Source organism: Planktothrix mougeotii LEGE 06226, from assembly GCF_015207485.1.
GTDB lineage: Bacteria > Cyanobacteriota > Cyanobacteriia > Cyanobacteriales > Microcoleaceae > Planktothrix.
Genome location: NZ_JADEWU010000031.1, coordinates 1 through 56,459, shown reverse-complemented (window position 1 = coordinate 56,459; position 56,459 = coordinate 1). Strand labels below are relative to the sequence as shown.

Genomic DNA, 56,459 nt, shown 5'->3' with positions numbered 1-56,459 from the left:
AAATATTTAAGGATGAACCTTCCCCGATAGTCTTGATAAAAGGGAATTCTTCATCAGTATGCAGAGATGTGACTCCAGAAAACGATTGTTCTAGGAGTTCTTCAAAATATTGAGACTCCGATACTGCATCTTCCCTGGCTTTTCCTAGGGGAGTTGGGGGAACAGCCATCATTTTCCCTGAACCTCGTAACCCTCGCAGACCCGGTATTGCAGCCACAGGCTCACGGGGTTTGAGGGCCGAGCGTCCTTCCATGGAAACTGGAGTCGTGGGGGTATATCGTTCTTCAAAAATATTAACTTCACCCTCATCGTTAAGAGTCCGAACTTGTAACGTCGGTTGCAGTCCCCGTAACAGATGATCAATGGTGGTTGAAACGGATTCATGGACGACCCACCGTTGTTGCTCTAACATTTCAATAGCAATATCAAAGGTGGGGGGTGCTTTCCGTTCTAATACGGTTTTTTGCGAACCCCGACGCCGAGCTTCCTCATCCCCTAAGGTTACCGCTTGAATTCCCCCAATTAAGTCTGCTAAAGTAGGGTTCTTCATTAAGTTCTCAATGCGGTTGCCGTGGGCGGTACCAATTAACTGTACCCCCCGTTCCGCGATGGTGCGAGCCGCCAACGCTTCCAGTTCTGTACCAATCTCGTCAATCACAATCACTTCCGGCATATGGTTTTCGACTGCTTCGATCATGACTTGATGTTGCAGTTCAGGACGTGCGACTTGCATCCGTCGGGCTCTGCCAATGGCAGGATGAGGAATATCACCATCTCCAGCAATTTCATTGGAGGTATCAATAATCACCACCCGTTTTTCTAACTCATCCGCCAATACACGAGTAATTTCTCGCAATGCCGTTGTTTTTCCAACTCCAGGACGACCTAGCATCAGGATAGATTGACCCGTTTCTACTAAATCCCGGATCATGCCAATTTTGCCAAAGACCGCTCTACCAACCCGACAGGTTAAACCAATGATTTTTCCGGTACGGTTGCGAATAGCACTAATTCGATGTAGGGTTTCTGATAGTCCCGCTCTGTTATCACCGCTAAACTCTCCAATTTGTGATATACAATGCTCCAGATCTTCTAAGGAGACGGGAATAGTTGAGAGATATTCGGCTTTAGACGGAAAACGGGCTTCTGGAAGACGGCCTAAATCCATCACAATCTCAATCAAACTGTCTCGTTGTGGATGCTGCTGCAAATTCTGCCGAATTTCATCGGGAACAACTTCGAGTAATCTATTCAGGTCGTCTGTAATTTGCATACTCAAAACAGTGATCAGTTATCAGTTATCAGTTATCAGTTATCAGTTATGATTTGAGTTGGGAAACAAGGGTGGAAGCTTTACCTACCGCTTGCCACAGCAGGTCAGGGTTGGCTTCAAGCCCATGGGTGTGAAAGCTTGTCTCTGTTTGTTGAAAAGTCTTGTCCTGCCTCAAAGATTTATAGGTTTGGGTGATTTGTTCTTCCCCAGAAACAGATTCAGCTTTGAGTTTTAGGGTAGACCGGGATTCTAATTGTTCTAAAATGGGTGATAACAGGACACGGGCATAGCTGCCATAGGCGACACCCGCTACCCGATGTTGGTCGGGGGGGTAGGCAGATAAGCGGTATGATTGTAAAAGCCCAAGGGATTTGAGCTTGGCTACAGTATAATCGTTTGTGCCACCCGCAAGCTGTACATATCCCGGTAAATTCACAGCTAAAATTTTTTGAGCCAACTTGACACTAGCGATAGTTGTACCCGCACCAATATCTCCACTCATTGGACGCCCATCGGTTTGCCAAATTAAGGGGCAGGAAAGGGGGCTGATTAGGTGATATAAGGTTTGGAGATATTCAACTACACCCTCCCCGTCAGGGCAGCTAATGGCAACCAGTCTGAGTTGGGCTAGATGGGGTTGAATACTACTCCACAACCGTTTAAAGTCTTTGTCTCGTCCAATTTGGGTATGAATTTCTACAGCATCTACTCCAGTTTGTAAGACTAATGGTGCAATTACATCGGGGCGGAAGACGTAAGACCGGGCATAAATTAAATCACTGGGACAAATCGGAATACAACGTCCACAGCCGTAACAGAGTTGATCGATGACGCCGGATTTTACGTCGGAAAAGGTAATTGCCCCGGTCGGACAAACAGTTTCACACGGTCGCCTACAATTGGATGGGCAAGCGGTTGCTTCAAATTCTGCTTTGCGAAAATGGGGATCTTCACCATCATTAAGGCTAACCATTAACCAAGGACGATAGCGATAACTAAATCCTAAAGCTTGAGCTTGTTCGCCTAAAGCTTCAGCTTGTGTTAAAGCTTCCTGGGTTATGGCAATTACGGCTGGGTCAGCGGCTACATCAATACAGTCTGCACCCGCTAAGGTGTAAGCCAAGGTTAAACTTCTGACGGCAGGCAAGTGCTGATAACTCGCTCCGCAGATGAGTTTGAACCAGTTACCTTGTTGCAATGCTGTTAAAGGGGAATCATAAGTGTTCACTCTTTCTATCATAACGAAGCAAAAGGACTCCTGAAGCGGTTCTTCATCTAAATTTTTGAGGTAATCAAAAAAAATAAGTTGGGTCAACACCCAACTCATTCGGCTTCACATCAACCTCAAAAATAAGAACAGGGTTCAAGCGGCAACATTAACATCCTTAAGGGGTGTCCATTGCACGACTCGTGCTCCTCCCATCTCCACCACCAACTTGACACGGGGTTCTTGTTGGGGGAGTTGCGTCAAAAAGGCGACTTCTTGACTCGACAAAATATGACCTTCAATGATCCAAAGCACTAAACCTTTGGATTTAGGGGGAAGTTGATCTAACTGTGTATTTAATATGGGGGGGACATAATAAACATTACCCACTGCGGCTTCATTCCCACTGCTTTTTTTGCCTAAGTGGGGAGGACGAACCCCATGAACTCCTGTTAAATATGCAGCCAAGTCTCCGAGTCCCCGTGCAGACAGGTTATAGGTTGTATATCCATGGGCCCGTAACCGACGACGATACCGCCCCTCAAATCCCCCTTCTAGGGGAACATACAGTCCTAAAGCTCCGTATGTTTCTAAATCTCGAATTAGTTTGCTCCCGGTTGTAATCAGTGGCATAACTCGATAATGAACCTCTTTACTAAATCTTTGTTATCTTCGCTTGCAATATTTTGACTTGACACTCTCGGCGCGTAAACGTGCGGAGATTCTTAATTTAGCGACTGACCTTTAAGCGCCGTATCTCTTTCGAGCAATACTCAAACCTTTCAATCGTGAAAAGTCACCCATTGACGAGCCTGACTTACGGCAACCCTAGAGGGTCTATCTCCAAAAGCTTACTAGGATACGACCTAGAGTTCGGGTGTGCCTCACCCTACCTTAATTGATCAAACCCAATTATGGGTTTTCTGGTCTTGAGAATGGGTTGATTCTCTCGCTCGGTTTTACAAGGTTTTCGCTACCCTTGTTGTTACTCTCAAGGAGTTTTCAGGTTCGAGGGGGCCGACTCAAAGCCGCTTCACAACCGCCTACCTTGGGGATTTCAACCCTCTCTATCTTAATCCAAAGCCGATGCTCAAAGCACGGGGTTTTAGACCCAAATTCTCGATAATCTCTCGTCAACCTACGCGCTCATCAAGACTGCTCTTGCTTTTCCAATTTTCCCTAGTGGTGAAACAACCCTTAACCTTGCTCCCCTCAGTTCAATTAAAAATTTTATCAAAGTCGGGATTCGTTCTTGACAGTTGGTAAAAATTACCCTACAATCAAAAATTGTCGCTAATCGGGAAGATGCTGCTAACTTTCTAAAGACTGAACTTAATTCAGGGCGTTAACGTTGTTAGCTCCAATGAATCAGCGATTGGGCAAAAATAGTTAAGCAGTTAAGCCGAATCGGTCAGGAAACAGCAGCAAGGCTGACTTTAAACCCCAAACAAGCTTGGCGCAAGCCACTCATCTGCATGGGATTAAAGATCTGTAACCCACAGGATACTGAGTAGCTTGCTGCTCAAGTCCCAGCGACATACAGGCAGAATCGAGGGAAATCCTTGATCCGCAAACAGCTTAAAACTTGTTGATAGCCTGAAACTGTTCTAAACTCCCCAGGGTTTATCCTCCTTAAACGGTGGGAGACTATTTTGGTGTGTTTAAACATCCACAAGGCATTTTAAATCATGTCTTGTTCATTTCAGCAAGCGGATTCTTCCTCACGGTCGATCCGAACATTATTGTAATGCGTAGAAAAGAGAGGCTAGTTTAAGTGTCTGTAGGTATCCTCGGCACAAAAGTCGGCATGACCCAAGTGTTTGAAGCGGAAAGCGGGAAGGCTATTCCTGTTACCGTGATTCAAGCAGGGCCTTGCACTATTACCCAGATTAAAACCAAACAAACGGATGGTTACACCGCTATTCAACTAGGATACGGTGAAGTTCCTGATAAAAAACGCAAGCTTAATACAACTAAATCTCCCAACAAAGAGGTTAATAAGTATCTCAGTAATGCGGAACAGGGGCATTTAGCCAAATCTGGTGGAACAATGCTGCGCCACCTCAAAGAGTATCGCGTTAGCGATCCCGAAACCTTTGAATTAGGCCAACAACTGAAGGCGGATATTTTCACCCCCGGACAACTGGTGGATGTCAGTGGAACCAGCATGGGTCGTGGCTTCTCCGGTTATCAAAAACGCCATAACTTTAAACGGGGCCCTATGGCTCACGGTTCAAAAAACCATCGTCTTCCCGGTTCAATCGGCCCTGGAACCACCCCAGGACGGGTTTACCCCGGAAAACGCATGGCCGGACACTATGGAGCCAGCCAAGTCACCACTCGCAAATTAACCGTTGTGCGTGTTGATTCCGAACGTAACCTGCTGTTAGTGAAAGGGGCAGTTCCTGGCAAACCCGGTGGTTTGTTGAGTATCGCACCCGCTAACATAGTCGGTGGCAAGTAGAGGAGGAAACAACCATGGTTGATTGTGTAGTCCGAAATTGGCAGGGTGAAAGCGTGGGACAAGCCACCCTTGACCTAAAAGTCGCATCCGAAGAAAATGCCAGCCACGTTGTCCATAGAGCCTTAGTGCGCCAAATGGCGAATGCGCGTCAAGGTACAGCCAGCACTAAAACCCGTTCAGAAGTTCGGGGGGGTGGCCGTAAGCCTTGGCGACAAAAAGGAACCGGGCGCGCTAGGGCGGGTTCTATTCGCTCTCCCTTATGGCGAGGCGGTGGGGTAATTTTTGGGCCAAAACCCAGAGATTATTCTCAAAAAATGAACCGCAAAGAAAGACAGTTAGCATTGCGGACAGCATTTCAAAGTCGCGTCGAAGATCTGATTGTGGTTGAAGAATTCGCCGATCAGTTTGCTCGACCCAAAACCAAAGACTTAGTATCGGCGATGACCCGTTGGGGTGTTGAACCGGAAGCGAGAGTGCTGTTGGTGTTACCTGAGAAACAACCCAACGTTTATCTATCGGGTCGTAACATTCCCAAACTGAGAATGTGCTTGGCGGATAGCCTTAACGTTTATGATGTACTCGCAGCCGACAAAATCGTAACCACAGCTGCTGCCCTTGCCAAAATTCAGGAGGTTTACGGTGACTGAACATTATACCGGCGATCTGATTGATTTGGTCAAGCGCCCGATTGTGACCGAAAAAGCCACAAGGTTAATGGAACTGAATCAGTTCACTTTTGATGTTGATCGCAAGGCGACTAAGCCGATGATCAAACAAGCGATTGAACTGTTATTCCCCGTTAAAGTTAAGGCTGTTAATACCCATATTCCGCCTCGTAAACGTCGTCGGGTCGGTAAGTTTGTAGGGTACAAACCGGGCTACAAACGGGCAATTATTACTCTGGAGGATGGGGAACCTCTGCGGAAAGTCCTGTTCCCAGAGGTATAGAGTTGTCTGTTGTTTGTTGTCTGTCAACTGATAATGCGGATACTTGATAACTGATAACTGATTTAGAATCTAAGGATCAAATATGGGAATTCGTTCATACCGACCCTATACTCCCAGCACTCGCCAACATACCGTTTCCGATTTTGCAGAAATTACCCGTTCTGAACCTGAGCCTTCTTTAACGGTTTCCAAACACCGGGATAAAGGGCGGAATAACCGAGGGGTGATTACCTGTCGCCATCGGGGAGGCGGACATAAAAAACTGTATCGGATCGTTGATTTCCGCCGGGATAAACACAATATCCCTGCTAAAGTTGCTGAGATTGAATACGATCCCAACCGGAATGCTCGGATCGCTCTGGTGTATTACACCGATGGCGAAAAACGCTATATCCTGCATCCCCTTGGACTCAAAGTGGGAACCGTGATTATTTCTGGCCCCGAAGCTCCGATTGAAATTGGCAATGCCCTGCCTTTAGCTAAAATCCCGTTAGGGACAGAAGTGCATAACGTCGAGTTAGTTCCCGGTAAAGGGGGACAAATTGTTCGGGCTGCGGGTGCAACGGCTCAAGTTATGGCAAAAGAAGGGAGCTATGTCACCCTGAAACTGCCATCGGGGGAACAACGAAAAATTCCGGCGAAATGCTACGCCACTATCGGACAAGTGGGCAATATTGATGCTCGTAACATCAGCGTCGGGAAAGCAGGCCGTACCCGTTGGAAAGGCCGTCGTCCTGAAGTTCGCGGTAGCGTCATGAACCCGGTGGATCACCCTCATGGTGGTGGAGAAGGACGGGCACCGATTGGTCGTTCTGGCCCAGTTACGCCTTGGGGTAAACCCGCATTAGGGGCGAAGACTCGCAACAAGAAAAAACGCAGTACCGCTTTAATTGTTCGTCGTCGTCGGAAATCCTCGAAACGGGGTAAAGGTGGACGGCAAACTTAATCAGTAATCAGTAATCGACTGATAACTGATTACTGACAACTGATAACTGATAACTGATAACTGATTACTGTATGTCTCGTTCACTTAAAAAAGGCCCCTTTGTGGCGGATCATCTCCTGAGCAAAGTTGAAAAACTCAATGCCAAGGGAGAAAAACAAGTCATCAAAACTTGGTCAAGAGCATCCACAATTATTCCCCAGATGGTGGGTCATACGATCGCCGTCCATAACGGAAAACAACACGTTCCTGTGTTTGTTACGGATCAAATGGTGGGTCACAAATTAGGGGAATTTGCTCCAACTCGCACCTTTCGGGGTCACGCCAAAAGTGACAAAAAAGCCCGCCGTTAGAAGAGTTGCGATGCTGTCCATTGAATGCCGACTCGGAATTAACATGAACTATGGCTATAGATACTAGCACCGAAGTAAAAGCGATCGCTCGTTACATTCGGATGTCACCTTCCAAAGTAAGACGGGTTTTAGATCAGATTCGGGGACGATCCTATCGAGAAGCGTTGATCATCTTGGAATTCATGCCCTATCGCTCTTGTGAGCCGATTCTCAAGGTTTTGCGCTCGGCGGTCGCTAACGCAGAACACAACCAGGGATTAGATCCAGCGAACTTGGTGATTTCTCAGGCTTACGCCGATCAAGGCCCGACGATTAAACGGTTTAGACCCCGTGCTCAAGGCCGGGCTTACCAAATTCGCAAGCCGACTTGTCATATTGTTGTTGCTGTGGCTCCTCAAGCCGAAAGCTAAGGGCTCTGGTGGCCATGAAGGAATGGAAAAGCTCAAGCCTTTTCGATTCGAGAATTGAAACAAAAACTTCACCCTTAATCTGCTATGGGACAAAAAATTCATCCTGTTGGGTTTCGACTGGGAATTACCCAAGAGCATAGATCTCGTTGGTTTGCTGATTCCAAACAGTATCCTGAACTGTTACAAGAAGATCATACGATTCGGGAATTTGTGCGTAAGGAACTCAACAATGCCGGGATTTCTAAAGTCCGTATTGAACGCAAAGCCGATCAAATTGATTTAGAAGTCCAAACCGCTAGACCTGGTGTTGTAGTTGGTCGGGGGGGAACAGGGATTGAATCTCTGCGCCTGGGCCTTCAGAAAAAACTAGGGTCACATCGCCAAATTCGGATCAATGTCGTGGAGGTTGCCCGGGTTGATGCGGATGCTACTTTGATTGCTGAGTATATCGCTCAACAATTGGAAAAACGGGTGTCCTTCCGTCGAGTCGTGCGTCAGGCGATTACACGGGCACAAAAAGCCGGAATTGAAGGGATCAAAATTCAAGTCAGTGGTCGGTTAAATGGTGCAGAAATTGCCCGAACCGAATGGACTCGTGAAGGCAGGGTTCCTCTGCATACTTTGCGGGCTGATATTGACTACGCCTATTGTACGGCTTTGACTATCTACGGCATTCTGGGTGTTAAAGTTTGGGTCTTCAAGGGCGAAATTATTCCGGGACAAGAGGAAGTGGCTGCCTCAACGACGACTCAACCTCGTCGAAATCGGCAACCTCGTCGTCAGAAATATGACGACCGTTCTAACGAAGGATAAAGAGATTGTTGTTTGTTATCTATTTACTGATAACTGATAACAGACGCGCCATGGCGCGTCTCTACACTGATAACTGATAACTGATACGATCATGTTAAGTCCCAGAAGAACAAAATTCCGCAAACAACAGCGTGGCCGGATGAAAGGTCAAGCCACTCGCGGTAATGATCTAAACTTCGGTGATTTTGCACTGCAAGCCTTAGAACCCTGTTGGATTACCTCTCGTCAAATTGAAGCGGCTCGTCGAGCGATGACCCGTTATATTCGTCGGGGCGGCAAAATTTGGATTCGGATTTTCCCGGATAAACCTGTGACGATGCGGGCTGCTGAAACCCGGATGGGTTCGGGGAAAGGGGCTCCTGAATATTGGGTGGCTGTGGTGAAACCCGGTCGGGTGCTGTTTGAAATTGCAGGAGTTTCCGAAGAAATTGCACGGGAAGCGATGCGGTTAGCGGCGTTTAAATTGCCGATTAAAACCAAGTTTGTTGCTCGTTCCGTTGAGGAAGAAGCTCAGTAAATCTATTGTTAACAGTAGTCGATACTGTCAACCCTAAAGGATTCAGTTATGTCTTTTCCTAAAGTCGAAGAAGCAAGACAGTTGAATGATGAAGAACTGTCTCAGCAAATCTTAGAAGTCAAAAAACAATTGGCTAACCTGCGTTTACTTAAAGCGACAGGGCGTTTAGAAAAAACCCATGAATTTAAGCATATTCGCCATCGTTTAGCTCAATTGAAAACGGTGGAACGGGAACGCCAAATCAGTAATCAGTTATCAGTGATCAGTGATCAGTGATCAGACGTTTGGTGAAGGGTTAATTGTTGATGGCTGATTATTAGTCGTTGGTTTTTATCAACTCTTAACTGTTAACTAATAGCTGATAACTATTAACTGATAACTGATAACTGATAACTGATAACTGATTTTGGAGTACAGTAATGGCAGTAAAAGAACGAGTTGGCTTGGTCGTTAGTAACAAAATGGATAAAACGGTGGTTGTAGCGGTGGAAAACCGTTCTCCCCATCCTAAATACGGCAAAATTGTTGTTAAAACGAAACGATATAAAGCCCACGACGAAAATAACGATTGTCAAGAAGGTGATCGAGTTCGGATTTCTGAAACTCGTCCTTTAAGTAAAACCAAACGCTGGAATGTGGTCGAAATTCTCAGCGATAAAAGCAAAACTGATCTGTAGAGACTTGAGCTTTCAACTCTCTATAAGGAATCGTCATACCTGAGAGGGAAAAAATAAGACTATGATCCAAGTTCAAACGATTCTTAATGTTGCTGACAATAGCGGTGCACGAAAATTAATGTGTATTCGCGTATTAAAAGGTGGCAACTGTCGTTATGGCGGCATTGGTGATGTCATCATTGCTGTTGTTAAAGATGCTATCCCCAATATGGCGGTCAAAAAATCCGATGTTGTTCGGGCTGTAATTGTTCGGACTCGTCACAGTTTACGCCGGGATAGTGGCATGAGTATTCGGTTTGATGACAATGCGGCTGTAATTATCAACGCCGATGGTAATCCCAGAGGAACTCGTGTATTTGGCCCTGTAGCGCGGGAACTACGGGATAAGAATTTCACCAAAATTGTTTCTCTTGCACCGGAGGTTCTTTAATGTCCAAGAAAACAACATCCGATAAATCCCAACGGTATAAAATGCACGTTAAAAAAGGCGACACCGTGCAGGTGATTACCGGTAGCGATCGAGGAAAGGTTGGAGAGATCCTACGAGTTCTCCCTAAAGTGAGCAAAGTCGTTGTTAAAGATGTTAACGTGAGAACCAAGCACGTTAAACCTCGTCAAGAGGGTGAATCCGGTCAAATTACGACCTTTGAAGCTCCGATTCATAGTTCTAACGTCATGCTGTATTCCACCAAAGAAAACGTTGCCAGTCGGGTGTGTTATACCTTTACCGACGACGGCCGCAAGGTGAGAATGTTGAAAAAAACTGGTGAAATTATTGATTAAAGAGGGAACAGGGAACAGGGAACAGGGAACAGGCAATTACCCATTACCCATTACCTATTACCCATTCGCAATTCGTAATTGCAACTGTCAACAATTATCCTGACAAAGCCCAGGGTTCATAAAGAGCAACAACTATGGTAGCTAAACTCAAGACGATCTACTTGGACAAAATCGTTCCCAAAATGATGGATCAGTTCAAATATGAAAATATCCATCAAGTGCCTAAGATTGTTAAAATCACGGTCAACCGGGGTTTAGGCGAAGCTTCTCAAAATGCCAAAGCTTTAGAGTCCTCCATCAATGAATTAGCTGTGATTACGGGACAAAAACCCGTTGTCACCCGCGCTAAAAAAGCCATTGCCGGGTTCAAAATTCGCAAAGGAATGCCCGTCGGTGTGATGGTAACCTTACGTTCAGACCGGATGTATGCCTTCTTAGATCGACTGATCAATTTATCTTTGCCTCGGATTCGTGATTTTCGCGGCGTCAGTGGCAAGAGTTTTGATGGTCGAGGAAATTACAGTTTGGGTGTCCGAGAACAATTGATCTTTCCTGAAATTAACTATGACAGTATTGATCAAATTCGAGGCTTAGATATTGCAATTGTGACCACAGCCAAAACCGACGAAGAAGGGCGAGCCTTGCTCAAAGAAATGGGAATGCCCTTCCGGGACAGCTAGTGTGGAACAGGCATCTTGCCTGTAACTTAAAGTAACTGAGGAAACTATGGCGGCAAACGATACCATTGCGGATATGTTGACGCGCATTCGCAATTCTTGCATGGCGCGGCATCAAACTACACAAATTCCTTCTACAAAAATGACCCGTAGTATTGCCCAAGTTCTTAAACAAGAAGGCTTTATTGGGGATTTTGAAGAAACTGGCGAAGGCATTAAAAAATACTTGGTTGTCTCTCTCAAGTACAACTCTAAAACGAAGGCTCCCACCATTCAGAAGTTACAGCGAGTCAGCCGACCGGGTTTGCGAGTGTATCGCAACCGCAAAGAACTCCCTCGCGTTTTAGGTGGAATTGGTGTAGCTATTATTTCTACATCTCGCGGGGTGATGACTGACCGAGAAGCTCGACGTCAAGGACTCGGTGGTGAAGTGCTTTGTTACATTTGGTAGTTGTAAGAGTGTCCGTTGTCTGTTGAGCGTTGAGGTGTTCATTGTCAACTGTCAACCGTCAACTGTCAACCGTCAACTGTCAACCGTTAACTGTCAACAAATAGATAACTATGTCTAGAATTGGTAAACGTCCAATTTCCGTACCTAAGCAAGTCACCCTTACCATTAATGGTCAACACGTGACTGTTAAAGGCCCCAAGGGTGAGCTTTCTCGTGTTCTCCCCCCCGAAGTCGTAGTGGAACAGGATGGAGAAACCGTCAATGTCAAACGAGCTTCCGAGTCTCGGACTGCTCGTCAGCGTCATGGCCTTTGTCGAACCCTCGTGTCCAACATGGTCGAAGGGGTTTCTAATGGGTTTGAACGTCGTTTAGAAATCCAAGGGGTGGGTTATCGGGCCTCCGTGCAAGGGACAAACCTAGTGTTAAACGTGGGTTACAGTAAACCCGTAGAAATGATACCGCCGGAAGGCATTCGCGTTGCTGTTGAAAATAACACGAACGTGATCATTAGCGGGATTGACAAAGAAATTGTCGGTAATATGGCCGCCCGCGTTCGGGCTGTGCGTCCCCCAGAACCTTATAAAGGCAAAGGCATTCGTTATCAAGGCGAAGTGGTCAGACGTAAAGCTGGTAAAACTGGTAAGGGTGGGAAAAAATAAACTATGAAACTAACTCGTCAAGAATCCCGTGATCGTCGTCATCGTAGAGTTCGGGTCAAGGTAGTTGGCACTGCTGAACGTCCTAGATTAGCAGTGTTTCGCTCCAACCAGCACATTTATGTGCAGGTGATAGATGATACCCAGCATCACACTTTAGTTGCAGCTTCTACGGTGGAACCCGGTTTTAAATCCGAAGATTTATCGGGTGCAACCTGCGACGCTTCTGTCAAGATTGGCCAGTTAATTGCTGAACGGGCTGTGGCGAAAGGCATCAAACAAGTCGTTTTTGATCGGGGTGGATATATCTATCACGGTCGCGTCAAAGCTTTAGCCGATGCCGCCCGAGAAGCTGGACTAGACTTCTAATCAGGTTGGCTATGTTCGGTGGTAGAGACGCGCCATGGCTCGTCTGTACACAGTCAACCCCTCAATCGTAAAAGTTGTTCAGGATATTAAAACTATGGCAGAGCAGCAGCAACAGCAGCGTCGTAAAAAAAGTAATCGCACTAAAGAAAAAGAAACTGAGTGGCAAGAACGGGTTGTCCAAATCCGTCGGGTTACTAAAGTGGTCAAAGGCGGTAAAAAACTCAGTTTCCGGGCTGTGGTGATTGTCGGTAATGAAAAAGGCCAAGTTGGTGTCGGTGTCGGTAAAGCCGCCGATGTCATTGGAGCCGTAAGAAAAGGGGTCGCAGACGGCCGTAAAAACGTTGTAGAAGTCCCCTTAACCAAATCCAATTCGATTCCCCATCCGGTTAATGGTGAAGGGGGAGGCGCTCAAGTCATGATGCGTCCTGCGGCTCCGGGGACAGGGGTAATTGCTGGGGGAGCGGTGCGTACTGTTCTGGAATTAGCAGGGGTTCGCAATATCTTAGCTAAACAGCTGGGTTCGAGCAATCCTCTGAATAATGCCAGAGCTACGATTCATGCTTTAAAATCATTACGAACCTTTGCAGACGTGGCCAAAGAGCGGGGCATTCCCATTGAGCATCTTTACGCCTAATTCCATTATTCATCTGAAACAGTTCAAGTAGAAGCAATCATGAGACTCAACGATGCTATACCCAAACCTGGCTCTCGCAAACGCGGTCGTCGCCTAGGTCGTGGGATCTCTGCTGGTCAAGGCGCAAGCTCTGGAAAAGGGATGCGGGGTCAAAATTCTCGTTCCGGTCGCAGTACCCGCCCTGGCTTTGAAGGAGGTCAAAATCCTCTCTATCGTCGCCTTCCTAAACTTAAAGGCTTTCCTCTCGTTAATCGTAAACAATACACTACGATTAATGTAGGTCAGTTGGCATCTTTGAGTGCCAATACTGAAGTTACCCTGAATTCCCTGTTAGAAGCGGGACTCTTAACCGGATCTCGTGGCCCTCTGAAAATTTTAGGGCATGGGGAACTGAATGTGGCACTGCGGATCGAAGCGGCAGCCTTTACCCAAGGCGCTCGTACCAAAATTGAAGCCGCAGGTGGGACTTGTCAGTTACCAGTCAACAGTAATCAGTTATCAGTGTAAGAGTTAATAGCCAACAACTATTACCTAGTAACTGATGGCTGATAACTAATAACTGTTGACTGATAACTAATAACTGATCACTGATCACTGATAACTGATAACTGATTATGGTCGTTAGTCGAGACAAAGCGCCAACTGCACAGGAAACCTTCTTGCAGATGGCACAAGCTGCTGGTCTAAGAGGTCGGATTTTAGTCACCATTGGTTTACTGATTCTGGTGCGTGTGGGGGTATTCATCCCCATTCCCGGAATTGATCGGGCCAGTTTTTCTGCGGCGATTCAGAATAGTCCGGTGATTGGATTCCTCGATTTATTTTCTGGAGGCGGACTGTCGGCTCTGGGAATTTTTGCACTGGGGATTTTGCCCTATATTAATGCCTCCATCATCATGCAATTGATGACGGCGGCTTTACCCAGTCTCGAAGATCTACAAAAAAATGAGGGAGAAGCCGGACGCCGGAAGATTTCTCAAATTACTCGTTATGTCGCTTTAGGGTGGGCACTGTTACAAAGCGTGGGGATTGCCTTATGGATTAATCCCTTTGCCAATAACCCCGGCATCTTGTTCCAGGTTCAAGTGGTTCTTGCCCTGGCAGCCGGATCAATGTTTGTCATGTGGCTCTCGGAACTGATTACCGAACGGGGCATTGGCAACGGTGCTTCTTTACTGATTTTTCTGGGTATTGTGGCGGTTTTACCGACATCCCTGGGTAATACCTTTGAGTTAGCCCAAAGCGGAGATCAGGCAATTGTGGGTCGTGTGATTCTGCTGTTAATCGTTTTCCTAGCGATGATCGTGGGGATTGTGTTTGTTCAGGAAGGGACACGACGAATTCCGATTGTTTCTGCTCGTCGCCAAGTCGGTCGTAAATTATACCGAGAAAAAACCAGCTATCTGCCTCTACGCTTAAATCAAGGCGGGGTGATGCCGATTATTTTTGCCTCGGCGGTTTTGGTCTTACCGGCTTCCCTGGCTCAATTTACAAACAATCCGATTCTGGTTAACCTGGCAACCGCTTTAACACCGAGTGGTTCCCCTTGGGCTTATGCCATTTTCTATTTATTCCTGATTGTGTTCTTTAGCTATTTCTATGCTTCATTAATTATGAATCCTATAGATATGGCACAGAACCTTAAGAAAATGGGGGCTAGTGTTCCGGGTATTCGTCCAGGTCGTGCTACCAGTGAGTATATTGAGCGGGTTTTAAATCGCTTGACCTTTTTGGGAGCTATCTTTTTAGGGTTAGTTGCCATTATCCCAACCATCGTTGAGAGTGCTACACGAGTTCCTACTTTCCGGGGCTTTGGCGCCACCTCTCTCCTGATTTTGGTAGGGGTAGCCATTGATACGGCTAAACAGGTACAAACCTACGTGATTTCTCAACGATATGAAGGAATGGTGAAACGATAGTGCACTTGATTTTTCTAGGCCCTCCAGGGTCGGGAAAGGGGACTCAAGCAGGCCAGATTTCTGCCAAGTTTACAGTGCCTCATATCTCGACCGGTGAAATTTTACGCACCCATGTCAATCAAGAAACTGATCTGGGTCAAAAAGCTAAGGATTATATGGATCAAGGGGAATTAGTCCCTGATGATTTGATCTTGGATATGGTTGTCCATCGTCTTGAGCAATCTGATGCCCAGAACGGTTGGATTTTAGATGGGTTTCCTCGAAATATTTCTCAAGCGGACTTCGTGGCAACCACTATTATCCCGGCTGACAGTCACCCCAAAGAATTAGTCAGAGAACTTAGAGTGATTAACTTAGATGTTCCTGATGATATTCTGGTACAGCGATTGTTAGCCCGAGGACGTCAGGATGATCATGAGGAAATCATTCGTCACCGCTTGCAAGTGTATCGGGAACAAACGGCTCCCTTAATTGATTACTATGACGAGCGAGGACAACTTTATCACATTGATGGAGACCGCTCCATCCATGATGTTACTGAAGAGTTAACCCAGATTGTTACCGCTTAGGACATCGCTGGCTCTTAAAGGGTAAGTTGTTTTCAGGAGTTCTCTACAAGCTCAATGTCTGTAGAGTCAGGTCATTTGACTAAACTTCCTCCAGTTTGACCCGTCAACATCTCCCCTTAGCCCTGGGTTGACCCTGGATTTCTCAGGAAATTTAGGGAAAAAGATTGACAAAAAACAGAGATTACGCTCAATTTTTTGATAAAATCTGTTAAGAAATGGGTTTGAACTCGAATTTCTGAACGTCGTCAGAGGAGCAAATCTCGGTCTTCTGTTGATCGAGGGGACAGATTGTTGAATTGAGGTAAAAATAACTTGGCTAAACAAGATCTCATTGAAATGGAAGGGACAGTCACTGAATCCCTTCCTAATGCTATGTTTCGCGTAGACTTGGATAATGGGTTTAATGTCTTGGCGCACATTTCGGGCAAAATTCGTCGGAATTACATTAAGATTTTGCCGGGAGATCGCGTCAAAGTGGAATTAACCCCCTATGACCTCACCAAAGGTAGAATCACCTATCGTCTACGCAAAAAATAGATGGAAATCTTATCCCTTAGCCTTTGGGGTAAGGGTTAGACTAGATAAAAATCAGGTTTTCAGTGATATAATAATAAATTTGTTGTAGTGTCGCCCAAATTGGCATGAAAGTTCGAGCATCAGTCCGCAAAATTTGTGAAAAGTGTCGCGTCATTCGCCGTCGAGGACGAGTGATGGTGATTTGTTCTAACCCCAAGCATAAGCAACGCCAAGGCTAACACCCTGGGTGATTCGGCGAGGACTGGCTCTGGGTCTTCCTGAACACAGGAAAACGAAACAGACTCAAGATTTCAAACTGCTGCGATTCACGCCTAGCTTTGAACCCGCCTAGATCCTGGTTAAGTCTTTAAGGAGTAGCTACAATTATGCTCCTTCCCACGCGAAAGAGTGTGCAGTATCCATCTAAACCGTAGCTTCAACTTGCATTCAGGACTCAAGCCCTTCAGCCGATTGGGGATCAATTAATTGCCTATCATTCTACTGCATGATTTAGGCATTGTTGTGATTGTACATTTTAAAGGGAGACGTTCATTGTGGCACGGATAGCCGGAGTAGACCTTCCACGGGATAAACGTGTTGAAATCGGTCTGACTTACATTTATGGAATTGGACTTTCACGGTCTCAACAAATCATCAAAGACACGGGTGTCAATCCTGATATCCGCGTTAAAGATTTGAGTGATGCTGATGTTGCAGCCCTACGCGCCGCCGTTCAACTGTATCAGGTGGAAGGGGATCTGCGACGGATGGAGGCGATGAATATTAAACGCCTCATGGATATTGGTACCTATCGCGGGCGTCGTCATCGTCTAGGTCTGCCTGTGCGCGGTCAACGCACGCGGACAAATGCGAGAACCCGTCGAGGCGTTCGCCGTACCGTTGCGGGCAAGAAAAAAGCAGCCGCTAAGAAATAATTAGGCAGGGCGTTTCCAACGACAGAAACTGCTGATTAAACTCCAGCAGCGTTCTGAATTCACAGAACAAGAAAATCGTAAACGAGATTACTATGGCGCGACAAACGAAAAAAACAGGGCCTAAAAAGCAAAAACGTAACGTCCCCAATGGGGTAGCCTACATCCAATCCACCTTTAACAATACGATTGTAACGATTACTGACCCCAATGGAGAGGTCATTTCTTGGGCTTCTGCCGGGTCTACGGGATTTAAAGGGGCTAAAAAGGGGACTCCTTTCGCTGCACAAACCGCAGCAGAAAACGCGGGACGCCGAGCCAATGATCAGGGAATGCGTCAGATTGAAGTCATGGTCAGTGGCCCAGGTGCGGGTCGAGAAACCGCGATTCGTGCGTTGCAAGGGGCTGGTTTAGAAATTACCCTGATTCGAGATATTACTCCAATTCCCCATAATGGTTGCCGTCCCCCGAAACGACGTCGCGTTTAAGTGCAGCTTTGCCAAGCTGTACAGGCGCAAGTGGGTCGCGTCTCTACTAGCAAGAATGAACCAAAACGCTTAGTTTCATTCTTTGCCTTATACTGTCAATTCATTTTGGGGTTCAATGGAGAAGGGAGGTCCATCGGTGGCGCAGTTTAAGATTGAGTGTATTGAATCGAACACTGATACAGACCGGAGTCAGTACGGAAAATTTGTCTTGGAACCTTTAGAACGGGGTCAAGGGACAACGGTTGGTAATGCCCTAAGACGGGTTTTACTCTCGAACTTAGAAGGATCAGCGATTACATCAGTCAGGGTTGCTGGTGTGAATCATGAGTTCGCAACGATGACAGGGGTTAGGGAAGATGTTTTGGAAATTCTGCTCAACCTCAAAGAAGTTGTTCTCAAAAGCTATACCCATCAAAAACAAATCGGTCGCTTACTTGTCCAAGGCCCAGCGACGGTAACCGCAGGTCATTTTGATTTACCGTCCGAGGTTGAGGTCGTAGACAAAAACCAATATATCGCTACCCTGGCTCCTGGAGCAACCTTGGAAATGGAATTCCAAGTTGAGAAAGGAACGGGATATCGGGCTGTTGAGCGCAGCCGAGATGAGGCAACCGCTTTGGATTTTCTCCAAATCGATGCCGTGTTTATGCCTGTACGAAAAGTCAATTACACCGTTGAGGATGCACGGGTCGGGGGGTCTTTAGAAAAAGACCGACTGATCATGGAAATTTGGACAAATGGGAGTTTCTCACCCCAAGAAGCCCTGAGCCAAGCTGCCAATATTCTGGTGGATTTGTTCACCCCGTTGAAAGATATTACGCTGGAATCGATTAAAAGTGACCAGAATGATGATATCGATCCGACCAGCCAAATCCCTATTGAAGAACTTCAGTTGTCGGTTCGAGCTTACAACTGCCTCAAACGCGCTCAAATCAACTCAGTAGCAGACTTACGAGATTATACTCAAGAAGACCTATTAGAAATTAAAAACTTCGGTCAGAAGTCTGCTGAAGAAGTCATCGAGGCGTTACAAAAACGCTTAGGAATTACGCTGCCTCAAGAACGAGCCTCTAAACCGGCGGCTTCATCACCTTGAGAAGCTAGTTTGACTGAATTCAGTAAACAGTAATCAGTAATCAGTAATCAGTCAAAAGAAAATATAACCCTAAACTCTTGTACTGATAACTGATAACTGATAACTGATAACTGATTTAACCCACTCAATCATTTTCTACCTTAAGGTAATTATGCGTCATCGTTGTCGTGTTCCCCAATTGGGCAAACCTGCGGATCAGCGTAAAGCACTGTTGCGATCGCTGGCAACCGAACTTATTCGTCATGGTCGAATCACCACCACGAAAGCTAGAGCGAAAGCGGTACAATCAGAAGCAGAAAAAATGATTACCCTGGCCAAAGACGGTTCCTTAGCAGCCCGTCGCCAAGCTATGGGGTATATCTATGACAAACAACTGGTTCATGCCTTATTTGAGGGAGCCCAAGAACGGTATGGTTCACGCAATGGGGGTTACACCCGTGTTGTTAGAACCGTCAGCCGTCGGGGAGATAATTCACAAATGGCGATTATTGAATTGGTGTAGAAACCCAGAGCGCTGTTGACCATTGGCGGTTGGCAGTTAAGGGTCAACGGTTAAGCCTGGGGTTAATCCCTCCATTGCATAACAAATAATGGATCAACAGCGTATTGCCTTAGTGATTCAGTATCAGGGAACTCACTTTCAAGGTTGGCAACGACAACCGAATCAACGGACAGTCCAGCAGGAAATTGAAACCGCGATCGCGACGGTACAGACGCGCCATGGCGCGTCTCTAACTCCCGTGACACTGCACGCGGCGGGTCGCACGGATACGGGGGTTCATGCGGCGGCCCAAGTAGCGCACTTTGATGCACCCAGCCATATCCCAGCTTATCGTTGGGCGACCATTCTCAACAATCGCTTATCGGAGGATGTGTTGATTCGGTCATCTGCCTCTGTTCCCGACCCTTGGCACGCTCGGTTTTCGGCCAAATGGCGTCGATATCGGTACACCCTCTATACCGATCCTCGACCCAACTTATTTGTCCGTCCTTTCACTTGGCATTACTACCATCATCCGTTGGATGAACAGTTAATCCAATCCGCCTTAGAGCAATTACTGGGATATCACCATTTATCTGCGTTTCAACGCAGTGGCACATCCCGCCCCCATGCTTGGGTAGACGTACAATTTGTGAGTTGTCAACGCCAAGACCCCTTCATCCATATTGAAGTGCAAGCGAGTGGATTTTTATATGGAATGATGCGACTGTTAGTCGGTTTGCTGGTACAGGTCGGAAACGGGGAACGCTCCTTAGAGGAGTTTCGAGACATCTGGGTTCAAGAACGCCGAGAAGTCGTTAAATATGCAGCCCCAGCCCAAGGGCTTTGTTTATTGCGAGTGGGTTATCCAGAGTTTCCCTTTGATCAAGCCGTTTGGTTTGATACCTTTCCTAAATTTGTTGTGGGTTGATGGTTGACGGTCAACAGAGACCTGACACCCCACTTAACAAACAGGCAAGATGCCTGTTCCACACAACCGATTTATTCTTAAACTTAAGGACAATCAAGAATGAGCACAAAAACCTTCCTTCCTTCAGAGACATCCCTAGAGCCGAAATGGTATGTCATCGATGCGGCTGACCAACGTTTAGGTCGTTTAGCCAGCGAAGTCGCCTGCATTATTCGGGGAAAAAATAAACCCATTTACACCCCTCACATGGACACGGGTGACTTTGTGATTATTGTGAATGCGGAAAAAATTCAAGTGACGGGTAAAAAACGGACTCAAAAACTGTATCGCCGTCACTCTGGTAGACCGGGGGGCATGAAAATCGAAACCTTTGACAAATTGCAAGCCCGGATACCCGAACGCATTATTGAGAAAGCCGTTAAAGGGATGTTACCCAAAAATACCCTGGGACGGAACCTGTTTACTAAACTAAAAGTATATGCAGGGCCGGATCATCCCCATCAAGCTCAAAAACCCGAAACTTTAACACTCAATACAATTCCTACAGGAGGTAATTAATGCAAGCAACCGATACTGGCCGTGCCGTTTATTGGGGAACAGGCCGTCGTAAGTGTTCTGTGGCAAGAGTTCGTCTGGTTCCTGGCACAGGCAAATTAACGATTAATGGTAAAGAGGGCGATTTGTATTTGCAATACAACATGGGCTATCTGGCTGCGGCTAAAGCTCCCCTGGACACCCTGGGACTGGAAAATGAATATGATATTTTAGTCAGTGTCAAGGGTGGGGGTTTAACCGGTCAAGCCGAGTCTATCCGTTTAGGGGTAGCCCGTGCCTTATGTGAACTTAGCCCGGATAACCGCAAACCGCTCAAAACCGAGGGCTACTTAACCCGTGACCCCCGTGCCACAGAGCGGAAAAAATATGGTTTACGCAAAGCACGTAAAGCCCCTCAATACTCCAAACGGTAAACCGATACAAGGTTTACGCCCCTTGGGGAACAGAATCTCCGTTAAAATTGTAATTGAACACTTTGTAAATTTAGAACATTACTCGCCATGCCTAAACCTGGTATTCATCCCGAATGGTATCCAGAGGCTGAAGTTTATTGCAACGGTGAATTAGTCACAACCGTTGGTTCTACTCAGCCTCGGCTTTATGTTGATGTGTGGTCAGGAAATCATCCTTTCTACACCGGAACTCAGAAACTCTTAGATACGGAAGGACGTGTTGAGCGCTTCCTTCGGAAGTACGGCATGATGGATGATAAGCAAGCCCAAAAATAGCGAGGTTGTCGTTTGTCTGTCGTCTGTTGTCTGTAGTTTTCTCTACTGACAACTGACTTTTTCCATTTTGGCAGGGCATTCGGCGCTGATTTCAAGTTGAACTCAGCCCTCCCCCAGCCTTTGATTTGATTGAGAGGTTCAATACCTCTGACAACTGACAACTGACAACTGACAACTGACAAAGGACAACAAAATGGCTGATGCTTATCTTGTTGATAAACTTAAATCCATTGAACAAACTTTCAATGAGTTAACCCTGCGTTTAGCTGATCCTGATATTGCCACTGACCCGGATGAATTTCAACGGGTAGCTAGAGCTCGCTCCTCAATGGAAGAAATTGTGGTGGCTTATCAAGATTGGAAAACGGCTCAAGAACAACTTCAGGGTGCTCGTCAAGTGATGAAGGAAGCTGGAGAAGACCCGGAAATGCGGGAAATGGCTTCTCTGGAAGTAGCGGAGTTAGAAACCCAAATTAACCAACTGGAAATTCTACTCAAAATTCTGTTACTCCCCCGTGACCCCAATGATGAGAAAAACATCATGTTGGAAATTCGGGCTGGAACAGGAGGGGAAGAAGCCAGTATTTGGGCCGGGGATTTAGTGCGAATGTATACCCGATATGCGGAAAGCCAACGTTGGCGGGTGAGTATGGTGAGCGAGTCTCTGGCGGATATGGGTGGCTTTAAGGAAGCGATTTTAGAAATCCAAGGGGATAGCGTTTATAGCAAACTCAAGTTTGAAGCAGGTGTTCACCGGGTTCAGCGCGTTCCGGTAACGGAAGCTGGGGGCCGGGTTCATACTTCTACGGCAACGGTGGCGGTGATGCCGGAAGTGGATGAAGTGGACGTCGAAATTGATCCCAAGGATATTGAGATGACCACGGCTCGTTCCGGGGGTGCGGGAGGTCAAAACGTGAACAAGGTGGAAACGGCGGTTGACCTATTCCATAAACCTACGGGTATTCGGATTTTCTGTACCGAAGAGCGCAGTCAATTACAAAACCGGGAACGGGCGATGCAAATTTTACGGGCGAAGTTGTACGAAGCAAAACTGCGGGAACAACAAGAGGCTGTAACGTCGATGCGTCGTTCCCAGGTAGGAACGGGGTCACGTTCTGAGAAAATCCGTACTTATAACTATAAAGACAATCGCGTGACTGATCATCGCTTAGGTGAAAATTTTCCTCTGGCTACAATTTTGGAGGGAAATTTAGAAAATGTACTGGGTGCCTGTATTGCTAAAGATCAAGAAGAACGGTTAGCTGAATTAGCAAACTCCACATCTAATCCCGTTTCAGTGTAATTCAAGGGGTTTTGGCTTTACTGTTGAGATTATGTTCTCCCAGTGAGTCAGTCCTAATTGCAGCAAGTGCGAGAACTCATCGGAGTCTCGCCTTTTTTTGACATTAAGCACCACTCCTATTCAATATTTTCTCCCTAGAACCTATTTTTGGGGGTAAATGCAGTCCTCTTGCGCGCTTTAAGATAGAATTGAAGTTACAATTAATGGTTATCCTAAACTCCAAATTTTATCTAATTTTATTTTAGTTTCCTAGAGATCAAGATATGCCGCAAAGCAAACTGAAACTCATGGTGGTTGATGATGAGCGAGATAATCTCGATCTGCTCTATCGAACATTTCGGCGGGAATTTCAGGTATTTAGAGCCGATAGTCCTTCTAGTGCCATGAATATTCTCGATACAGAAGGAGAAATGGCGGTGATTATTTCGGATCAAAGTATGCCTGAAATGACAGGAATTCAATTTTTTACCCTGGTAACAGACCGTTTCCCTGATACAATTAGGGTTCTACTAACGGGTTATTCTGAAGATGCTTTAGAGTTGGATTCGGAAACGATAACATCAACTTTGATTTTTAAATGTATTACAAAGCCCTGGGAGCCGGAAGCATTTAAAGCTATTATTCAAAAGGCAGTAGAAACTTATAAAGCCAGCAAGGAGAAAGAGCATAATAAAACTTAAAGGGTTAAACTAGATAGGAAATAAACAGATTATTTTTTAATTTAAAGTTTGGCTTTCATAAACTAACAATTATACTCAAGGAAATTAAAATGTTACGACTTGAACATATCAGTAAAATTTATTCTACAGGTTTAGTTCTTAAAGATATTAATTGGGAAGTAAAACCGGGCGATCGCGTGGGTTTAGTTGGGGTGAATGGGGCGGGAAAATCAACTCAATTAAAAATTATTGCGGGGGAAATGGAACCGACTTCTGGGGAAATTATTCGTCCCGCAAGTTTAAAAATTGCCTATTTAACTCAAGAATTTGAAGTTAATCCCACTCATACGGTTCGTGAAGAGTTTTGGACAGTCTTTGAAGCTGCAAATCAGATTCATGAATCTTTGACCCAGGTACAACATGAAATGCAAACAGCAACTCCAGAGGAGTTAGATCAATTAATTAAAAAATTAGATCGTTTACATCGAGAATTGGAAGCCATTGGCGGGTATACATTGGAATCTCAAATTGAGAAAATATTACCGGAAATGGGGTTTGATTCAGAAGATGGCGATCGCTTAGTCAGCGCCTTTAGTGGCGGTTGGCAAATGCGAATGAGTTTAGGAAAAATTTTACTTCAAGAACCGGATTTATTATTATTAGATGAACCGACAAACCATTTAGATTTAGAAACGATTGAATGGTTAGAAACCTATCTCAAAGGCTTAACAACGCCGATGGTAATTGTTTCCCATGACCGAGAATTTTTAGATCGCCTTTGTACTCAAATTGTTGAAACAGAACAAGGGGTTTCTAAAACTTATTTAGGGAATTATTCGGCTTATTTACAACAAAAAGAAGAAGCCGAATTAGCTCAATTAAGTGCCTATGAACGGCAGCAAAAAGAGTTAGAAAAACAACAAGCTTTTATTGAACGATTTCGAGCCAGTGCCACCCGCAGTACCCAAGCAAAAAGCCGGGAAAAACAACTGGATAAAATAGAACGAATTGAAGCTCCTACGTCCTACTCCCCCACCTTAAAATTCCGGTTTCCGTCGGCAGTGAGAAGTGGGCGAGAAGTGGTCAATATTAAAGATTTAACTCATTTTTATGATGATAAAATCTTATTTTTAGGAACAGAATTATTAGTTGAACGGGGCGATCGCATTGCCTTTTTAGGGCCGAATGGTTGTGGAAAATCGACATTACTGCGTTTAATTATGGGGTTAGAAGCACCCACAGAAGGCACTGTTAGTTTGGGAGAACATAATGTTATTCCGGGCTATTTTGAACAGAATCAAGCGGAAGCTTTAGATTTAGAAAAAACGGTTATGGAAACCATTCATGATGAAGTCCCTGAGTGGAAAAATGAAGAGGTTCGGACTTTATTAGGACGGTTTTTATTTAGCGGAGATACGGTTTTTAAACAAGTTGGGGCGTTAAGTGGAGGGGAAAAAGCGCGTTTAGCTTTAGCGAAATTATTACTGCAACCCGTGAATTGTTTAATTTTAGATGAACCCACAAACCATTTAGATATTCCGGCTAAGGAAATGCTGGAGGAAGCTTTACAACATTATGAGGGTACGGTTTTAATTGTTTCCCATGACCGTTATTTTATTTCTCGTGTTGCTAATAAAATAGTTGAAATTCGAGAGGGAGAGTTTCGGGTTTATTTAGGGGATTATCATTATTATCTCGATAAACTGGAAGAAGAAAAAGAACAAGCCCGTTTAGCTAAATTGGAAGCGGAAAAGGCAGCTAAAAAAGCAGCGAAGGATGCGAAGAAAAAAGCTAAGGCTAAGGGGAAATGATGACTCTCCAAAATTGAAGAAACAATACAGAAATGGGGACAAAAACATGAGTGTAACTTTTCCAATTCAAGCAATTAAACTCACTCCGGGTAGCCAGATTACTATTTCTAACCTGTCTTGGCAAGATTTTGAACAAGTTTTGATCGACTTAGGAGAAAAACGCAGCAGTCGCGTTGCTTACTACCGAGGAACCCTAGAAATTATGTCTCCTTTGGCTATCCATGAACGTCCCCACCGGATTATCGGTTATATTCTAACAACAATTCTTGATATTCAAGAGCGAGATTGGGAGGATTTTGGTTCAACAACTCTCAAACGTCCACCTGTTGCTGGAATAGAACCAGATACCTGCTTTTATATCGAAAACGTCCAACGGGTGCAAGGTTGTACCCATTTAGATTTAAAACAGTATCCACCCCCAGACTTAGCAATAGAGGCAGATGTCACCTCTAAAACAACATTAGAAGCCTACGAAGCCATCGGAGTTCCTGAAGTTTGGATTTATCGAAATCAACAGTTAAAAATTTATTTACTTTCTGAACAAGGCTACACTGAAACGGTTAATAGTCCGACCTTTCCTGAGTTATCTCTAACAGAAATTATTCCCCAACTGGTGCAAAAAGCGATTGATCAAGGAACGAGCAAAATGTTACGAGAATTAAGAAACGAATTACAGTAAAAGTAACTTTAAAAAACCAAGTTAGTTAGGATTATAGCGTTATGATCAAGATTATTAACCCCAAAAAACTGTAGGGATCAATTAACGCCCGTTGACCCCTACAAAGATCCAAGATAATGAACTATCTGTTACCTTTAACAACTACTGTTGTAGAATCAAAGAATTGTTCTTGAGGAATATTGGTGATGGAAGTTCCTTGAACTTTTCTGATGGCTAACCCATTAGAATCTTTTCTGACATAGCGCAGTCCATCTAATTTACCTGCGTTTAATAGTTTCACCCAATCATCCATATTAATTTTGATAGCCGCCGTTTGACCACAGCCATTGAAGTACATATCATTAGTTATCACACCCCCTGACCAACCATAAAAAGCCGCAGCGTCTTCCCAAAATACTTGAGTTGTTGTCGCTGCACCTGTATTCAAGGTTTGGTCACAGACACCAGCCAATGCAGGAGTAGTAGCAAAGGAGAACAATAAACAAACAGAAAATAACAAAGCCAAGAGTAATTTTTTCATGGTGATTAAATCTCCTATGGAAAGTCGGCTAAAACGATTAAGAGCAGGAAATTAAAGTTAAATTAAAGTAATGAATTTTTAAAGCAAAAGTAAGTAAGCTTATATGCTTATATGCGAATTTCATGACTTTTTTCACAACTTTTTAATTACCCAGTATTCAAGTTACCATAACCCTACTGAGTCAAACCTGTAGGCTAAAAAATGATATAACTCTTTAAAAAACTTTAAAAAACTTTAAAAAACTGACTGAACTTTCTGATTGTCTCACATTTTTTGTTAAGATTTTATAAGATTTTTCTCTCAGATCAAAAACTATGAAATAGTGATTTTGTTCAACAACTTTAGGATTGAGAGCAATTAAAAATGAACAAAATTTCCACCGTCTTTAAGGCAGTTTTTGCCTTGTTATTTGTTTGTGTGCTATCTCTTAACTTGGTGATTAGTCCAGCCATGGCAACAGGACAATTTAGCAAAACCTGTGAGGATATAAAACTTGAGGGTTCAATCCTTTCAGCAAGCTGCGAAACAATCAGTGGTTCTCATCAAGATACCTCTATTAATTTAGATAATTTCATCGGTAATTTGAATGGTAGCCTTTCTTGGGGTGATCATCTGTTCTCCCTAACCTGTAAAGATATTGGTTTAGGACAGTCCCTCAGTACCCGCGAATATGTCCTTAGTGCTCAATGTGAAAAAGCGGATGGTAGAACTTATGTCCAAACAGAAATTACTGTAGATGAGGATATTGCTAATATTGACGGATTACTAGAATACGAAGGTTTCGACTTTTTCTAAGATGACGTTTCGGGTTCCCATGGGGATGGGGTGAGATGAAATGGAATCGAGTTGTTTTGGGTGCGATCTACCGAAATCGTTCTCATCCCCGAACGACAGAGTTTGATTGAGTTCCGCACTAGGAAAATCAGTCAGTACATCTCCTTAGCTGACGTGCATCAAATTGTCTTCTTAGTCGCTTCTATTCGTAGAAGTGGAATTAATGGAAAATTGGCTAACACACTGTTGTTAATAACACACACTTTTCAAGCCATAGACCTTAAAAATACCATACAACATTAATAACTCGCGTTCAGGAGACCATTATGGCAAATTTTGATGAAGAATTGGATGCAAGCGGATTGAACGAGCCTTTACCTATTTTGCGTGCGAAAAAAGCATTAAGTCAATTAAGCTCTGGTCAAGTTTTACGCGTCATTGCAACCGACCCAGGTTCAGTGAAAGATTTCGCGGCTTTCGCCAAACAAACGGGGAATCAATTGCTAGGATCCCGTGAAGAAGGCGGCAAATACTATTTCTACATCCAAAAAGCCTAGAGTGCTTTAATTCAACTTGAAATCACACAAACCCAGCTTCATTCAACTCACATATTGGTGGCTTCTATTCGTAGAAGTGGAATTAATGGAAACGGGCTGCCAGGGTGGGGGAGGCTGTGGCGGAAATGATCAACCTTGTCGCTTCTATTCATAGAAGTGGAATTATAGCGATTTGCAGATGAACTACAGTTTCTAGGAATAAAAACCCGGTTTCTCAAAGAAACCGGGTTTTTATTCCCATCACATTCAAGATAGAATAATTTCCAATTTTCATCTTGATTTAAAAACGCAATAAAATTACTTAACCCTTTTTTGCTTGCGGTTAGCAGTAACAACGTCTTTCAATTAATTCTTGAGTGTATCCCTTATTTTCCTTAATTTAGCTAGAACGTCTTTTTCTAAACCTGTAGACCAACGATATTTATCGCTTTTATGCTGGTATATGCTAACTTTTTCCTTAAGGTTTTCTATATATTCTATCAGTTCTACCAAATCTTTTTGAGTTTTAACAGCCCTAACAATACCAGCAGTCTTTAGGTAATAATTCCCGATTACATCTGCTTCTTCTTTTGAGGCATGATGATCTCGATGGTAGTGACGGATCTTACCATTCATTTCTTCAAAATAAGATGCTATACTTCTGACAAGAGCAAAATCTAATTCATCTAGTTTTTTAGTTTCATAATTAATTTTTTCTTGAACTGACTTAGGAGGGGTGTCTGGTTCAGAAATAGAAGCAGAGTTTTGGATTGGATCAGAATTTTGAGATTCAGCATTACTAAAGATATCCTCTAGTGTTTTTAAACACTCCCCGAAAGATGAGATATTGCGGACAATTACCTGTTTTGTTTGAGTATGGATGATCGCATACCCAGAACGTTCATCGACTACAGCATATTGCCCGTGTACTGTCACATAGGCGTTTGTGTTTATTCTTTTGATGTCACTCATTTGGGATTTGGGAAACTAAAAATACAACTTTTTTTGTATTATACCCTCATTGAAATATAAATTTGCATAACCATTTTGTTTGGGTTTGAAATTGATCGCTTTTATATTAAGAATTGTTGCAAATTAAAAAAAAATAAGAATTTTTGAACAATGGCAAAAGGTTAATTGTATCTTAAACAATATCGCGGGTTTGACACCCCACAACAGCTTAAAAAACTTAAATTGAAACAGGACTTAATAATGATCAATACTGGAACACCAGTTTCTCCAGGGACTGGCGTTGTCTTAAAAGCCCCTTTATCCGGGTATATTCTCCCCCTTGAACAAGTTCCTGACCCGGTATTTGCTCAAAAAATGGTTGGGGATGGGATTTCAATTGACCCGGTGAGTCAAGTTTTAATAGCCCCTTGTGATGGGGAAATCATACAACTCCATCCCTCCCATCATGCGGTCACTCTCAAAACAGCAGAAGGGCTAGAAATATTGATGCACATTGGTTTAGATACCGTAACCTTGCGGGGTGAAGGGTTTAAGCCTAAAGTTAAAATGGGCGATCGCATTCAAACTGGTGATCCCTTAATTGAATTTGATATCGATTATGTTGCCCTTCATGCTAAAAGTTTGCTGACTCAAATTGTGATTACCAATAGTGATCAAGTGGCAACCTTTCAAACCAATTCTGGCAAGGTTACTGTTGGAGAAACTGTGATTTTAGAACTAACTTTAACTTCAAAAGTTAGTGAAAATATCCCAATTTTTACCGAGACAATTACTTCCGATGAAATTATTATTCCTAATCCTACAGGATTACACGCTAGACCTTCGGCTGTCTTAGCCAATTTAGCCAAAAAATATCAATCAAAAATTCGGTTACAACGGGGCGATCAAGATGCCAATATTCGCAGCGTTGTTGGGTTAATGGGGTTAGAAGTTAATCACGGAGATCGGGTGGTTTTAGTCGCCCAAGGGCCAGATGCAGCAGCAGCGATCGCCGAACTCTGCGATGCGATCCGTTCCGGTTTAGGGGAAGAAGGAACAGCCCCCATTGCCGCGCCTGCGAGTGTTGCTCAAAGAGACATCTCAGCACCGCCTCCCCGTCGCCGTTCTGATGATCCCAATCTCATTTTAGGGGTAGCAGCATCCTCTGGGGTGGCTGTCGGTCAGACGTTCCGAGTTCGGGAACAGGAGATTGAGGTACCAGAACGGGGCGGAAACCCCAATTCAGAACGGCGTAAACTAGAAGCCGCCATTAAACAAGCCCAATTAGAGGTAGAAGCGTTACGCGCTAATGTACATGGACAGGGCGATCCGAGTAAATCAGCGATTTTTGCCGCCCACCAAGAATTATTAGAAGATCCCGAATTAATTGATATTGCCACCAGTACCATTGATAAGGGAAAAAGTGCCGCTTTTGCTTGGAAACAAACCTTTACCAATAGTGCAGAACAATTAGCAAAATTACAAAATGAATTGTTATCTCAACGGGCAAATGATGTCCGAGATGTGGGACAACGGGTACTCAGAATTCTCACAGGAGTAACTTCAACCGGGCCTATTTATCCTGATAATACTATCTTAATTGCTGAAGATTTAACGCCTTCAGATATGGCAACGTTAGATCGATCTAAAGTGATTGGATTTTGTACTGTTGCGGGGGGAGCAACTTCTCACGTTGCGATTTTAGCTCGTTCAATGGGAATTCCAGCCATTGCAGGAACGGAACCCCAAGTGTTAGATTTACCCGATGGAACTTGGGTGATTTTAGAGGGTAATAAAGGAACGTTGCAACTAAACCCAACTTCCGCAGAAATGGAACAGGTGAAAACCTTACAAATTGAAATTGCTAAAAAGCGAGAACAGGATGTAGCAAATGCCATGAAACCCGCCATCACAACGGATGGGTATCGGATGGAAATTGTGGCAAATATTGGTAATCAACTGGATGCAGAAACGGCTGTTCAATTAGGCGGAGAAGGGGTGGGTTTATTACGAACTGAATTTGTCTTTATGGATCGCTCATCGGCTCCCACAGAAGACGAACAAACCGAGATTTATAGTAATATTGCGGAAGTTTTAGGGAAGGAACGACCGTTAATTATTCGGACGTTAGATGTAGGAGGAGATAAACCTTTACCTTATTTACCCATTCCCCATGAAGAAAATCCATTTTTAGGAGAAAGAGGAATTAGAGTTGGGTTTGATCGTCCTGAAATTTTAAGAACACAGTTAAGAGCGATTTTGAGATCGGCATCTTCAGGAAACTTGAAAATTATGTTTCCGATGATTGCAAGATTAGAAGAAATCAAAATGGCAAAAGCTATGTTAGAAGAAGAACGAGAAAAGTTAAATGCTCCGGCGGTTTCTGTGGGAATTATGGTAGAAATTCCAGCCGCAGCAATGATGGCTGAACAGTTTGCCCAAGAAGTGGATTTCTTCTCCATTGGAACTAATGATTTAACCCAATATACCTTAGCAATGGATCGCGGACATCCCAAACTTGCTCCCTTTGTTGATGGCTTAAATCCCGCTATTTTAAGATTAATTGATTTAACCGTAAAAGGAGCAACTAAACAGGGAAAATGGGTAGGTGTTTGTGGTGGAATAGCCAGTGATCCGCAAGCAATTCCATTATTAATGGGTTTAGGAGTTAAGGAATTAAGTGTCAGTGTTCCCAATATTCCTAGTATTAAGGCACAAATTCGAGAATTAAGTTTAGTTCAATGTCAAAAATTAGCCCAAAAAGCATTAAACGCAGAAACAGGAGCAGATGTCCGGGCGCTTTAATCAGTTATCAGTTATCAGTTATCAGTTATCAGTTATCAGTAACAATATCTAATAAAGCCCTGAAGGGCTTACTACTTAATTAAGGAAAATAATGTTCAAAAATGCTTTTGCTTTATTACAAAAAATGGGAAAGTCTTTAATGCTTCCCGTTTCGGTCTTACCCATTGCTGGCTTATTATTGGGATTGGGGAGTGCTCGTTTAATTGAATTGCAAAACTTGGCATCGGGAACGATTACCTCCCCTAAATTTTGGTGGTTACCGGATTGGTTAGCTACCATCATGAAGAATTCCGGGGATGCAATTTTTGGAAATTTACCGATTATTTTTGCGATTTCCGTTGCGATTGGATTTGCTGAAAATGATGGGGTTTCTGCCTTAGCTGCAACGGTGGGATTTGTGGTTTTTGTGGCTTCATTGGGGGCAGCTTCTACCACTTTATTTGGCATGAATCCCGATGATTTAGTCAAAGTTATGGGGATTTCTTCGTTAGATACGGGGGTATTTGGTGGTTTAATTATGGGCTGTGTTGCAGCTTATTTATTTAACCGTTTTTTCCGAATTCAACTCCCCCAATATTTAGGATTTTTTGCCGGAAAACGATTTGTTCCCATTATTACTTCCTTTGCTGCGATCGCAATGGGAATCTTAATGAGTGTGATCTGGCCTCCCATTGGAGAGGCGATTTCTACGGCTGCTAATGCAGCTGCATCCGGTGGAAATGTGAGTATTACCGCAGCAATTTATGGGGTTGTAGAACGGTTATTATTACCCTTTGGATTACATCATATTTGGAATGTTCCCTTCTTCTTCCAAATTGGTTCCTTTACTGATCCAATTACAAACAGAGTCGTTACTGGAGATATTAATCGTTTCTTTGCAGGTGACCCAACGGCGGGAATTTTAGGGGGTGCTTATTGGTTTAAAATGTTCGGTTTACCTGCGGCTGCTATTGCCATTTGGCGGGCGGCAAAACCGAAAAATCGGGTGGTAACGGGAGGGATTATGATCTCTGCTGCTTTTACCTCTTTTTTAACCGGAATTACCGAACCGATTGAATTTTCATTTATGTTTGTCGCCCCTGCTTTATATGCGGTTCATGCGTTAATGGCAGGGTTGTGTGATTGGTTATTTATTACCCTCGGTGGACGGATGGGGTTTACCTTTTCCCAGGGATTTATTGACTTTTTTCTTTTCAATAGTTTAGGAACAAAAGCTTGGTTAATTCCCGCTTTAGGGCCGTTTTTTGCAGCTTTATATTTCTGTGTGTTTTACTTTGGAATCCGACAGTTTAATTTACCTACTCCTGGCCGAGAAGATGATGTAGAAATAGTAGAAAATATTGCCCCAGGAACAGGAGTCGGGAGTCTGGCGATGGAATTAGTTCGAGCCTTTGGTGGACGCAGTAATATTGCCACCTTAGATGCTTGTATTACTCGGTTACGCATCACGGTTAAGGATATGAAAAAGGTCAATAAAGACCGACTGAAAGCGTTAGGCGCATCGGGAGTTTTAGAAGTTGGAAATAATGCCCAAGCTATCTTTGGCCCCCGTTCAGAAAACTTAAAAACCGATATGATTGAATATCTCAAAACGGCTGGCCCAGAAGCAGATATGGTGGAAAGTTTACCCTCGGAAACAGCTTCTGTTGATTCCATGCCAAATGAGGAAATTTCACCTACAATTACCCTAGATGCAGAGGCTAAAAATCGGATTCAAAATATCATTATTGCGTTAGGAGGAAAACAGAATATTCAAACCGTTGATGCAGTTGCGTTAACTCGATTACGAGTTCAAGTGATTGATAATACCCTAATTGATGAAGCGGCATTAACAGCGGCAGGTGTGGAGGGTATTTTACGTTTACCAGATGGGATTTTGCATCTATTAGTTGGTTTAAGTGCCCAACAATATGCAGCCCAAATCAGTAATCAGTAATCAGTTAATAGGGAATTACGAATTACGAATTACGAATTACGAATTACGAATTACGAATTAGTGATCACTGATCACTGTTTACTAATATAAACGGAATCCAATAATTAGGGGTAATTCATGAATTGCCCCTACTCCTAATCTTTAAATCGGTGTAAAATCAAGGTTAAGATTCAGTTGATTGGCTTGTACTCCCGGTAAAAATGCAATTAATTCTTGTTGACCGGATTTGTTAACATAAATACCCGCGCCTGTTCCATAACCCGATAATGTTAAATCATTAAATGTAATTACATCCCCAGTTTTATAAGCAAAGTAATCTTCACCGACCGTAAAATCAGAAATCAACGCAAAATCTGTTAAACCTCCCGTTGAGTAATAAGTGGTAGAATTAGAACCTCCTAAATAAAACGCATCAAATCCAACTCCACCTACTAAGGTATCAATTTCACCCGACCCCGGATTAGCAGCATTAACATCAACACCCGCTACATAATCATCCCCAACATCACCCGAAACATAATCATTTCCCCCTCCACCTGCCAGCAAATCCTGGTCTTTCCCTCCAAACAGAGAGTCATTATTAACTCCCCCAACTAAGTAGTCTGAACCTAAATTCCCAAAGAGTTGATTAGTGCCTGATTCTTCAATCAGAATATCGTTTTCTTTTCCGCCAAAAAGTAAATCATTTCCGAGGTTGCCATAAATAAGATCGTTTCCTTGATTTCCATTAATCGTATCATCACCCGCAAGACCTTGTAGAGTATCATCTCCTTCTAAACCATAGATTTCATCGTTCTCCACCAGTCCAGCGAGATTATCAGCTAATGCAGTTCCTAAAATTAAAGTCATTTTTTTATCAGTAATTAGTTATCAATTATCAATTATCAGTTATCAGTGTAGAGACGTGCCTGGGCGAAGTTGGTTGATGCCGTAAGGCTATTGCCGTAGGCTTTTGGCGCGTCTGTATCAGTAATCAGTCATTAGTTATAAAGCAGTTGTTGTTTGTTGTCAACTACTGGAAATCTTTATTTTGCTTCATTCACCGGATTTCTTTGATTGACTGATTACTGATTTTTGAGTGGTAGCGATCGCAACAACACCCACCACCGGAATTTTAGCGTGTTGGAATTGATCAATCGCTGCTTTTATGGTTGCACCTGTGGTATAAATATCATCTAAAATTAAGACTGAACCGGGGGGACGGCGACGACGAAAATCTTGACCTAAATTAAAGACACTTTGCATTTTTTTGAACCGTTGTTCAGGGGATAATTCATGCAATGCTTCTGTATCTTTAATTCGTTCTAAACCGTGAGCCGCTAGAGATAAACCCGTAATTTCACAAAAACTTTTCGCTAAAAGTTCTGCTTGATTAAATCCCCGTTTTTTTAATTTAGTCGCGTGTAAAGGAATGGGGACAACTGTAACAGACGACATTTCCCTAGGAGTCGATAACCAAGTTTCTGCTAATCCATAGCCTAAAGGTTTAGCTAATTCTGTATGATGATTATACTTCAAAGCTGCGATCGCTCGTTTGAGAACGTCTTTATATTGTCCCCAGACACAAAGCGGTATTTCTGTAGCAAATTTAGTCCCTTGGGGAAATCGACAGCGAAGTAACTGTCGTTGACAATAATCACAAAGTTCTGTATTAGCAGGTCGGTTACACAATGGACAATTGGGTTTGAGAAATAAGTTTAAAAGTGCTTTCATCATTCTTCTAGAAGGTTTCGGGTTTCGGGTTTCGGGTTTCGGGTTTCAGGTTTCAGCTTGAAGAGTTGTTTTTGTTAAGCCTGACACCTGACACCTGACATCTATAATAATGAGTGAACTTAGCTTAAGGCGTGGATAATTTTTATTGGCTTGACGAAATTCAACCTTCTGATCGGGAAGTTGTCGGGGAGCAAGCATTCTATTTAAGCCATTTACTCCGTCAAGGTCATCCCATATTACCGGGTTTCGTTGTGACGGCTCAATTATTCTGGGAATTTATACAAACGATTGACTGGTTAGAACCCTTGTTTGTAGATTTACCCCAATCATCCCTTTATTTTGATGTCAATCAACCGCGTCAATTACAAGCGATCGCTCAACACCTTTGTCAACAACTCATCGATACCCCTTTACCCGAACCTTGGGTTCAGCAAATTCAAGCTTATATTAACCAATTAAATACACCTGCATTGATATTTTATCCCAGCCTGAGTATTCCCCATCAATCCCCCATATCAGGACTATTAGAATCGGTCATTGGTTGGGGAGATGCTGAAGCCGCCTTATTAGGACTTAAACAAGCATACTGTGAATTTTTTCGGGCTAGAAGTTTATTATATTGGCAACGATGTAATGTGCGATTACAAGATTTACAACCTACGGTATTAGTTCAACCGCTTCAGTCTGCGATCGCGTCTGGATTGGTTCAGATTCAGCCTGATGCTTGGGAAATTCAGTCAACTTGGGGTTTAGAATTTTCGCTGCGATGGGGAGAGAACCATCCTGATCTTTATAGAATTAAACCCCAAACCGCAAGGATTGAATATCAACATTTAGGCTCTAAAACAATTGTCTATGATTTAAAATCTTCTCCGCAGCAACCGACCCAATATCCTATTCCTCAAAAGCAATTTGGAACACGAACTACTCAACTTCCGATTTACGCCACCTTAGTTCCTGAACAACAACAGGAATTTTCCCTGACCCCTCAACAACTCCAACAGTTAATTGAAAGAACTCAACAGGTTATCAACGATTTACCTGTGATCACCCAATTCCATTGGGGTTTATTTCAATCGTCCCAGAACCCAGAACCTGAATTATATCTCGCTGGGGTTGGATCTCCTGAAATCTGTCTTTTATCTCATCCGTTGAATTCTGAGTCTACCCCTGAACGTCAACCGCCTTTTCAAGGACTGGCGGTGGCTTCTGGACAATGTAGGGGCACTGCTTACATCCTGACTACCCCAGACTCTATTCCCTCCCAGTTACCCGATAATACGGTGTTAGTGGTTCCTGCGATTACTTGGGATTATTTACCGTTATTAAAGCAATGTGTGGGAATTGTGGCTGAACAAGGGGGAATGACCAGTCATGGTGCAATTGTGGCGAGAGAACTGGGAATCCCTGCGGTCTGTGGTATTGTGAATGCAACAGTACAAATTAAAACAGGTGAGTCCGTGTTTGTAGATGGCAAGCGCGGAGAAGTTTATTTTATGGAACAAAATCATTCGGTGAATGAAGGGTTATCAGAACAAAATCTTCAGCAACAACGCTTCTTTGAAACCCACTTCATACCGAACGCAACCCCGTTGATGGTCAATATTAGTCAATCGAGTTCTATACAGCATCTTCCTGCTTTACCGATTGATGGAGTCGGTTTACTCCGTTCAGAATTAATGGCGATTGAAGTGTTAGAATTTCCTCAACATCCCCCTGTTTCTGAGGAAAACCGAAGCAAATCCTATAATTTTAGTCGCTGGATTGAACCGGAACAACAGCTTGAATTTGTTCAAAGAATGGTAGAACCTTTGCATCAATTGGCAATTATTCTATCTTCTCGACCGCTCTATTATCGAGCGTTAGACTTAAGAGAAAAAGGGAATTTCCCCATTTCTAATTTCCCATCCCCCGAACGTCTGGCGTTATTTGATTTAGAACTTCAAACTTTATTACAATTATATGAATCCGGTTATCAAAACATTTATCTAATTTTACCGTTTATTCGTTGCGTTGAAGAGTTTTTAATCTATCGTTATCGCATTGAAAGTTCAGGATTAAGTCATTATCCTCAGTTTCAAGTTTGGATTATGGCAGAAGTGCCATCGCTGTTATTTTCATTACCCGATTATGTCAAAGCAGGAGTGCAAGGTATTTCTATTGGAACAAATGATCTCACCCAATTATTATTCGGAATTGATCGCAATCAAATGCACAGTTCTCCTGACAATCAGATTGAATATGAACGCCATCCTGCGTTAAAAAAAGCGATAAAACAGTTCATTAAAAAAGCGAGAAAAGCCGAAATTCCTTGTTCAATTTGTGGCGATGCACCCGCCTTATATCCTGAATTAATTGAAGATTTAGTGCGTTGGGGAATTACATCAATTTCTGTTAATTTAGATGTCGTTGAATCCACCCATACCGCGATTACCAAATCCGAAAAACGCATCCTGCTTAAAGCTGCACGTCAACAAATTTAGAGCCGGGAACAGGGGAAAAAGAGGAGACAATTCTAATTCCAAAACCCCTTTAATGCTGACTGTTCCCTGTTCCCTGTTCCCAGTTAAGCTGTTCCCTCTTAATATTGAGTCCGTTGAAAGGCTTCTTCGGGTGAAATATTACCGTAAATCACAGATAAAATTCCCGGTAAATAATCATCCATTGTGGTGATGCTGGTATAGATTAAATGTTTAATAAATGCCGGAGTGAGAGCGGCATCTTCCGCATCTAAACTGGTTTTATAGCGAACTTCACCATCGTGGAAATTCATTTCAAAGTTTCCAACTACTGTGCCATAATTAAGCATCGTAATAAACGCCGCCATATTATAACGTTTATAATCAGGAACCTTCACCGGACAAATAGAATAAACGGCAATTTGTCGTTCTGCTTCCCGAACAACTGTATAACAATCAAATCGTCCATTTTTACCTTCCACTCCCAATGCTAAAACCCGCCGATGTTCAATTTCTCTATAAACCCAACCATCTAGGTTCATAAAATCAATGAGAACATCAAATACAGGCCGATCACTGGGGTATTCTTGAGACATTAATTCAGGGTTTTGTTCTGACACAGTAAACATCCTTAATTTTCCTATTTTTACAAAATTCTATGAATACTAACTTCAACAATTACGCTCTATTGTTCGGTTTTCTTGCGTTGGCATATTATACGCAATTTTATTATCTTTGGCAGTTTGGTAAGCAATATTAGTTAATTCATAATAAATCGGGGAATAAAGAGAGTAAAGTTGACCATAATAAAATCGATTTCGATATCGATAATAATCTTGAACTTTTTTTCTAATGACTAAGGGTAAATGAGGATTCTTTTCAAAGGTTTGATCCCGGCGTTCAATCACCCATTTAATTTCCTGTAAATCAACTCCCTGAGTGATTAACTGAAAACACTGTTCAATGACTTGACGAATTTTTTCCCGTTCTTTAGCCTGAAATTCTAAGCCTTCTTGCTCTGGATTTCCAGCTAATAATTCTAACCGATAAGCTCCTTGTGGGTTAGCGTGGGGATACCAGCCCAATTTTAAGCGATCGCCCGTTTGATTAATAATCCAGTCTGTTCCATTAAACTTAAGGGGTTGAATCATCAGCAAGTTTTCATTATAAAACTGCTCATTGACAATACGGCCATCTTGAATGAATGGATCTTCATCCCCAAAAGTATTATGAGTGATTGCCCAACCACTGGGAATATTCAGACGCACAAGTTTTGAATACATAAATTAGGATTGACTGGATCAAGACTCAAGGTAAACCATGAGAACCAATGCTGTCAGCAGCAGTTGATGTTGCTTTCAGCTTACTTCTGGTGGAATTATAATGCAACTTCTGATCTATATCATGTTTTTTCATGAATTGCAGGCTAAAAATCAATGTCCCTTTTCCGGATCGAAGGTTGACAGGCGGATCAGTGGAAGTATGATTGCGTTGAAGTCAGTTTATGTTTAAATCTCGTATTTTAATCTTAACGACCCTAGTAACGACTCTTAGCTTAGGGTTAGCTTCCTCAAGTCTAGCTGAATGGTTTTATGGCTATCCTGACAGGTTTTCTGACTATCCTGCGTCCCCTTCTGACTCTAAGGTAGAAGCAACGGTTGATCCCCGTCAATTGATCACGGTGAGACTGCGGAATAAAACTGACCAAACCCTCGTTTATGCCTTAGCCAATGATAATTCTCAACGGTTAGCACCGGGTAAAACGGGAGAATTTTTAGTTCGGGTGGGACGTCATCCCGGAGAAACGAGCACAATTTTAATTAACACACCCGAATATACTTACCCATTAATTTATACTCTCCGCGTTATTCCCAAAAATATATTAATGGTTGAAATTACCCCCACCAGTGCGGATAATCCTCACCAAGAACGTACCATTTATATTGATGAACAGGGAAGAGTTTACTCATTTTAATTACAGCAGGGAACACCGAACACCGAACAGGGAATACAGAATAGAAGCTTTCTTACCCATTACCCATTACCCATTCCCTATTCGTAATTCGTAATTCGTAATTCGTAATTCGTAAATAGAAGCTTTCTTACCCATTACCCATTACCCATTCCCTATTCGTAATTCGTAATTCGTAATTCGTAATTCGTAATTCCCTGTTCCCTTTAACAATTAATTTCACACGCCCCAATACTCACCCAACTACTTGAACCATCTTTCCAATGTTCTTTTTTCCAAATAGGTGCGGTATGTTTTAAAGTATCAATGGCATATTGACAAGCTTCAAAGGCTTCTCGACGGTGCGGACAACCCACCGCAATTAAAACACTAATTTCACCAATTCTTAAACGTCCAACCCGATGATGAATAACAACACGAGTCACATCTAACCATTGTTGGCGGATGTCCGCAGCAATTTTTTCAAATACTTTTAAAGCCATCGGTTGATAAGCTTGATATTCTAAAGATTCTACAGGTTGACCTTGGGTTTGATTTCTCACCATTCCACTCATGACCACAATTGCGCCATTCCTGGGGTCATCGGCTAAAGCATAAATTTCCTCTAATAAAAGAGGTGCAATTGTAATCGAGAAACTATCGTGAAACGGAGAAGGAGTCAGTGTTAAATCCTTCTCCAAATCCTTAGAAACAATCACAACTTTTAGCTCCTAAATTAATGGATGAATTAGCTTAGAGTTTCAATCAGAAACCTAGTTTCTACATCCATTTTATTTTAATCCATTTCTTCCGATGATTTCTGATTTAGGGTTGACTGCTATCGGTTGACTGAGGTTGTTCAACGGGTTTTTGATCAGCTAGTTTTAATAATTCAGGAACAGTGACAAAGGTATACCCCTGCTCTTTCAGTTTTTTGATAATAGTAGGTAAAGCTTGTACCGTTGCTGAACGATCTCCGCCCCCATCGTGCATTAAAATAATTCCACCGGATTTAGCTTGTTTTAAAACATTATTAATAATGCCTTCCGATGAAGATTTCCAATCCTGTGAATCCACTGACCACATAATATTAACGTGATTTTGCTTCAACACATAATCTACTAATCCGTTATCTAAAACCCCCCCTGGCGGTCGGAAAATCGGACTTTCAATTCCAGTTAACTCCTCAATTAATTTAGCCGTACTCTCAATTTCCTCAGCAGCAGCAGCCGGACTATATTTGTGATAACGATGGCTCCAAGTATGGTTCGCTACAACATGACCCTCGTTAACGACTACCTTCGCAATATCTTTCTGATTTTTTAAAGCCAAACCCACCCAAAAAAATGTAGCTTTAATATTATTTTCTTCTAAAATATCTAAAATTTGGCGAGTGCTTTTCGGCCAGGGGCCATCATCAAATGTGAATGCAATTACTTTTTGTTCGCCCGGAATTGTTACTTCTTTAATGGTTTTGCCTTGAAATTGTTCGGGAATACTATAACTAAAGCGTTGGGTTTGCAATTGTTCTAAGGTTTTTTGGACATTATCAACTCGTTGAGTGATTACTTTCTGAAGCTTTAATTCCGACGGTGATAAAGGTTGAGAAGGAATTTCTGCGGAAGATTTTTGAGGTTTTTCAGTAATATTAGGAATAATCTTCTGGGGTTGTGGAAAACGAGCAGAAAGGCTTTGTTTTGTAGCTCGCTCTACACGCAGATTAACGGGTAACATCACACCCATCGCAAAACTAGCCATGGCTGCTACAAGAGCAAATAAGGCAACTTTTTGTTGTCGTAAGAGAGGACTGTACTGAACCACGAGATTACTCCTTCACACCGAAAATAAATTTTAGAATTGAGCGTGATCGAACCGCATCTAAAAAGCCAACTGATTCACCCTTGAGATCAGAGATGCACATTTTTAATAAAAAGTCAAGCCTCTGATTACAAACGTAATCTTATGAATTTTGAGGGTTGAACAATAATACCTCTAAAATCCTAGTGCATAAGGACGCTAAGAAGAAGAAACTTTTAAGAAAAGTTAGGTTTTGTTGATAATGGTTTCACGGTATAAACTCACTGCTCGTTGAATCACATCGTCAATGGTTAAATTGTCCGTTTGAATTTCAACCGCATCAAGGGCTTTTCGCAGAGGTGAAATGGCCCGATTACTATCAAGGTGATCCCGTTGGGCAATATCTTGTTCCAGTTGTTCTTGAGTGATGTCTGTTTGGCCCTTAGCGTGCAGTTCTAATAATCGCCGTTTGGCCCGTTCTTGCACGGATGCGGTTAAGAAAATTTTCAATTCAGCATCGGGAAATACCGTTGTTCCAATATCCCGACCTTCTGCTACAATTCCGCCTTGACGACCAAACGCTTGTTGCTGTTTGACCAACCCTTGGCGAACGGCCCATTGAGAAGCGATCGCAGACACATTCGCCGTGACCTCCAAGGATCGAATTGCCTCCGTCACATCCTGGCCATTAATCACCGTTCGCGGTTGTTCCCTATCGGGGATTAATTCAATGTGGCATTGACTTACGATTTCAGCGATCGCAGGTTCATTATCAATCTTAATTCCCGACTGAAGCACCAACCAAGTCACCGCCCGATACATGGCCCCCGTATCCAAATACAACAACCCTAACGCCTCGGCAATTTTACGAGTCACCGTCGATTTCCCGGCTCCGGCTGGCCCATCAATGGCAATAATCGGTTGACGATGACGCAAAATCAAATTATCAATTAACCGAGTTGTCCCCACACGAGCCGCAACGGCCAATAACCCCATTGTTTCAACGGTTGTCAACGGAATTAACGTCTCAGGTTCGACTAACTCAATATATTCAACCTGTACCCCAGGTTCAGTTTCTAATTCAGTTTGTACAATTTGTTTAATATCCGTAGCCGTTTTACAACCCTCTTGAAAGTGTTCTTGACCTCGACACAAAGCTCGATATAAAACCGTTGCTTGCTGTTTTTGGTTATCTGTTAAATATTGATTGCGAGAACTATAAGCCAGTCCCGAAGGTTCGCGAATAATCGGACAAGGAATAATCTCAATCGGCCAGTTTAAATCCTGAACCAAACGTTGAATAATGGCAATTTGTTGAGCGTCTTTTTGGCCAAAATAAGCCCTATCCGGTTGCACCAAATTCAATAATTTAGCCACAACCGTCGCCACCCCTTGAAAATGTCCGGGTCGAGATTTTCCACACAACCCCGACATCATCGATGCAGGAGGAATCACCATTGTCTGCATTGAGGAGGGATACATTTCCTCCACTTTAGGAGCAAAAACTACATCAACCCCCGCCTGTTCACATTGTTGCAAATCCGCCTCTAAAACACGGGGATATTTTTGGAAATCCTCTTGGGGGCCAAACTGTATAGGATTGACAAAAATACTCACCACCACCAGCGAATTTTCTGATCTCGCCCGTTGAATTAAACTCAGATGCCCTAAATGTAACCCTCCCATGGTGGGAACCAAACCCACTAACTGGTCAGGGTTTTGGGTTCGGTAGCCCCGAAGATAACACCGCAGAGCCGCAACGCTAGTCAACAGACGAATCATAAATCAGTTATCAGTTATCAGTTATCAATTGTAGGGGCGGGGTTCTCCCGCCCGTATCAGTTATTAATTATCGGTCAACCGTCAACAGTTAACAGCCAACTCCGACACTGATAACTGATCACTGATAACTGATCACTGATTCGGAGTCAAGACATCAATTTGCACAGGGGCAACGCCACTGCTAATCATGCCAATGGCTTGAGCCGCAGCTTTCGATAAATCAATCACCCGACCTCCGGCATAGGGGCCACGATCATTAATGCGGACAACAACAGATTGACCATTATCTTGATTGGTGACTCGTACCATTGTCCCAAAGGGTAAAGAAGGATGGGCAGCCGTTAATTCGTATTGATCAAAGGTTTCTCCATTCGCCGTTTGTCCGCCATCAAAACCAGGGCCATACCAAGATGCCCAACCCTCAATTCGCCGGAAGAAAAACCCAGTGGCGACTTCTGGAACCGATGGCTTGGGTAAACCTTCAATTGCATTTAAAGGGGGAGCATTACCAATTTGCCGTCGAATGCGATTAGTCGCTTGTAAAGCATCCGTTGCTTTGTCATTGGTCGTATCCGGCAGAATCGTTTGTGAGTCAATGGAAACCAGTTCTTTGCCAGCTACTTCAATCACATAATGCTGGCGCTGTTCGTCCCATCGAACTTGAATCGTCGTCGCATCAAAGTTATTGCGAATGAGTTGATTAATTTCGGCTGCAACGGCAGTAGCACGGGAAACTGGGTCGGTGGTGCTAGTAGATTGCGTTGCAGGGGTTTTAGGATTAGGGAGATCAGCTTGGCCAAAATACGAGCCCACTTTTATCGGTTGAAGCGTTGGGGCTGTTCTAGCTTTGGGATCAAAATTGGCATTCTGGATAAAGGTCAGGACTGGAATATTCCTAATGTAAAGGGTTGCCGCTTGTTCTTGATTCAATTCATGAGCTTTGATTTTGGCAACCGTGTCGGGTAAAAACGCGGTAGTGGTTGGTTGGGATTGATATTCTCCAACTTTCATCACGTCGGCAGGTTCAGGTTGGGTCGTAGATAGGTTGATCTCTTCAGAGGGGGTTTTTAATAATGGGATTGAGGGTACAAAATCGGGAGGATTTAAACGTTCTCCTTCATTGACTGAAGGCTTAGGGTTAAACGCTGAGGTGGATTCAGCGTGGCTGGAGGAGCTTATGCTTAAAATCGGCAGAAGAAGAACTGCTGTAAGACCGCTCCAAAGTTGATGCTTCATCAATCTTCCCCCTAGTCGAGTTCCGCGCTTATCTTTACTCCGATTAGCGGTGAGAGCAAAAAGGGATCGAGGTCTATATTGCATATCATTTGTTTCCATAAAATGAAACCGTTGCGCCTCAAGAGAGGTTATTCTCCTTGACATACCTGAATCGCACTCTTTCTGGTAGAAGCTACCGATATTGTTCTGGTTAGACCCGCCTCGGTAGGGCGTTTAATTGGGTTTGGGGATTTCTCCCCCTCCTATTTCTAGGGTAAAGTTAGCTTTGCCAATGTTATCAAGGCTTTTTCGGCTTAGTACACTGCCTCCCAAATAGCTGTTTAATACTAAGCGACAGAGCAGGGGACTAGCTTCGCATCCGCCCGGTGTCGTGACCTAAATAACGGAGTCAGTTAAGACTTAGGCGGGTCAACTAGGGCTATCTTTCAAGCCCCCAATGAACTTTTACTCAAGTCAGTGGTGGGTTGTTGACAAGTCTATTCTCAAAACTGCTGGTTATCGAGTTGAAGCTTTACACTGGTTGAAATCTCCTCAATTCAGAGCATTGAGATCAGCATTGGGTTGTTAGACAATCAAAGGCTGAAGATTTCAATACTGGGTTTAAAACCCGAATTTAAGGTGATTCAATTCGTCAACTCACACTCGTTCCGCATTCACCTTTGTTTGAGGAACTGCAACAGACTAACATGAACTTGCGAATTTGGGGATCACTCCCTCATGGGGGTTTGCCGGGTTTTTTCACAAACTAAACTGTTCAGTTTTAAGGTAAAACCCCTATCTATCAAAGGGTGTAGAGATTCTTACTTAATGAAAATTTTCAAAATAGACTTTTGATTGAATTTTCTTATAGGTTTGACAACTGACCCCAAAATCGAGAAGACAGAAGCGGAAATAATAGAGCCGAAAATTGCTTAATTGACACTCCCCCGTCACAGCTACGCTGTGACGGGGGATTCTTGTTTCACAGAAGAATGCTTTTCAGTGCAAGCACTAATGAGTCTTACATCTTCTCCACAAGCTTGAATTTCTGTGTGTCCCACAGTATTTGTTGCTAGTATTCTTATACCTTCTTCCCTAATGTTTTTTGCTGCGTTTTCATCCCTATCTTGGTGAGTTTGACAGTTCGGACAAACCCATTCTCGAACACTTAAGTTTAATGAATTATTCTTGAATTGGCAGCAATGACAAAGCTTTGTGCTAGGGAAAAACCTGTCAACTTCAATTAACTTTCCTCCTTCTCTTTCTAGTTTGTAGTTCAGGAAGTTGATTAACATTCCAAAGCCAGCGTCTAATACAGATTTGGCTAACTTTGTACGTGCTAATCCTTTGACACAAAGGTCTTCCACTACAAGTACAGACGCGCCATGGCGCGTCTCTACGTTCTCGTCAACTAACTTTCGAGAGAGTTTATGGAGGAAGTCAACTCTTGTATTCGCTATCTTTTCATGAACTTTAGCGACTCTTTTAACTTGTTTTTTGCGATTGTTAGACCCTTTGGTTTTCCGGGACAATGCTTGTTGTCTTCTTCTTAATCGCTTGGCATATTTTCTAGTGGGTTTAATCGGGTCAACCTTGGTATAGGTTTCACCATCAAACACCGTTACCAAACTTGTTAAACCCAAGTCAATTCCTGAAATTTTCCCAGTTTTGTTAGCGTTTGAATCGTCAGTTTCAAACAAAATAGCAGCAAAATATTTATCTGTACTGGTCTTAAACACGGTAACAGATTTTATTTTGCTGCTAATTGTTTTTGGAATTCTGGCTTTAACAATCCCTAGTTTGGGAAGTTTTAAACCATTTCCTCGGATTGAACAACTTTCGGGATAACGAATGGATTGCTTTTTGTGTTTACTCTTGAATTTTGGAAATCTAGCTCTTTTTTGGAAGAAGTTTTTAAACGCCGATTCCAAATTCTTGAGTGATTGTTGTAATGCAGAAGCAGTTGCTTCTTTCAGGAACAGGTAATCCGGTTGTTTCTTAAGTTGAGTTAAATCTTTTGCCATATCGAAATAACTTAACCCTTTTCCGGTTTCCTTGTGCTGAGTGTTAGTTTTCTCTAGGTAGTAATTCCAAACAAATCTGCAACAGCCAAAGCTTTTTGCTAAAGCGGTTTGCTGTTCCTTGTTTGGATATAACCTTACTTTGAGAACGTCTAACATTTCTGTTCACATATCAACTTGTTTGGTATTATAACGTTTAGTGTTAGAGAGTGTCAACTATGTACCACAAAGGTTTTAGATCGGTTTACAGGCTTAACGCTCATGTTGTACTGGTCGTCAAATACCGAAGGAAAGCAATTAGTAGAGAAATCTTAACAAGGTTACATGAAATATTTGTTGATACCCTTAAAAAATGGGATTGTACATTACTGGAGTTTAACGGAGAATCTGATCATGTTTACTTACTGATCGACTACAAACCCGATCAACCCCTATCAACATTGATTGGTAATCTTAAAACTGTTAGCAGTAGACTAATTCGCAAGGAATTTCCTGGGTTAGCATCTAAATATTTTTATAACAAACCTTATTTCTGGACAGGTTCTTACTTTGTTGCAAGCTGTGGTGGAGTCACGGTTGAACAACTGAAAAAATATGTTGAGCAACAAGCAACCCCAGAAAATTAAATCGTATTCGTTACCACTCATGTTTTTATTTTGTCGTGATTCATCTCTCCGCCAAGCTGACGCGCTCGGCGGGAGTCCTCTCACGACGTTAAGATAGGTTGTAGAAAGACAAGGATCGAACAAGATGGATTATCGGGAAGCTGGTGTAGATATTCAAGCAGGTCGAGATTTTGTTGATGGCATTCGTAACCTCGTCCAAAAAACCTATCGACCGGAAGTATTAGGGGGATTAGGAGGGTTTGGAGGTTGTTTTGCCCTCCCTTCGGGGTATAACGAACCCATCCTCGTTTCTGGAACTGATGGGGTGGGAACTAAATTAAAACTAGCTACAAGCCTCAACCGTCATGATACCGTTGGTATTGATTTAGTGGCGATGTGCGTTAACGATGTCCTGACTTGTGGGGCCGAACCCTTATTTTTTCTGGACTATTTAGCGACCGGAAAGCTTGATGGTGACCAATTAACCCAAGTCGTCGCCGGAATTTCTCAAGGATGTCAACAAGCCGGATGCAGCCTGCTAGGGGGAGAAACGGCCGAAATGCCCGGATTTTACCAACCGGGGGAATATGATATGGCGGGTTTTTGTGTGGGAATTGTGGAAAAAAGCCGAATGTTAAACGGTTCTCAAGTCCAAATCGGCGATATCGCCATTGGATTAGCGAGTAGTGGCGTTCACAGTAATGGCTTTAGTTTAGTGCGAAAAGTGGTCAGTGATGGCGGATGGAATTGGAATGACTGTCCTGAAGCCTTGGGAGGTCAATCCATTGGAGATGTGTGTTTAACGCCGACACAAATTTACGTTAAACCAATTCTACAAGCTCGGAGTAATGGTGTAGAAATTCATGGCATGGCCCATATTACCGGAGGCGGTTTACCGGAAAACTTACCACGCTGTTTGGGAGAAGGACAGGCCGTTCAGATTCATCCCAATAGTTGGCCCGTGCTACCGATTTTTAATTGGTTAGCTGAAGCGGGACAAGTGAACCTAGCAGCAATGTTTGATACCTTTAATATGGGTCTGGGTTTTGTGGTTTTGGTTCCTCCTCAACAAGCGGAAACCACACGAGAATGGTTTGAAACTCAAGGAATTCTAGCCTATACCATTGGGGAAGTTGTATCAGGAACTGGGGGTTTAATCGGATTACCCCTCAATTGATTGATCTCCCAATCCTAGGATAAGCTATAGTGCTACCCATTGCTGTAGAGACGCGCCATGGCGCGTCTCTACAGGGGACGGATGCGTAGCAAACATCTAAAGATTTCATATTACTATTGCCTATTGCCCATTCGTAATTCGTAATTCCCAGTTCCCTATTTCCTATTAATTACCCATCATGTCAGTTGCATGGCAAATTGCCAAAACCTACGAAGATATTCTCTATCACAAAGCCGACGGCATCGCTAAAATTACGATTAACCGTCCTGAAAAACGTAATGCCTTCCGGCCCAAAACTGTTTTTGAACTCTATGATGCCTTTTGTGATGCCCGTGAAGACATCAATATTGGTGTAGTATTATTCACCGGAGCGGGGCCACATACCGATGGCAAATATGCCTTTTGTTCCGGCGGGGATCAAAGCGTGCGGGGAGATGCAGGATATATTGATGATATTGGAATTCCGCGATTAAACGTTTTAGATTTACAACGCCTCATCCGAACAATGCCCAAAGTTGTGATTGCAATGGTGGCAGGATATGCCATTGGTGGCGGTCATGTTTTACATTTAATTTGTGATTTAACCCTAGCAGCAGATAATGCAATTTTTGGTCAAACAGGGCCGAAAGTGGGGAGTTTTGATGGGGGATTTGGAGCGAGTTATTTAGCCCGAATTGTCGGTCAAAAAAAAGCACGAGAAATTTGGTATTTGTGTCGTCAATATGATGCTCAACAAGCCCTAGATATGGGGTTAGTTAATTGTGTCGTTCCCGTAGAACAATTAGAAGCCGAAGGCATTCAATGGGCTCAGGAAATTTTGCAGAAAAGTCCCATTGCTATTCGGTGCTTAAAATCTGCCTTTAATGCCGATTGTGATGGTCAGGCGGGTTTACAGGAATTAGCAGGAAATGCCACCTTACTGTATTACATGACGGAGGAAGGAACCGAAGGCAAACAAGCCTTCTTGGAGAAACGGCCACCCAATTTCCGCCAATATCCTTGGCTTCCCTAGGGAAAAGATAATCTATGGGGGGACGAAAAACCCTTCGCCCCCAAAATTTCTGGACTAAGCTAACAAGGACTCTGCCTCTTCTGGCTCATGAACTCGATGGGACTCTAAGGGAATTACGTCGCGTAACCGAGGTGTTTCTGGTTGTAACTGAATCAAGGTTTCTAAGGTTTCCCAGGATGGAGCAAAGGCGGGGAGCGCTAGCTGACAAGACTTCCACCCGCCTTTAACTGAAACTTGAAGCAACTGACAGTGCCCCCCACGATGACCTTCGGGTGTGTAACGTTGGCAATGCCGACAGACTGAAATCAAGTTTGCAGACTCCATTTGTAATTCCCCAAGAAGATTATCTATTTATAATTGTCGGGGATCAGCAAATCCGGGTTTTTTATCTGCAAACTTAGATTCTGTCTGCGTTTGAGTTTGATTTTTAGGGCGTTTAAACTTAATACTTATTTTATGTTTTGTTTAAAATTAGACACACAATCAATTCAAAATATTAAGAATTGTAAATTTTATATAGCGTGCCTAAAACAGGATAAAATGAATGGGGATCAAGGTAAAATTCGGAGGAAGGGCTTAATAACTCCGTATAAATCCCGTTAAAACCCAATTGTAAACTACCTAAAGATAGAGTTTCATAGAGAAACTTAGGCTTCAGTTCCAGGGCCTTCTAAAGTTTGCATTGCACAAAGACAACAAACTGACCAGCGAGTCAATTCCCCTGGAGGCGTTGGACAGTGACACTGTGGACAAAGCGGGAAATGTTGCGATCGCTGTTGAATACTATTGGCCCAACGTTGAAAAGCGGTTAACGGCGTAGTAGAACCATGAGGATGAGAATGAATGAAAGGTTCGGTGGGGGTTGGAGGCCAATTAACCCGACTGGGATGATCCTGCCAAAGTTGAGAGAATTCATCTGAGCTTGAACCCGGAGAACGGTGTTGCTCCCCATGAGATTGATATCGCCATTGCGCCGTAGAAAACCGGATATCCTCAACGGGAAATAAGAGTTTTTGATTTAATCGATACAGCAGTTGAATTCGTTTTAAAGTCAACTCTTGAGACCAAGTGGCACTAGAGGTGGCAACATTCAACACCCCTCGATGCCAACTCACCGCACGGCTATGAAGACGAGCAACGGTTCCGACAATTTCCGGCCAATAGGCACAAAGTTCTTGAAATTGTTGTTGTTCTGGGGTGAGAATTTGAGATTGAAGCAGACTTAAGACTTGATGGAGGGATTGCATCTGTGAACTACCCACGCTTCTCTACGAGTAAGTGTGGGCTTCCAACTTCAACGGAGATAGCACCTGAAGAAACAAAAGTTTGATCAGACGACTTACATCCCCTCAGTGTGGCAGTAGAGCTAGTTCCTAACTCCAAAACTTGTACTGAGCATAGTCGAAGTATCCGCAAGGCTTCATTTTTGATATTAATTGAAGCGTTAATGTCTCGGTCATGGATTGTTTGACAATGTTCACAAGGCCAACTTCTAACATCAAGAGGTAAACTACCTACTTGATTTAGGCAGACATTACAAGTTTTAGAAGAAGGGAAAAATCTATCAATTTCGATATAGGTTTTCCCTTCTTTTTCGGCTTTATACTTCAACATTGTGCAGAACATTCCCCATCCACAATCACTAATCGCCTTAGCTAATTTAGGGTGTCTAACCATATTTTTAACCCCCAGATCTTCTACAGCAAGTACAGACGTGCCATGGCACGTCTCTACGTTTTCGTTGTACAGACGCGCCATGGCACGTCTCTACTTGCGGGATAGTTTGTGTAGAAAATCTTCTCGACAACGAGCGATTTTAGCGTGGACTTTAGCTACTTTTAATTTAGCTTTTTGTCTACTGTTACTTCCCTTTTGCTTGCGGGATAATTTTTGTTGTTTCCGTTTTAAGTTGCGTTCATGTTTAACAAAGTGTTTAGGATTACTGTACTTGTCCCCATCGCTGGTAATCGCAAAATGGGTTAAACCCAAATCAATCCCAATTGCTTTTCCATCGGTTGACGAGTTAGGTACTTCTTTCCCATCATCAACTAACACCGATGCGTAGTATTTCCCATCAGGATTCCTTGAGATAGTAACGGTTTTGATTGTCCCTTCAAAGTCTCGGTGACGACGACAATAAATTAATCCCACCTTACCTGGTAATTTTAGGTAATCCCCTTCAAGCTTAACGTTTTGGGGATAACTGATTGATTGTCTACCGTGTTTGGATTTGAATTGAGGTAATCTAGCGCGTTTCTCAAAGAAGTTCTTGTAAGCGCTAGATAAATTGAGAGCGACAACTTGTAAGCATTGAGAATAGGCATCTGTCAGCCAAGGATATTCCTTTTTTATTTGAGGTAACAATCCTTGAATGGCTTTTCTGGACAATCCTTTTCCCGTGGCTTTATAGGTTTCTTGACACAAGTTTAGGGCATAATTCCAATACCAACGGCAACAACCAAAGCTTTTAGCTAAGGCTATTTGCTGTTCAGTGTTGGGATAGATTCTATACTTGTACGCCTGAAACATTGTTGCTTTCAACTCTTTGATATAATCTAACATATCATTGTTAATTTTGTCGGGATTTACCGAACAAAATTAACTTGGGGGAGTCCATGTAACCCACGCTGATTTTGTGGTTATTTTTTTGTAGTCGTGAAATTCAGCGTGGGACTTATCGCTCCCCCAAACCCCCTCGAAAGTTAAAAATGAGTCAAGGAGCCCGGATGAAATCCCCTCAATCTCCACAACCAGAATTAAAGTCTGAACTCAAAGCAGTTTTAGGCTGTCTGGATGTACAACTAGAGCCAGAATTAACCCGTTATCGGCGTCATCGGCGACGCACGAAACAGACAACACCCGACTCAACAGGACAAACCAACCCCCAATTTCAACAAACTCCTGATGCGGTAGCAGTCGCTGTCAATGAAGGGGCTGCATCTCAAGGAAAACTGTTTGAACCCCAAGCTCAACCGTCGGGCTGGGAAACGGTGGTTCCCTCCCAACCTGCACCCTTAGTCGTTTCTAACTCAGCGACAACAACAAGCGACCCGAAAACCAATGGTAAAGATCCGGCTGTTAGTTTTAACTTAAAGTCATCGGCTCCGGTAGCAGCACCCTCGGATGGATATTTAGAATCAACGGAAGCCCTGATCAAAAGTATAGAAGAACGGCGTTCTCAGTCACCAGAAAAACGGAGTTTGATGGCGAGTTTATTAACTCCGATGGGAATAGCCTCAATGTTCCTCTTTTTGTTATCTTGTACCGCCTTAAGTTATGTCCTGTCTTCCCCCTCCAGTCGGACTAGCTTAGGGTTAAATCGGTTTTTCCCAACCCCAACCCCAACGGCTAACCCCAGTCCGGCTCCTCCCACAACTGCCTCAACGGAAACCTCACTCCCACCTACAGATTCCCTGTCTCCCAACTTAGCGGCGAAGGAATTTGTTAACTTGGATTTAGATACCTTGAGCCATATCAATCCTAACGCGAATGTTCTGCCGACGCCTGCCGTGGCTCCCCCTGTGCCACCCAGTCCAGCCACAACCTTACCCGCACCCTCAAACAACCTGACCTCTCCCACTGACCCCGGTTTAAATAATCTCACTCAGGAATTATTACCCAAAAAGCCCACCACTTCTACAGTTCCTACCCCCACAACAACCGCCCCAGCCCCAGTTACAGGACAAGGAAGGAGTGCTGCAACGGTGCAACCGGGGGGGGGTACAGCCCCAAAAGTTGCAACTGCACCTACCCCACCTAAGCCAATGGAACCGATAAAATCCCAGGATGGTTATTATTATGTTGTCTTGGATTACGTCGATGAACGTTCCTTTGAGCAGGCTAAAGAAGTCATTCCTGATGCTTATATTGCTGAGTTCAAAACCGGGAAAAAAATCCAAGTGGCGGCTTTAAGCGAGGCGGCTTCAGCTAAACGCCTGCGGGATGAGTTAAAAGTTCAAGGGATTAATGCTTATTATGATATTCCGAAGCCGTAATCAGTTAACTCCTCTGGCATCATGAACTAGCGTTAAACTGTAGACAGAAGTGATCACAGAACCGTACACCCTCAAAGGAAGAACAGCGTCATGGGATTATTTGATCGGATTGGCCGTCTTGTTAGAGCTAATTTGAATGATTTGGTCAGTAAAGCCGAAGATCCAGAAAAAATTCTGGAACAGGCGATCATTGATATGCAGGAAGACCTGGTGCAGTTACGTCAGGCTGTTGCTCAGGCGATCGCAACTCAAAAGCGTAGTGAACAACAATATAATCAAGCCCAGTCCCAAGCCAACCAATGGCAATCTCGCGCCGAATTAGCTTTGCGAAAAGGGGATGAAAACTTAGCCAGAGAAGCTTTACAGCGCAAAAAAGGCTACATGGAAACGGCGAATACGATTAAATTGACTTTGGATCAGCAACTGGGCCAAGTGGATGCCCTCAAGCGCAATTTAATTCAGTTGGAGAGCAAAATCTCTGAAGCCAAGACCAAGAAGAATATGCTCAAAGCTCGGGCGCAAGCCGCCAAAGCCAACGAACAATTACAAGGTTTATTGGGGAATATTAATCCCAGTAGCGCAACAGCAGCTTTTGAACGCATGGAAGAAAAAGTATTGCAGTTAGAATCACGTTCTCAAGCGATGGGAGAATTGGCGGGCTCAGATTTTGAAAGTAAATTTGCAGCGTTGGAAGCCGGAAGCGATGTTGATGACGAATTAATGGCTCTGAAAGCCCAAATTTCCGGTGCTCCGGCTACCCAGGCTTTACCTGCGGGACAAACAACGGCGAAAAATCCAACACCAGTGGATGATGAGTTAGAGGCGTTGAAAAAGGAATTGGATAAGATGTAAGCTGGAATTACTATCTATTAAAGCGTTTGGGCTTTTTATCAGGGGTCAAGGGTAACAAGCTGTTACAGCAACCATTGACTCCCAAAGTTCGATGGAAAGCCCTTGTCTGGAAATGTTGAAAAAACTCCGATGGGTTTAGCCATCTATTAGAATTTCGCTGTATAGTATTAACGAGTTTGATTTGGTAGTTTTACTTATATAGCAGGGAACAGGGAACAGCTTAACTGGGAACAGACAAGAAAAGAGTTCTCTATTTAGGTTTTAGCATCAGTCTATGTCCTAACTACCTTGGCGACTGCTATATTAATCCTAAAATCAGAGAAGCAGAAGCGACAGATCAACTGAATAACTCTATTTAATTTTTTATTCCAACCTATCCCTTAACGATGGCTAAAGTGCGTTTACTGATTCTCAGTTCATTTGCGGCTGGATTTGGGCTTTGCTCAATTGTTTTTTCCATCTTTACGATGATGTCGGAATTCAATTTTTCCACCGTATTTAGATTTATTTTAACCGTAGGTTTTTTTGCGATTAATTTTTTATTCGCCTTACATTATTATGGATTGCTTTTGAAAGAGTTTAAACTCATCAGTAAAATGAAAGCTCAACTCAAACGCTTAAATTATGATTTTTAATGGATAGGAGGGAATAGGGAATAGGGAATTACGAATTACGAATTACGAATTACGAATTACAAATGATGAATGGGGAATAGGGAATAGGGAATAGGGAATAGGGAATTACGAATTACGAATTACGAATTACAAATGATGAATGGGGAATAGGGAATAGGGAATAGGGAATGAGATTCTTGTAGAGACGCGCCATGGCACGTCTCTACTGTAATGCTGTTATAATTCAGAGTCAACACTATCCTAAAATTGAAAATAGGTTAAAGTTAAAACTAAAGTGAGTTGATTTTGAGGAATTTGATTATGTTAGATGCGTTTAATTCCCTATTCGGTCGTCATCCTGAACGAAATCAAGCCAACGTTGAAATCTATACTTGGCAAACTTGTCCCTTTTGTATGCGAGCTAAACTCTTGTTATGGTGGAAAGGAGTTAATTTCACAGAATATAAAATAGATGGGGATGAGAGTGCACGATCTCAAATGGCTGAACGTGCCAATGGACGACGCACAGTTCCCCAAATTTTTATTAATAATCAATATATTGGCGGGTGTAATGAGCTCTATCAATTAGATGGAGAAGGAAAATTAGAACCGTTATTAGCTGAACCTGCTTAATATTTAGGGTAAAAATTACAATAACCGTATTCAAAGCCCACGTCTTTCAAGCGTGGGATGTAGAATACCCGCCTTTAGGCGGAGTGAAGATTGATTAAAGACATACACTTTTAAGTTTTATGTTATCATAATTCCCCTGAAAAAAATAACTCGGACGATTAAATTAAAATTCGTGAATTTAAACCGTTGTAAAGCTCTTATGTTTGAGCAAATGACGGAAGAAAACACACGGATTGCCAATCAGTTGTTGTCATTGCCGATCAAAGAACGTCGCAAAATGACAACAGCTAAAATCATGTCCGAGTTAAAGTCTGCCTTGGTTAATCAAGTTATCCGACATACCACATCCCCAACGGGTCGAAAAACCAAGCAATACAAAGTTCTTCCTGTAGAAGTTAATAACCAAAACTGGAAGTTAACCCAGAAAGGAAATACTTATTCCATAGCATTTCCAACTCTAAAGGGAGAAAAAAGAATCCCCATTGAAGTTGCGTCATCTCATTGGCAACCTATCTTAGATGGACTGCTAGAGGGGACAATTCAAGGGGGATCTTTTAAGTTAATTAAACATCGAAATAAATGGTATGTCTATCTGTCAATAACAGAGGAAGTTCCAGAAGTTAAGACAGAGAAGAGATTAGGATGTGACCGAGGACAGAACAATCTAGCGGTAGTCGCACCAAAAACAGGTTTCGGTAAATTCTTTAAAGGTCATAGTGTTAAACATAGAAGACGCTATTTTCAACAAAGAAGACAGCAACTTCAAGAAGCTAAAAAGTTTCGAGCTTTAAAGAAATGGAACAAGAAAGAACGACGATGGATGGATGCAATTAACCATACTGTTAGTCGTCGAATTGTTCGTTTTGCCGAATATCATAATGCCGATGTTGTGATTGAAGATTTAGAGGGATGTCGGAACACAATGAAACAGAGCAAGAAATCTCGTTCTGATTCGGGTGAATCTCGACATAATTGGTCTTATTATTCTTTGGAGCAAAAACTAAGTTATAAGTTAGCTCTTAAAGGATTGAAATTAATTAAAAGACCCGCTCCATATACCTCTAAATCTTGTTCAACTTGTGGTGTTATTGGCAAAAGAAATCGACAGGATTTTAATTGCCCGAATGGTCACTATCACAATGCTGATTTGAATGCAGCACGAAAGTGCGATTCGTTCAGTCGAAACCTAGAAATAGGGGGATGGCTGGCATTTGTTGAGTAACCCTGAAGGGTTGAGTAAGCACTTAAATCCTCAACAAAAGACAACTT

The 56,459-nt window shown here is 43.1% G+C and carries 64 protein-coding genes and 1 pseudogene (1 of these 65 running past the window's edge); 48 read left to right on the top strand and 17 right to left on the bottom strand.

The window, feature by feature from the left end:
- The 3 genes from IQ236_RS14560 to ndhN form a co-directional block, all read right to left on the bottom strand.
- Positions 1-1,273: the 5' portion of a R3H domain-containing nucleic acid-binding protein gene (locus IQ236_RS14560; RefSeq protein WP_193869904.1), read on the bottom strand. The gene continues 488 nt to the left of window position 1, outside the view; 1,273 of the gene's 1,761 nt are visible here — the first part of the coding sequence; its start codon is at positions 1,271-1,273; its stop codon lies beyond the left edge, outside the window.
- A gap of 46 nt (positions 1,274-1,319) precedes the next feature.
- Positions 1,320-2,513: a circadian clock protein LdpA gene (ldpA, locus tag IQ236_RS14555; protein ID WP_193869903.1), complete on the bottom strand. Its 1,194-nt coding sequence runs from the start codon at positions 2,511-2,513 to the stop codon at positions 1,320-1,322.
- 123 nt (positions 2,514-2,636) lie between these two features.
- Positions 2,637-3,113 (bottom strand): NAD(P)H-quinone oxidoreductase subunit N, encoded by a 477-nt coding sequence (ndhN, locus tag IQ236_RS14550; protein WP_193869902.1) that lies wholly within the window; start codon positions 3,111-3,113, stop codon positions 2,637-2,639.
- A gap of 1,141 nt (positions 3,114-4,254) precedes the next feature.
- On the opposite strand from ndhN, the gene rplC reads away from it, so the two are divergent.
- The 34 genes from rplC (at position 4,255) to IQ236_RS14380 (ending at position 25,842) form a co-directional block, all read left to right on the top strand.
- Positions 4,255-4,944 carry a 50S ribosomal protein L3 gene (gene rplC / locus IQ236_RS14545; protein ID WP_190518672.1) on the top strand — a complete coding sequence of 230 codons (690 nt, stop codon included), beginning with the start codon at positions 4,255-4,257 and terminating at the stop codon, positions 4,942-4,944.
- A gap of 14 nt (positions 4,945-4,958) precedes the next feature.
- The gene (gene rplD, locus IQ236_RS14540; RefSeq protein ID WP_190518674.1) at positions 4,959-5,591 is read left to right on the top strand and encodes a 50S ribosomal protein L4; all 633 of its coding nucleotides are present in this window, start codon (positions 4,959-4,961) and stop codon (positions 5,589-5,591) included.
- Complete coding sequence (locus IQ236_RS14535) at positions 5,584-5,892, top strand: 50S ribosomal protein L23 (RefSeq protein WP_190518676.1); 309 nt, start codon at positions 5,584-5,586, stop codon at positions 5,890-5,892. Before rplD ends, IQ236_RS14535 begins: the two co-directional genes overlap by 8 nt.
- An 82-nt stretch (positions 5,893-5,974) precedes the next feature.
- Entirely contained in the window at positions 5,975-6,838 is an 864-nt protein-coding gene (gene rplB / locus IQ236_RS14530) for a 50S ribosomal protein L2 (RefSeq protein WP_072719713.1), read from the top strand.
- 71 nt (positions 6,839-6,909) lie between these two features.
- Positions 6,910-7,188, top strand: coding sequence for a 30S ribosomal protein S19 (gene rpsS, locus IQ236_RS14525; RefSeq protein WP_072719714.1), 279 nt, complete (start codon positions 6,910-6,912; stop codon positions 7,186-7,188).
- 50 nt (positions 7,189-7,238) lie between these two features.
- Positions 7,239-7,598, top strand: a complete 360-nt coding sequence (gene rplV, locus IQ236_RS14520) for a 50S ribosomal protein L22 (RefSeq protein WP_190518678.1) — start codon at positions 7,239-7,241, stop codon at positions 7,596-7,598.
- A gap of 84 nt (positions 7,599-7,682) precedes the next feature.
- A complete protein-coding gene (rpsC, locus tag IQ236_RS14515) occupies positions 7,683-8,411 on the top strand; it encodes a 30S ribosomal protein S3 (RefSeq protein ID WP_072719716.1) in 729 nt (242 codons plus the stop codon).
- A 91-nt stretch (positions 8,412-8,502) separates the two neighbouring features.
- The gene (gene rplP, locus IQ236_RS14510; protein ID WP_190518680.1) at positions 8,503-8,928 is read left to right on the top strand and encodes a 50S ribosomal protein L16; all 426 of its coding nucleotides are present in this window, start codon (positions 8,503-8,505) and stop codon (positions 8,926-8,928) included.
- Positions 8,929-8,976: 48 nt separating this feature from the next.
- The gene (rpmC, locus tag IQ236_RS14505; RefSeq protein WP_193869901.1) at positions 8,977-9,204 is read left to right on the top strand and encodes a 50S ribosomal protein L29; all 228 of its coding nucleotides are present in this window, start codon (positions 8,977-8,979) and stop codon (positions 9,202-9,204) included.
- 143 nt (positions 9,205-9,347) lie between these two features.
- A complete protein-coding gene (rpsQ, locus tag IQ236_RS14500; RefSeq protein WP_072719719.1) occupies positions 9,348-9,605 on the top strand; it encodes a 30S ribosomal protein S17 in 258 nt (85 codons plus the stop codon).
- 61 nt (positions 9,606-9,666) lie between these two features.
- Positions 9,667-10,035, top strand: coding sequence for a 50S ribosomal protein L14 (gene rplN / locus IQ236_RS14495; protein WP_072719720.1), 369 nt, complete (start codon positions 9,667-9,669; stop codon positions 10,033-10,035).
- Positions 10,035-10,388 carry a 50S ribosomal protein L24 gene (gene rplX, locus IQ236_RS14490; RefSeq protein WP_072719721.1) on the top strand — a complete coding sequence of 118 codons (354 nt, stop codon included), beginning with the start codon at positions 10,035-10,037 and terminating at the stop codon, positions 10,386-10,388. Before rplN ends, rplX begins: the two co-directional genes overlap by 1 nt.
- Positions 10,389-10,522: 134 nt before the next feature.
- The gene (gene rplE, locus IQ236_RS14485) at positions 10,523-11,068 is read left to right on the top strand and encodes a 50S ribosomal protein L5 (protein ID WP_072719722.1); all 546 of its coding nucleotides are present in this window, start codon (positions 10,523-10,525) and stop codon (positions 11,066-11,068) included.
- Between the two features lie 46 nt (positions 11,069-11,114).
- On the top strand, positions 11,115-11,516 hold the full coding sequence (rpsH, locus tag IQ236_RS14480) for a 30S ribosomal protein S8 (protein ID WP_072719723.1): 402 nt from the start codon (positions 11,115-11,117) through the stop codon (positions 11,514-11,516).
- A 110-nt stretch (positions 11,517-11,626) separates the two neighbouring features.
- On the top strand, positions 11,627-12,175 hold the full coding sequence (rplF, locus tag IQ236_RS14475; RefSeq protein ID WP_072719724.1) for a 50S ribosomal protein L6: 549 nt from the start codon (positions 11,627-11,629) through the stop codon (positions 12,173-12,175).
- Between the two features lie 3 nt (positions 12,176-12,178).
- Positions 12,179-12,541, top strand: coding sequence for a 50S ribosomal protein L18 (rplR, locus tag IQ236_RS14470; RefSeq protein WP_190518687.1), 363 nt, complete (start codon positions 12,179-12,181; stop codon positions 12,539-12,541).
- 94 nt (positions 12,542-12,635) lie between these two features.
- Positions 12,636-13,175 carry a 30S ribosomal protein S5 gene (rpsE, locus tag IQ236_RS14465; protein WP_072720071.1) on the top strand — a complete coding sequence of 180 codons (540 nt, stop codon included), beginning with the start codon at positions 12,636-12,638 and terminating at the stop codon, positions 13,173-13,175.
- Between the two features lie 39 nt (positions 13,176-13,214).
- The gene (gene rplO / locus IQ236_RS14460) at positions 13,215-13,682 is read left to right on the top strand and encodes a 50S ribosomal protein L15 (protein ID WP_193869900.1); all 468 of its coding nucleotides are present in this window, start codon (positions 13,215-13,217) and stop codon (positions 13,680-13,682) included.
- A 107-nt stretch (positions 13,683-13,789) separates the two neighbouring features.
- Positions 13,790-15,094 (top strand): preprotein translocase subunit SecY, encoded by a 1,305-nt coding sequence (gene secY / locus IQ236_RS14455; RefSeq protein WP_193869899.1) that lies wholly within the window; start codon positions 13,790-13,792, stop codon positions 15,092-15,094.
- Complete coding sequence (locus IQ236_RS14450) at positions 15,091-15,663, top strand: adenylate kinase (protein WP_193869908.1); 573 nt, start codon at positions 15,091-15,093, stop codon at positions 15,661-15,663. The genes secY and IQ236_RS14450 overlap by 4 nt, the downstream gene beginning before the upstream one ends.
- A 312-nt stretch (positions 15,664-15,975) precedes the next feature.
- On the top strand, positions 15,976-16,200 hold the full coding sequence (infA, locus tag IQ236_RS14445; protein ID WP_008191178.1) for a translation initiation factor IF-1: 225 nt from the start codon (positions 15,976-15,978) through the stop codon (positions 16,198-16,200).
- A 104-nt stretch (positions 16,201-16,304) separates the two neighbouring features.
- On the top strand, positions 16,305-16,418 hold the full coding sequence (rpmJ, locus tag IQ236_RS14440; RefSeq protein WP_071782548.1) for a 50S ribosomal protein L36: 114 nt from the start codon (positions 16,305-16,307) through the stop codon (positions 16,416-16,418).
- A gap of 315 nt (positions 16,419-16,733) precedes the next feature.
- Positions 16,734-17,114 (top strand): 30S ribosomal protein S13, encoded by a 381-nt coding sequence (gene rpsM, locus IQ236_RS14435; protein WP_072719729.1) that lies wholly within the window; start codon positions 16,734-16,736, stop codon positions 17,112-17,114.
- 92 nt (positions 17,115-17,206) lie between these two features.
- Positions 17,207-17,599, top strand: a complete 393-nt coding sequence (rpsK, locus tag IQ236_RS14430) for a 30S ribosomal protein S11 (RefSeq protein WP_072719730.1) — start codon at positions 17,207-17,209, stop codon at positions 17,597-17,599.
- A 136-nt stretch (positions 17,600-17,735) separates the two neighbouring features.
- A complete protein-coding gene (locus IQ236_RS14425) occupies positions 17,736-18,695 on the top strand; it encodes a DNA-directed RNA polymerase subunit alpha (RefSeq protein WP_190518695.1) in 960 nt (319 codons plus the stop codon).
- A gap of 151 nt (positions 18,696-18,846) precedes the next feature.
- A complete protein-coding gene (rplQ, locus tag IQ236_RS14420; protein WP_072719732.1) occupies positions 18,847-19,197 on the top strand; it encodes a 50S ribosomal protein L17 in 351 nt (116 codons plus the stop codon).
- Positions 19,198-19,282: 85 nt separating this feature from the next.
- Positions 19,283-20,107: a tRNA pseudouridine(38-40) synthase TruA gene (gene truA / locus IQ236_RS14415; RefSeq protein WP_456107205.1), complete on the top strand. Its 825-nt coding sequence runs from the start codon at positions 19,283-19,285 to the stop codon at positions 20,105-20,107.
- A gap of 99 nt (positions 20,108-20,206) precedes the next feature.
- Positions 20,207-20,665 carry a 50S ribosomal protein L13 gene (rplM, locus tag IQ236_RS14410; RefSeq protein ID WP_193869897.1) on the top strand — a complete coding sequence of 153 codons (459 nt, stop codon included), beginning with the start codon at positions 20,207-20,209 and terminating at the stop codon, positions 20,663-20,665.
- Entirely contained in the window at positions 20,665-21,075 is a 411-nt protein-coding gene (gene rpsI, locus IQ236_RS14405; protein ID WP_190518699.1) for a 30S ribosomal protein S9, read from the top strand. The genes rplM and rpsI overlap by 1 nt, the downstream gene beginning before the upstream one ends.
- Positions 21,076-21,162: 87 nt before the next feature.
- Positions 21,163-21,390 (top strand): 50S ribosomal protein L31, encoded by a 228-nt coding sequence (rpmE, locus tag IQ236_RS14400; RefSeq protein WP_072719736.1) that lies wholly within the window; start codon positions 21,163-21,165, stop codon positions 21,388-21,390.
- Between the two features lie 193 nt (positions 21,391-21,583).
- Positions 21,584-22,693 carry a peptide chain release factor 1 gene (gene prfA, locus IQ236_RS14395; protein ID WP_193869896.1) on the top strand — a complete coding sequence of 370 codons (1,110 nt, stop codon included), beginning with the start codon at positions 21,584-21,586 and terminating at the stop codon, positions 22,691-22,693.
- 263 nt (positions 22,694-22,956) lie between these two features.
- Positions 22,957-23,373, top strand: a complete 417-nt coding sequence (locus IQ236_RS14390) for a response regulator (RefSeq protein ID WP_190518703.1) — start codon at positions 22,957-22,959, stop codon at positions 23,371-23,373.
- Positions 23,374-23,462: 89 nt separating this feature from the next.
- Positions 23,463-25,163: an ABC-F family ATP-binding cassette domain-containing protein gene (locus IQ236_RS14385; RefSeq protein WP_193869895.1), complete on the top strand. Its 1,701-nt coding sequence runs from the start codon at positions 23,463-23,465 to the stop codon at positions 25,161-25,163.
- 46 nt (positions 25,164-25,209) lie between these two features.
- Positions 25,210-25,842 (top strand): Uma2 family endonuclease, encoded by a 633-nt coding sequence (locus tag IQ236_RS14380; RefSeq protein WP_193869894.1) that lies wholly within the window; start codon positions 25,210-25,212, stop codon positions 25,840-25,842.
- 121 nt (positions 25,843-25,963) lie between these two features.
- On the opposite strand, the gene IQ236_RS14375 is transcribed toward IQ236_RS14380, so the two are convergent.
- Complete coding sequence (locus IQ236_RS14375) at positions 25,964-26,362, bottom strand: hypothetical protein (protein ID WP_193869893.1); 399 nt, start codon at positions 26,360-26,362, stop codon at positions 25,964-25,966.
- A gap of 363 nt (positions 26,363-26,725) precedes the next feature.
- On the opposite strand from IQ236_RS14375, the gene IQ236_RS14370 reads away from it, so the two are divergent.
- Both IQ236_RS14370 and IQ236_RS14365 read left to right on the top strand, forming a co-directional pair.
- A complete protein-coding gene (locus IQ236_RS14370; protein ID WP_193869892.1) occupies positions 26,726-27,157 on the top strand; it encodes a mannose-binding lectin in 432 nt (143 codons plus the stop codon).
- 305 nt (positions 27,158-27,462) lie between these two features.
- The gene (locus IQ236_RS14365) at positions 27,463-27,693 is read left to right on the top strand and encodes a sulfurtransferase TusA family protein (RefSeq protein WP_193869891.1); all 231 of its coding nucleotides are present in this window, start codon (positions 27,463-27,465) and stop codon (positions 27,691-27,693) included.
- A gap of 345 nt (positions 27,694-28,038) precedes the next feature.
- On the opposite strand, the gene IQ236_RS14360 is transcribed toward IQ236_RS14365, so the two are convergent.
- On the bottom strand, positions 28,039-28,644 hold the full coding sequence (locus IQ236_RS14360; protein WP_193869890.1) for a hypothetical protein: 606 nt from the start codon (positions 28,642-28,644) through the stop codon (positions 28,039-28,041).
- A 240-nt stretch (positions 28,645-28,884) separates the two neighbouring features.
- Between IQ236_RS14360 and ptsP the strand changes: the two genes are divergently transcribed.
- Both ptsP and ptsG read left to right on the top strand, forming a co-directional pair.
- On the top strand, positions 28,885-31,428 hold the full coding sequence (gene ptsP / locus IQ236_RS14355; RefSeq protein ID WP_193869889.1) for a phosphoenolpyruvate--protein phosphotransferase: 2,544 nt from the start codon (positions 28,885-28,887) through the stop codon (positions 31,426-31,428).
- 91 nt (positions 31,429-31,519) lie between these two features.
- Positions 31,520-33,364 (top strand): glucose-specific PTS transporter subunit IIBC, encoded by a 1,845-nt coding sequence (ptsG, locus tag IQ236_RS14350; RefSeq protein WP_193869888.1) that lies wholly within the window; start codon positions 31,520-31,522, stop codon positions 33,362-33,364.
- Positions 33,365-33,505: 141 nt separating this feature from the next.
- On the opposite strand, the gene IQ236_RS14345 is transcribed toward ptsG, so the two are convergent.
- On the bottom strand, positions 33,506-34,213 hold the full coding sequence (locus tag IQ236_RS14345) for a calcium-binding protein (protein ID WP_193869887.1): 708 nt from the start codon (positions 34,211-34,213) through the stop codon (positions 33,506-33,508).
- A 186-nt stretch (positions 34,214-34,399) separates the two neighbouring features.
- Positions 34,400-35,080, bottom strand: a complete 681-nt coding sequence (locus IQ236_RS14340; RefSeq protein WP_193869886.1) for a ComF family protein — start codon at positions 35,078-35,080, stop codon at positions 34,400-34,402.
- Positions 35,081-35,208: 128 nt separating this feature from the next.
- On the opposite strand from IQ236_RS14340, the gene IQ236_RS28210 reads away from it, so the two are divergent.
- Positions 35,209-37,560 carry a putative PEP-binding protein gene (locus IQ236_RS28210; RefSeq protein WP_193869885.1) on the top strand — a complete coding sequence of 784 codons (2,352 nt, stop codon included), beginning with the start codon at positions 35,209-35,211 and terminating at the stop codon, positions 37,558-37,560.
- 98 nt (positions 37,561-37,658) lie between these two features.
- On the opposite strand, the gene IQ236_RS14330 is transcribed toward IQ236_RS28210, so the two are convergent.
- Both IQ236_RS14330 and IQ236_RS14325 read right to left on the bottom strand, forming a co-directional pair.
- Positions 37,659-38,165, bottom strand: a complete 507-nt coding sequence (locus IQ236_RS14330; RefSeq protein ID WP_193869884.1) for a YbjN domain-containing protein — start codon at positions 38,163-38,165, stop codon at positions 37,659-37,661.
- 42 nt (positions 38,166-38,207) lie between these two features.
- A complete protein-coding gene (locus IQ236_RS14325; protein ID WP_193869883.1) occupies positions 38,208-38,819 on the bottom strand; it encodes a hypothetical protein in 612 nt (203 codons plus the stop codon).
- Between the two features lie 221 nt (positions 38,820-39,040).
- Here IQ236_RS14325 and IQ236_RS14320 point away from each other — a divergent pair, with 221 nt between their 5' ends.
- Positions 39,041-39,511 (top strand): hypothetical protein, encoded by a 471-nt coding sequence (locus tag IQ236_RS14320; protein WP_193869882.1) that lies wholly within the window; start codon positions 39,041-39,043, stop codon positions 39,509-39,511.
- 203 nt (positions 39,512-39,714) lie between these two features.
- Here IQ236_RS14320 and IQ236_RS14315 read toward each other — a convergent pair whose 3' ends face one another.
- From IQ236_RS14315 to IQ236_RS14295, 5 genes are all read right to left on the bottom strand, one after another.
- Positions 39,715-40,170 carry a molybdenum cofactor biosynthesis protein MoaE gene (locus tag IQ236_RS14315; protein ID WP_193869907.1) on the bottom strand — a complete coding sequence of 152 codons (456 nt, stop codon included), beginning with the start codon at positions 40,168-40,170 and terminating at the stop codon, positions 39,715-39,717.
- Between the two features lie 142 nt (positions 40,171-40,312).
- Positions 40,313-41,308 carry a polysaccharide deacetylase family protein gene (locus IQ236_RS14310; RefSeq protein ID WP_193869881.1) on the bottom strand — a complete coding sequence of 332 codons (996 nt, stop codon included), beginning with the start codon at positions 41,306-41,308 and terminating at the stop codon, positions 40,313-40,315.
- Positions 41,309-41,530: 222 nt separating this feature from the next.
- Positions 41,531-43,063 (bottom strand): bifunctional pantoate--beta-alanine ligase/(d)CMP kinase, encoded by a 1,533-nt coding sequence (locus IQ236_RS14305; protein ID WP_193869906.1) that lies wholly within the window; start codon positions 43,061-43,063, stop codon positions 41,531-41,533.
- A 135-nt stretch (positions 43,064-43,198) separates the two neighbouring features.
- A complete protein-coding gene (locus IQ236_RS14300) occupies positions 43,199-44,386 on the bottom strand; it encodes a septal ring lytic transglycosylase RlpA family protein (protein ID WP_228041642.1) in 1,188 nt (395 codons plus the stop codon).
- A gap of 851 nt (positions 44,387-45,237) precedes the next feature.
- Positions 45,238-46,461 (bottom strand): RNA-guided endonuclease InsQ/TnpB family protein, encoded by a 1,224-nt coding sequence (locus IQ236_RS14295; RefSeq protein ID WP_193869880.1) that lies wholly within the window; start codon positions 46,459-46,461, stop codon positions 45,238-45,240.
- Positions 46,462-46,520: 59 nt separating this feature from the next.
- Here IQ236_RS14295 and tnpA point away from each other — a divergent pair, with 59 nt between their 5' ends.
- The 3 genes from tnpA (at position 46,521) to menB (ending at position 49,096) form a co-directional block, all read left to right on the top strand.
- A complete protein-coding gene (gene tnpA, locus IQ236_RS14290) occupies positions 46,521-46,928 on the top strand; it encodes an IS200/IS605 family transposase (protein WP_193869879.1) in 408 nt (135 codons plus the stop codon).
- 124 nt (positions 46,929-47,052) lie between these two features.
- Complete coding sequence (purM, locus tag IQ236_RS14285) at positions 47,053-48,084, top strand: phosphoribosylformylglycinamidine cyclo-ligase (protein WP_193869878.1); 1,032 nt, start codon at positions 47,053-47,055, stop codon at positions 48,082-48,084.
- Positions 48,085-48,262: 178 nt separating this feature from the next.
- Complete coding sequence (menB, locus tag IQ236_RS14280; protein WP_193869877.1) at positions 48,263-49,096, top strand: 1,4-dihydroxy-2-naphthoyl-CoA synthase; 834 nt, start codon at positions 48,263-48,265, stop codon at positions 49,094-49,096.
- A gap of 54 nt (positions 49,097-49,150) precedes the next feature.
- Here the strand turns inward: menB and IQ236_RS14275 are convergent, their stop codons facing one another.
- From IQ236_RS14275 to IQ236_RS14265, 3 genes and pseudogenes are all read right to left on the bottom strand, one after another.
- Positions 49,151-49,420, bottom strand: a complete 270-nt coding sequence (locus tag IQ236_RS14275; protein ID WP_193869876.1) for a hypothetical protein — start codon at positions 49,418-49,420, stop codon at positions 49,151-49,153.
- A 323-nt stretch (positions 49,421-49,743) separates the two neighbouring features.
- A complete protein-coding gene (locus IQ236_RS14270; RefSeq protein ID WP_193869875.1) occupies positions 49,744-50,343 on the bottom strand; it encodes a DciA family protein in 600 nt (199 codons plus the stop codon).
- 7 nt (positions 50,344-50,350) lie between these two features.
- Positions 50,351-51,625, bottom strand: a pseudogene (locus tag IQ236_RS14265) (RNA-guided endonuclease InsQ/TnpB family protein).
- Positions 51,626-51,822: 197 nt separating this feature from the next.
- Here IQ236_RS14265 and IQ236_RS14260 point away from each other — a divergent pair.
- From IQ236_RS14260 to IQ236_RS14240, 5 genes are all read left to right on the top strand, one after another.
- The gene (locus tag IQ236_RS14260) at positions 51,823-53,091 is read left to right on the top strand and encodes an SPOR domain-containing protein (RefSeq protein WP_228041641.1); all 1,269 of its coding nucleotides are present in this window, start codon (positions 51,823-51,825) and stop codon (positions 53,089-53,091) included.
- Between the two features lie 90 nt (positions 53,092-53,181).
- Positions 53,182-53,943: a PspA/IM30 family protein gene (locus tag IQ236_RS14255; RefSeq protein ID WP_193869873.1), complete on the top strand. Its 762-nt coding sequence runs from the start codon at positions 53,182-53,184 to the stop codon at positions 53,941-53,943.
- Positions 53,944-54,329: 386 nt separating this feature from the next.
- Complete coding sequence (locus tag IQ236_RS14250) at positions 54,330-54,578, top strand: hypothetical protein (RefSeq protein ID WP_190525149.1); 249 nt, start codon at positions 54,330-54,332, stop codon at positions 54,576-54,578.
- 300 nt (positions 54,579-54,878) lie between these two features.
- Positions 54,879-55,190, top strand: a complete 312-nt coding sequence (gene grxC / locus IQ236_RS14245) for a glutaredoxin 3 (protein WP_193869872.1) — start codon at positions 54,879-54,881, stop codon at positions 55,188-55,190.
- A gap of 211 nt (positions 55,191-55,401) precedes the next feature.
- Positions 55,402-56,412 (top strand): transposase, encoded by a 1,011-nt coding sequence (locus IQ236_RS14240; RefSeq protein WP_228041640.1) that lies wholly within the window; start codon positions 55,402-55,404, stop codon positions 56,410-56,412.
- Positions 56,413-56,459 lie beyond the last annotated feature (47 nt).

What these genes read in the sequence shown, in the direction of transcription:
- rpsS (WP_072719714.1), top strand. Translation starts at nt 6,910, where the DNA reads ATGTCTCGTTCACTTAAAAAAGGCCCCTTTGTGGCGGATCATCTCCTG.
- rplX (WP_072719721.1), top strand. Translation starts at nt 10,035, where the DNA reads ATGTCCAAGAAAACAACATCCGATAAATCCCAACGGTATAAAATGCAC.
- rpsQ (WP_072719719.1), top strand. Translation starts at nt 9,348, where the DNA reads ATGGCAGTAAAAGAACGAGTTGGCTTGGTCGTTAGTAACAAAATGGAT.
- rplF (WP_072719724.1), top strand. Translation starts at nt 11,627, where the DNA reads ATGTCTAGAATTGGTAAACGTCCAATTTCCGTACCTAAGCAAGTCACC.
- rpsC (WP_072719716.1), top strand. Translation starts at nt 7,683, where the DNA reads ATGGGACAAAAAATTCATCCTGTTGGGTTTCGACTGGGAATTACCCAA.
- rpsH (WP_072719723.1), top strand. Translation starts at nt 11,115, where the DNA reads ATGGCGGCAAACGATACCATTGCGGATATGTTGACGCGCATTCGCAAT.
- rpsK (WP_072719730.1), top strand. Translation starts at nt 17,207, where the DNA reads ATGGCGCGACAAACGAAAAAAACAGGGCCTAAAAAGCAAAAACGTAAC.
- IQ236_RS14385 (WP_193869895.1), top strand. Translation starts at nt 23,463, where the DNA reads ATGTTACGACTTGAACATATCAGTAAAATTTATTCTACAGGTTTAGTT.
- purM (WP_193869878.1), top strand. Translation starts at nt 47,053, where the DNA reads ATGGATTATCGGGAAGCTGGTGTAGATATTCAAGCAGGTCGAGATTTT.
- IQ236_RS14365 (WP_193869891.1), top strand. Translation starts at nt 27,463, where the DNA reads ATGGCAAATTTTGATGAAGAATTGGATGCAAGCGGATTGAACGAGCCT.
- rplO (WP_193869900.1), top strand. Translation starts at nt 13,215, where the DNA reads ATGAGACTCAACGATGCTATACCCAAACCTGGCTCTCGCAAACGCGGT.
- IQ236_RS14295 (WP_193869880.1), bottom strand. Translation starts at nt 46,461, where the DNA reads ATGTTAGACGTTCTCAAAGTAAGGTTATATCCAAACAAGGAACAGCAA.
- IQ236_RS14275 (WP_193869876.1), bottom strand. Translation starts at nt 49,420, where the DNA reads ATGGAGTCTGCAAACTTGATTTCAGTCTGTCGGCATTGCCAACGTTAC.
- IQ236_RS14260 (WP_228041641.1), top strand. Translation starts at nt 51,823, where the DNA reads ATGAAATCCCCTCAATCTCCACAACCAGAATTAAAGTCTGAACTCAAA.
- rplD (WP_190518674.1), top strand. Translation starts at nt 4,959, where the DNA reads ATGGTTGATTGTGTAGTCCGAAATTGGCAGGGTGAAAGCGTGGGACAA.
- grxC (WP_193869872.1), top strand. Translation starts at nt 54,879, where the DNA reads ATGTTAGATGCGTTTAATTCCCTATTCGGTCGTCATCCTGAACGAAAT.
- rplR (WP_190518687.1), top strand. Translation starts at nt 12,179, where the DNA reads ATGAAACTAACTCGTCAAGAATCCCGTGATCGTCGTCATCGTAGAGTT.
- ptsG (WP_193869888.1), top strand. Translation starts at nt 31,520, where the DNA reads ATGTTCAAAAATGCTTTTGCTTTATTACAAAAAATGGGAAAGTCTTTA.
- rpsI (WP_190518699.1), top strand. Translation starts at nt 20,665, where the DNA reads ATGCAAGCAACCGATACTGGCCGTGCCGTTTATTGGGGAACAGGCCGT.
- IQ236_RS14380 (WP_193869894.1), top strand. Translation starts at nt 25,210, where the DNA reads ATGAGTGTAACTTTTCCAATTCAAGCAATTAAACTCACTCCGGGTAGC.
- prfA (WP_193869896.1), top strand. Translation starts at nt 21,584, where the DNA reads ATGGCTGATGCTTATCTTGTTGATAAACTTAAATCCATTGAACAAACT.
- rpmJ (WP_071782548.1), top strand. Translation starts at nt 16,305, where the DNA reads ATGAAAGTTCGAGCATCAGTCCGCAAAATTTGTGAAAAGTGTCGCGTC.
- IQ236_RS14390 (WP_190518703.1), top strand. Translation starts at nt 22,957, where the DNA reads ATGCCGCAAAGCAAACTGAAACTCATGGTGGTTGATGATGAGCGAGAT.
- IQ236_RS14255 (WP_193869873.1), top strand. Translation starts at nt 53,182, where the DNA reads ATGGGATTATTTGATCGGATTGGCCGTCTTGTTAGAGCTAATTTGAAT.
- IQ236_RS14300 (WP_228041642.1), bottom strand. Translation starts at nt 44,386, where the DNA reads ATGCAATATAGACCTCGATCCCTTTTTGCTCTCACCGCTAATCGGAGT.
- IQ236_RS14375 (WP_193869893.1), bottom strand. Translation starts at nt 26,362, where the DNA reads ATGAAAAAATTACTCTTGGCTTTGTTATTTTCTGTTTGTTTATTGTTC.
- IQ236_RS14340 (WP_193869886.1), bottom strand. Translation starts at nt 35,080, where the DNA reads ATGATGAAAGCACTTTTAAACTTATTTCTCAAACCCAATTGTCCATTG.
- tnpA (WP_193869879.1), top strand. Translation starts at nt 46,521, where the DNA reads ATGTACCACAAAGGTTTTAGATCGGTTTACAGGCTTAACGCTCATGTT.
- ptsP (WP_193869889.1), top strand. Translation starts at nt 28,885, where the DNA reads ATGATCAATACTGGAACACCAGTTTCTCCAGGGACTGGCGTTGTCTTA.
- rplP (WP_190518680.1), top strand. Translation starts at nt 8,503, where the DNA reads ATGTTAAGTCCCAGAAGAACAAAATTCCGCAAACAACAGCGTGGCCGG.
- ldpA (WP_193869903.1), bottom strand. Translation starts at nt 2,513, where the DNA reads ATGATAGAAAGAGTGAACACTTATGATTCCCCTTTAACAGCATTGCAA.
- rplE (WP_072719722.1), top strand. Translation starts at nt 10,523, where the DNA reads ATGGTAGCTAAACTCAAGACGATCTACTTGGACAAAATCGTTCCCAAA.
- IQ236_RS14270 (WP_193869875.1), bottom strand. Translation starts at nt 50,343, where the DNA reads ATGCAATCCCTCCATCAAGTCTTAAGTCTGCTTCAATCTCAAATTCTC.
- ndhN (WP_193869902.1), bottom strand. Translation starts at nt 3,113, where the DNA reads ATGCCACTGATTACAACCGGGAGCAAACTAATTCGAGATTTAGAAACA.
- menB (WP_193869877.1), top strand. Translation starts at nt 48,263, where the DNA reads ATGTCAGTTGCATGGCAAATTGCCAAAACCTACGAAGATATTCTCTAT.
- rpsE (WP_072720071.1), top strand. Translation starts at nt 12,636, where the DNA reads ATGGCAGAGCAGCAGCAACAGCAGCGTCGTAAAAAAAGTAATCGCACT.
- secY (WP_193869899.1), top strand. Translation starts at nt 13,790, where the DNA reads ATGGTCGTTAGTCGAGACAAAGCGCCAACTGCACAGGAAACCTTCTTG.
- IQ236_RS14360 (WP_193869890.1), bottom strand. Translation starts at nt 28,644, where the DNA reads ATGAGTGACATCAAAAGAATAAACACAAACGCCTATGTGACAGTACAC.
- IQ236_RS14320 (WP_193869882.1), top strand. Translation starts at nt 39,041, where the DNA reads ATGTTTAAATCTCGTATTTTAATCTTAACGACCCTAGTAACGACTCTT.
- rpmC (WP_193869901.1), top strand. Translation starts at nt 8,977, where the DNA reads ATGTCTTTTCCTAAAGTCGAAGAAGCAAGACAGTTGAATGATGAAGAA.
- IQ236_RS14330 (WP_193869884.1), bottom strand. Translation starts at nt 38,165, where the DNA reads ATGTTTACTGTGTCAGAACAAAACCCTGAATTAATGTCTCAAGAATAC.
- IQ236_RS14250 (WP_190525149.1), top strand. Translation starts at nt 54,330, where the DNA reads ATGGCTAAAGTGCGTTTACTGATTCTCAGTTCATTTGCGGCTGGATTT.
- IQ236_RS14240 (WP_228041640.1), top strand. Translation starts at nt 55,402, where the DNA reads ATGACGGAAGAAAACACACGGATTGCCAATCAGTTGTTGTCATTGCCG.
- rplV (WP_190518678.1), top strand. Translation starts at nt 7,239, where the DNA reads ATGGCTATAGATACTAGCACCGAAGTAAAAGCGATCGCTCGTTACATT.
- IQ236_RS14345 (WP_193869887.1), bottom strand. Translation starts at nt 34,213, where the DNA reads ATGACTTTAATTTTAGGAACTGCATTAGCTGATAATCTCGCTGGACTG.
- rplB (WP_072719713.1), top strand. Translation starts at nt 5,975, where the DNA reads ATGGGAATTCGTTCATACCGACCCTATACTCCCAGCACTCGCCAACAT.
- rplM (WP_193869897.1), top strand. Translation starts at nt 20,207, where the DNA reads ATGAGCACAAAAACCTTCCTTCCTTCAGAGACATCCCTAGAGCCGAAA.
- rpmE (WP_072719736.1), top strand. Translation starts at nt 21,163, where the DNA reads ATGCCTAAACCTGGTATTCATCCCGAATGGTATCCAGAGGCTGAAGTT.
- rplN (WP_072719720.1), top strand. Translation starts at nt 9,667, where the DNA reads ATGATCCAAGTTCAAACGATTCTTAATGTTGCTGACAATAGCGGTGCA.
- IQ236_RS14370 (WP_193869892.1), top strand. Translation starts at nt 26,726, where the DNA reads ATGAACAAAATTTCCACCGTCTTTAAGGCAGTTTTTGCCTTGTTATTT.
- IQ236_RS14325 (WP_193869883.1), bottom strand. Translation starts at nt 38,819, where the DNA reads ATGTATTCAAAACTTGTGCGTCTGAATATTCCCAGTGGTTGGGCAATC.
- rplQ (WP_072719732.1), top strand. Translation starts at nt 18,847, where the DNA reads ATGCGTCATCGTTGTCGTGTTCCCCAATTGGGCAAACCTGCGGATCAG.